The organism is Clostridium saccharoperbutylacetonicum N1-4(HMT), from assembly GCF_000340885.1.
Classification (GTDB): Bacteria; Bacillota; Clostridia; order Clostridiales; family Clostridiaceae; genus Clostridium; species Clostridium saccharoperbutylacetonicum.
Map to the genome: position 1 here is coordinate 1,035,686 of NC_020291.1, position 57,671 is coordinate 1,093,356.

General features: G+C 30.2%; 46 protein-coding genes and 1 other RNA gene (2 of these 47 running past the window's edge). 44 read left to right on the top strand and 3 right to left on the bottom strand.

Going from position 1 to position 57,671, the window contains the following annotated elements:
- From recO to CSPA_RS04605, 7 genes are all read left to right on the top strand, one after another.
- Positions 1-302, top strand: partial view of a DNA repair protein RecO gene (gene recO / locus CSPA_RS04575; protein ID WP_015391035.1) — the end only. Its footprint begins 448 nt before the window's first position; only the last 302 of its 750 coding nucleotides appear in the window; the start codon falls outside the window, past its left edge; its stop codon occupies positions 300-302.
- Positions 303-308: 6 nt separating this feature from the next.
- Positions 309-932 carry a DUF4342 domain-containing protein gene (locus CSPA_RS04580; RefSeq protein WP_015391036.1) on the top strand — a complete coding sequence of 208 codons (624 nt, stop codon included), beginning with the start codon at positions 309-311 and terminating at the stop codon, positions 930-932.
- Positions 933-1,131: 199 nt separating this feature from the next.
- Positions 1,132-1,770, top strand: coding sequence for a transcriptional regulator CcpN (gene ccpN, locus CSPA_RS04585; protein ID WP_015391037.1), 639 nt, complete (start codon positions 1,132-1,134; stop codon positions 1,768-1,770).
- 242 nt (positions 1,771-2,012) lie between these two features.
- Entirely contained in the window at positions 2,013-4,646 is a 2,634-nt protein-coding gene (ppdK, locus tag CSPA_RS04590) for a pyruvate, phosphate dikinase (protein ID WP_015391038.1), read from the top strand.
- A gap of 449 nt (positions 4,647-5,095) precedes the next feature.
- Positions 5,096-6,016 (top strand): acyl-CoA dehydratase activase-related protein, encoded by a 921-nt coding sequence (locus CSPA_RS04595; RefSeq protein WP_015391039.1) that lies wholly within the window; start codon positions 5,096-5,098, stop codon positions 6,014-6,016.
- On the top strand, positions 5,988-7,085 hold the full coding sequence (locus tag CSPA_RS04600) for an acyl-CoA dehydratase activase-related protein (RefSeq protein ID WP_015391040.1): 1,098 nt from the start codon (positions 5,988-5,990) through the stop codon (positions 7,083-7,085). The genes CSPA_RS04595 and CSPA_RS04600 overlap by 29 nt, the downstream gene beginning before the upstream one ends.
- Positions 7,066-8,040, top strand: coding sequence for an acyl-CoA dehydratase activase (locus CSPA_RS04605; RefSeq protein ID WP_015391041.1), 975 nt, complete (start codon positions 7,066-7,068; stop codon positions 8,038-8,040). The genes CSPA_RS04600 and CSPA_RS04605 overlap by 20 nt, the downstream gene beginning before the upstream one ends.
- 467 nt (positions 8,041-8,507) lie before the next feature.
- On the opposite strand, the gene CSPA_RS04610 is transcribed toward CSPA_RS04605, so the two are convergent.
- Entirely contained in the window at positions 8,508-9,071 is a 564-nt protein-coding gene (locus tag CSPA_RS04610) for a TetR/AcrR family transcriptional regulator (protein WP_015391042.1), read from the bottom strand.
- 301 nt (positions 9,072-9,372) lie between these two features.
- Between CSPA_RS04610 and CSPA_RS04615 the strand changes: the two genes are divergently transcribed.
- The 15 genes from CSPA_RS04615 to CSPA_RS04685 all read left to right on the top strand — a co-directional run bounded on the left by CSPA_RS04615 (position 9,373) and on the right by CSPA_RS04685 (position 30,476).
- Positions 9,373-10,566 carry a multidrug efflux MFS transporter gene (locus CSPA_RS04615; RefSeq protein ID WP_015391043.1) on the top strand — a complete coding sequence of 398 codons (1,194 nt, stop codon included), beginning with the start codon at positions 9,373-9,375 and terminating at the stop codon, positions 10,564-10,566.
- A gap of 104 nt (positions 10,567-10,670) precedes the next feature.
- The gene (locus CSPA_RS04620) at positions 10,671-11,267 is read left to right on the top strand and encodes a hydrolase (RefSeq protein WP_015391044.1); all 597 of its coding nucleotides are present in this window, start codon (positions 10,671-10,673) and stop codon (positions 11,265-11,267) included.
- A gap of 39 nt (positions 11,268-11,306) precedes the next feature.
- Entirely contained in the window at positions 11,307-11,951 is a 645-nt protein-coding gene (locus CSPA_RS04625; protein ID WP_015391045.1) for an MBL fold metallo-hydrolase, read from the top strand.
- 399 nt (positions 11,952-12,350) lie between these two features.
- Positions 12,351-14,234: a cache domain-containing sensor histidine kinase gene (locus CSPA_RS04630; RefSeq protein WP_015391046.1), complete on the top strand. Its 1,884-nt coding sequence runs from the start codon at positions 12,351-12,353 to the stop codon at positions 14,232-14,234.
- 11 nt (positions 14,235-14,245) lie between these two features.
- Complete coding sequence (locus CSPA_RS04635; protein WP_015391047.1) at positions 14,246-15,778, top strand: response regulator transcription factor; 1,533 nt, start codon at positions 14,246-14,248, stop codon at positions 15,776-15,778.
- Positions 15,779-15,911: 133 nt separating this feature from the next.
- On the top strand, positions 15,912-17,171 hold the full coding sequence (locus tag CSPA_RS04640; RefSeq protein WP_015391048.1) for a sugar ABC transporter substrate-binding protein: 1,260 nt from the start codon (positions 15,912-15,914) through the stop codon (positions 17,169-17,171).
- Positions 17,172-17,246: 75 nt separating this feature from the next.
- Positions 17,247-18,155: a carbohydrate ABC transporter permease gene (locus CSPA_RS04645; protein ID WP_015391049.1), complete on the top strand. Its 909-nt coding sequence runs from the start codon at positions 17,247-17,249 to the stop codon at positions 18,153-18,155.
- A complete protein-coding gene (locus CSPA_RS04650) occupies positions 18,155-19,000 on the top strand; it encodes a carbohydrate ABC transporter permease (protein WP_015391050.1) in 846 nt (281 codons plus the stop codon). The genes CSPA_RS04645 and CSPA_RS04650 overlap by 1 nt, the downstream gene beginning before the upstream one ends.
- A 129-nt stretch (positions 19,001-19,129) precedes the next feature.
- Complete coding sequence (locus CSPA_RS04655) at positions 19,130-21,157, top strand: glycoside hydrolase family 31 protein (protein WP_015391051.1); 2,028 nt, start codon at positions 19,130-19,132, stop codon at positions 21,155-21,157.
- Between the two features lie 23 nt (positions 21,158-21,180).
- Positions 21,181-23,169, top strand: a complete 1,989-nt coding sequence (locus CSPA_RS04660) for a glycoside hydrolase family 127 protein (RefSeq protein WP_015391052.1) — start codon at positions 21,181-21,183, stop codon at positions 23,167-23,169.
- A gap of 99 nt (positions 23,170-23,268) precedes the next feature.
- On the top strand, positions 23,269-24,552 hold the full coding sequence (locus CSPA_RS04665) for a glycoside hydrolase family protein (protein WP_015391053.1): 1,284 nt from the start codon (positions 23,269-23,271) through the stop codon (positions 24,550-24,552).
- A gap of 320 nt (positions 24,553-24,872) precedes the next feature.
- Positions 24,873-25,715 carry a BglG family transcription antiterminator LicT gene (gene licT, locus CSPA_RS04670; protein ID WP_017810807.1) on the top strand — a complete coding sequence of 281 codons (843 nt, stop codon included), beginning with the start codon at positions 24,873-24,875 and terminating at the stop codon, positions 25,713-25,715.
- A gap of 68 nt (positions 25,716-25,783) precedes the next feature.
- Positions 25,784-27,613: a beta-glucoside-specific PTS transporter subunit IIABC gene (locus tag CSPA_RS04675; protein WP_015391055.1), complete on the top strand. Its 1,830-nt coding sequence runs from the start codon at positions 25,784-25,786 to the stop codon at positions 27,611-27,613.
- A 22-nt stretch (positions 27,614-27,635) separates the two neighbouring features.
- Positions 27,636-29,069 carry a 6-phospho-beta-glucosidase gene (locus CSPA_RS04680; protein WP_015391056.1) on the top strand — a complete coding sequence of 478 codons (1,434 nt, stop codon included), beginning with the start codon at positions 27,636-27,638 and terminating at the stop codon, positions 29,067-29,069.
- A gap of 168 nt (positions 29,070-29,237) precedes the next feature.
- Positions 29,238-30,476: a GNAT family N-acetyltransferase gene (locus CSPA_RS04685; protein WP_015391057.1), complete on the top strand. Its 1,239-nt coding sequence runs from the start codon at positions 29,238-29,240 to the stop codon at positions 30,474-30,476.
- 86 nt (positions 30,477-30,562) lie between these two features.
- On the opposite strand, the gene CSPA_RS04690 is transcribed toward CSPA_RS04685, so the two are convergent.
- Positions 30,563-31,627: a CotS family spore coat protein gene (locus CSPA_RS04690; protein ID WP_015391058.1), complete on the bottom strand. Its 1,065-nt coding sequence runs from the start codon at positions 31,625-31,627 to the stop codon at positions 30,563-30,565.
- Between the two features lie 233 nt (positions 31,628-31,860).
- Here CSPA_RS04690 and CSPA_RS04695 point away from each other — a divergent pair, with 233 nt between their 5' ends.
- The 11 genes from CSPA_RS04695 to CSPA_RS04740 all read left to right on the top strand — a co-directional run bounded on the left by CSPA_RS04695 (position 31,861) and on the right by CSPA_RS04740 (position 43,723).
- Positions 31,861-32,886 carry a deoxyguanosinetriphosphate triphosphohydrolase gene (locus tag CSPA_RS04695; protein ID WP_015391059.1) on the top strand — a complete coding sequence of 342 codons (1,026 nt, stop codon included), beginning with the start codon at positions 31,861-31,863 and terminating at the stop codon, positions 32,884-32,886.
- Between the two features lie 211 nt (positions 32,887-33,097).
- A complete protein-coding gene (gene dnaG, locus CSPA_RS04700) occupies positions 33,098-34,879 on the top strand; it encodes a DNA primase (RefSeq protein ID WP_015391060.1) in 1,782 nt (593 codons plus the stop codon).
- 5 nt (positions 34,880-34,884) lie between these two features.
- Complete coding sequence (rpoD, locus tag CSPA_RS04705) at positions 34,885-36,021, top strand: RNA polymerase sigma factor RpoD (RefSeq protein WP_015391061.1); 1,137 nt, start codon at positions 34,885-34,887, stop codon at positions 36,019-36,021.
- A gap of 339 nt (positions 36,022-36,360) precedes the next feature.
- On the top strand, positions 36,361-37,053 hold the full coding sequence (locus CSPA_RS04710; protein WP_015391062.1) for a tRNA (adenine(22)-N(1))-methyltransferase: 693 nt from the start codon (positions 36,361-36,363) through the stop codon (positions 37,051-37,053).
- Positions 37,054-37,065: 12 nt separating this feature from the next.
- Positions 37,066-37,857, top strand: a complete 792-nt coding sequence (locus CSPA_RS04715; protein ID WP_015391063.1) for a Nif3-like dinuclear metal center hexameric protein — start codon at positions 37,066-37,068, stop codon at positions 37,855-37,857.
- Between the two features lie 564 nt (positions 37,858-38,421).
- Positions 38,422-38,724: a hypothetical protein gene (locus CSPA_RS04720; RefSeq protein WP_015391064.1), complete on the top strand. Its 303-nt coding sequence runs from the start codon at positions 38,422-38,424 to the stop codon at positions 38,722-38,724.
- Between the two features lie 69 nt (positions 38,725-38,793).
- Positions 38,794-39,141: RNase P RNA component class A (rnpB, locus tag CSPA_RS28990), an RNA gene on the top strand.
- A gap of 202 nt (positions 39,142-39,343) precedes the next feature.
- On the top strand, positions 39,344-40,108 hold the full coding sequence (locus CSPA_RS04725) for a MurR/RpiR family transcriptional regulator (RefSeq protein ID WP_015391065.1): 765 nt from the start codon (positions 39,344-39,346) through the stop codon (positions 40,106-40,108).
- A 429-nt stretch (positions 40,109-40,537) separates the two neighbouring features.
- Positions 40,538-40,867, top strand: coding sequence for a PTS lactose/cellobiose transporter subunit IIA (locus CSPA_RS04730; protein WP_015391066.1), 330 nt, complete (start codon positions 40,538-40,540; stop codon positions 40,865-40,867).
- A gap of 3 nt (positions 40,868-40,870) precedes the next feature.
- Positions 40,871-42,280, top strand: coding sequence for a GH1 family beta-glucosidase (locus tag CSPA_RS04735; RefSeq protein WP_015391067.1), 1,410 nt, complete (start codon positions 40,871-40,873; stop codon positions 42,278-42,280).
- Positions 42,281-42,394: 114 nt separating this feature from the next.
- Complete coding sequence (locus tag CSPA_RS04740) at positions 42,395-43,723, top strand: PTS sugar transporter subunit IIC (RefSeq protein WP_015391068.1); 1,329 nt, start codon at positions 42,395-42,397, stop codon at positions 43,721-43,723.
- Between the two features lie 93 nt (positions 43,724-43,816).
- On the opposite strand, the gene CSPA_RS04745 is transcribed toward CSPA_RS04740, so the two are convergent.
- Positions 43,817-44,611: an SDR family NAD(P)-dependent oxidoreductase gene (locus CSPA_RS04745; RefSeq protein WP_015391069.1), complete on the bottom strand. Its 795-nt coding sequence runs from the start codon at positions 44,609-44,611 to the stop codon at positions 43,817-43,819.
- A gap of 578 nt (positions 44,612-45,189) precedes the next feature.
- Here CSPA_RS04745 and CSPA_RS04750 point away from each other — a divergent pair.
- The 11 genes from CSPA_RS04750 to CSPA_RS04800 all read left to right on the top strand — a co-directional run.
- Positions 45,190-47,535 (top strand): xanthine dehydrogenase family protein molybdopterin-binding subunit, encoded by a 2,346-nt coding sequence (locus tag CSPA_RS04750; protein WP_015391070.1) that lies wholly within the window; start codon positions 45,190-45,192, stop codon positions 47,533-47,535.
- Positions 47,522-48,355: an FAD binding domain-containing protein gene (locus tag CSPA_RS04755; protein WP_015391071.1), complete on the top strand. Its 834-nt coding sequence runs from the start codon at positions 47,522-47,524 to the stop codon at positions 48,353-48,355. The genes CSPA_RS04750 and CSPA_RS04755 overlap by 14 nt, the downstream gene beginning before the upstream one ends.
- Positions 48,356-48,814: a (2Fe-2S)-binding protein gene (locus CSPA_RS04760; protein ID WP_015391072.1), complete on the top strand. Its 459-nt coding sequence runs from the start codon at positions 48,356-48,358 to the stop codon at positions 48,812-48,814. It begins immediately after the preceding gene.
- Positions 48,815-48,957: 143 nt separating this feature from the next.
- Positions 48,958-49,140 (top strand): DUF1858 domain-containing protein, encoded by a 183-nt coding sequence (locus tag CSPA_RS04765; RefSeq protein ID WP_015391073.1) that lies wholly within the window; start codon positions 48,958-48,960, stop codon positions 49,138-49,140.
- 90 nt (positions 49,141-49,230) lie between these two features.
- The gene (locus CSPA_RS04770) at positions 49,231-49,992 is read left to right on the top strand and encodes a SagB/ThcOx family dehydrogenase (RefSeq protein WP_015391074.1); all 762 of its coding nucleotides are present in this window, start codon (positions 49,231-49,233) and stop codon (positions 49,990-49,992) included.
- A gap of 184 nt (positions 49,993-50,176) precedes the next feature.
- The gene (gene hcp / locus CSPA_RS04775; protein ID WP_015391075.1) at positions 50,177-51,880 is read left to right on the top strand and encodes a hydroxylamine reductase; all 1,704 of its coding nucleotides are present in this window, start codon (positions 50,177-50,179) and stop codon (positions 51,878-51,880) included.
- A 128-nt stretch (positions 51,881-52,008) separates the two neighbouring features.
- The gene (locus CSPA_RS04780; protein WP_015391076.1) at positions 52,009-52,242 is read left to right on the top strand and encodes a DUF2249 domain-containing protein; all 234 of its coding nucleotides are present in this window, start codon (positions 52,009-52,011) and stop codon (positions 52,240-52,242) included.
- Between the two features lie 157 nt (positions 52,243-52,399).
- Entirely contained in the window at positions 52,400-54,247 is a 1,848-nt protein-coding gene (locus CSPA_RS04785) for a S8 family peptidase (protein WP_015391077.1), read from the top strand.
- Positions 54,248-55,966, top strand: coding sequence for a S8 family peptidase (locus CSPA_RS04790; protein ID WP_015391078.1), 1,719 nt, complete (start codon positions 54,248-54,250; stop codon positions 55,964-55,966).
- Between the two features lie 241 nt (positions 55,967-56,207).
- On the top strand, positions 56,208-57,317 hold the full coding sequence (locus tag CSPA_RS04795) for an ABC transporter ATP-binding protein (protein ID WP_015391079.1): 1,110 nt from the start codon (positions 56,208-56,210) through the stop codon (positions 57,315-57,317).
- Positions 57,318-57,460: 143 nt separating this feature from the next.
- Positions 57,461-57,671 carry the 5' end (the start) of a PucR family transcriptional regulator gene (locus CSPA_RS04800; protein ID WP_015391080.1) on the top strand. Its footprint extends 734 nt past the window's final position, so only the first 211 of its 945 coding nucleotides appear in the window; the start codon lies at positions 57,461-57,463; its stop codon lies beyond the right edge, outside the window.

The following is a 57,671-nucleotide window of genomic DNA, read 5'->3' on the forward strand; positions in this document are numbered from 1 at the left end:
ATAACTTAATATTAGATAATTGCAGCATATGTAGAAAAAAAATAGCATCAGCAAATTATATAAGCTTATCGTATTATGGTGGAGTATGTGAGGAGTGTCCTAAGGAGCACGGTTTATATATATCTAAAGGTGCATACAATGCTTTGAGGTTTTTAATGAATATGAATTTAGATAAATTATATAGATTAAATTTAAATGAGGAAATAAAAGCTGAAATAGAAAAAGTGATTACTTTTTTAATTTCAAACAATTATGCAAAAAGACCCAAAAGTTTAGATATGTTAAAATTTATTAAGGAGTGATGATTTATGGAAAAAATAACTTTAGAAAAAGTTGATGTGGTTAGAGAAAGAACAGGCGTAAGTTATGAAAAGGCAAAGGAAGCTTTAGAAAAAAGTGAAGGCGAAGTTCTAGATGCAATAATTTACATTGAAAAAACAGAAGGCCTTTCAGGAAATGAAAAAAGTTTTGATGACGTAAATAAATCAGCAGTTTCCGTTGAAGAACTAAAAGCATGGTTTAAGCAAACTATAGATAAAGGAAATGTAACAAGAATAAAGATAAAAAAAGATGATAATGTACTTGTAGATATTCCTGTTAATGCTGGAATAGCAGCAGGGGTTGTTGCTATTGTAATTCCACCAATATTAGCAGCAGGGGTTATAGCAGCAATTGCAACTCAGATTACTATTGAAATAACTAGAGAAGATGGTTCTGTTGAAGTAGTAAATAAATATGTTTCAGAAGTAGCTGTAAATGTAAAAAATAAAGCAAGTGATTTTTCTGATAAGATAATGAATAAAGTTAATGAAATAAAAAATGATATCAACAAAAAAGATGGTAATTCAAAACAAAAATTAGAAAATGAATCAGAAGCAGTATATAGTTATACAGTAAACTTTGATAAAGAGAAAGAAAATTCAGAAAATTAAATGATATTGGGAGTAATGCAGAGAAAAACAGACATAAAAGCAAAATAAAATTAATAGATAAGAAATATTTGGTGAATTTATTTGATTTTTCAGAAAATTAAGTCTAGTCAAACAATAATTACATGATATAATAAGTATGTAACATAAAATAATCAATTTTCACCGGGTATTTCTTTAAATTACAGAAAGAGGGATAAGGTTGAAATTATCACCTAGACAAGAAGAAATAGTATGTATAGTAAAAGAAAATGCACCAATTACAAGTGAAGCACTAGCGGAGAAAATTGGAGTTACAAGAGCTGCTCTTAGAGCAGACTTAGCTGTTCTTACAATGATAGGAGCTTTAGATGCTAGACCAAAGGTTGGATATGTGTATAGTGGCAAAACATCGAATGGTTTAGTTTATCAACAAATAAGCAAAATTAAAGTATCTGAAATAATGTCAAAGCCTGTAACTGTAAGTGAGGATACAATGGTATATGATGCAATCGTATTCTTGTTTCTAAATGATGTTGGCACATTATTTATTGAGAATAATGGAATAATGACGGGGGCAGTTTCAAGAAAAGATTTTCTTAAAATTTCAATAGGGGGAACTGATATACATAAGGTTCCAGTTGGAGTAATCATGACAAGAATGCCTAATATAATCTGCGCAAGTGAAGATGATAATGCATATGATCTAGCAAAGAAAATTATTGAGCATGAAATTGATAGTATTCCAGTTGTTGAAATATTAAAAAAATCTGATGGAAAAGATCAGATGAAAATAATAGGTAAAGTCTCTAAGACTAACATAACAAAATTATTTGTTAAGCTTGGAGAGATTGAGAATTAATTATTTGGGTAACTACGAAGTCTTTAGGCATATGAAAGAATATAATAAGTCCAGGATGCAATGTATATTTCTAACTAGAAAAGGATGTATGTTTATCTTATAGTGGACTATTGGATGAACATGTTTGCAAAATATAACGGAAGATATATTACATGTTGACTTATTATTTTTTTGAGTATATCTCAATTAGGCATCGATAGTATATATAGTTTCAAAATAACAAGAAAAGAGGGAGTATTGAGATGACAAACAAGTATGTGTATCTATTTAGTGAAGGAAATGCTTCAATGAAAAATTTACTTGGAGGTAAAGGTGCTAATTTAGCAGAAATGACAACTTTAGGAATACCTGTTCCGCAAGGTTTTATTGTTACAACAGAAGCTTGCAATAAATATTATGAAGACGGAAGAAAAATTTCTGACGAAATAATAAGTCAAATTTTTGAACAATTAGCAAAACTTGAAGAAACTACAGGTAAAAAATTTGGAGACAATACCAATCCTTTATTAGTTTCAGTAAGATCTGGTGCAAGAGTTTCAATGCCGGGTATGATGGATACTATTTTAAACTTAGGACTAAATGATGTAGCAGTTGAAGCTATGGCAGAGATGACTAAGAATCCTAGATTTGCATATGATTCTTATAGAAGATTTATACAAATGTTCTCCGATGTTGTTATGGGAATTGAAAAGAGGTTATTTGAAAATAAAATTGACGAGCTTAAGGAAAAGAAAGGTGTTGAATTTGATACAGATTTAACTGCTGAAGACTTAAAAGAGTTAGTTGCTAAATTTAAAGAACTTTATAAAAAGGAAAAAGGTGAAGATTTCCCAAGTGATCCTAAAAATCAATTAATTGAATCAATAACAGCCGTATTTAGATCATGGGATAATCCAAGAGCTATAGTATATAGAAGATTAAATGATATTCCAGGTGAATGGGGTACTGCAGTAAACGTACAACAAATGGTATTTGGTAATAAAGGTGAAACTTCAGGAACTGGAGTTGCATTTTCAAGAAATCCAGCTAATGGAGACAAAGCTATATATGGTGAATATTTAATGAATGCACAAGGTGAAGACGTTGTTGCTGGTATTAGAACACCACTTGAAATTGGAAAATTAAAGGAACAAAATCCTGAAATATATGCAGAATTTGAAGGAATTGTTAATACTCTAGAAGACCACTATAAAGATATGCAAGACATGGAATTTACTATAGAAGAAGGTAAATTATATTTCTTACAAACTAGAAATGGTAAGAGAACAGCTCAAGCTGCTTTAAAAATTGCAGTTGATTTGGTTGAGGAAGGAATGCTTACTAAAGAGCAAGCAATCTTAAAGGTTGAGCCAAAACAATTAGATACATTATTGCATCCAGCATTTTATACAGAAGATTTAAAGAAAGCTACACCAATAGCTAAAGGATTACCAGCATCTCCTGGAGCGGCATGTGGTAAAATTGCATTTACTGCTGATGAAGCTAAAGATAGAGCTGCACTTGGAGAAGATGTAGTACTTGTAAGACTTGAAACTTCACCAGAAGATATTGAAGGTATGATTGCTGCTAAAGGAATTCTTACTGTTAGAGGTGGAATGACTTCTCATGCTGCTGTTGTAGCAAGAGGAATGGGAACTTGCTGTGTAGCAGGTTGTGGAACTATTAAAGTCAACGAAGAAAAGAGAACTATTGAAGTTAATGGAAAAGTTTATACAGCAGATGATTATATTTCAATAGATGGTACTTCTGGTAATGTATATGGAGAAAGAATAAAGACAGTTACACCAGAAATTTCAGGACATTTCGCAATATTTATGGGATGGGCTGATGAAATAAGAAAATTAAAAGTTAGAGCAAATGCAGATAGTCCAAGAGATGCAAAACAAGCAGTTGAATTTGGAGCAGAAGGTATAGGACTTTGTAGAACAGAGCATATGTTCTTTGCTGAAGATAGAATTATGGCTGTGAGACAAATGATTACATCAAAGGATGTAGAGCAAAGAAAAGTTGCATTAGCAAAGATATTACCAATGCAAAAGTCAGATTTTATAGGAATTTATGAAGCTATGGAAGGTAGGCCAGTTACTATAAGATTGTTAGATCCACCATTACATGAATTTTTACCAACTGCTGATCAAGATATTAAAGATTTGGCAAAAGAAATGGGTATTACTTATGACGAATTGAAAGGTACAGTTCAAGAATTGCATGAATTCAACCCAATGATGGGTCATAGAGGCTGTCGTCTTGCAGTATCTTATCCAGAAATAGCTGAAATGCAAGCAAGGGCAATTATAGAAGCTGCAATAGAAGTTAATAAGAGTAAAGGCCATAATATAGTTCCAGAAATAATGATTCCATTAGTTGGAGAAATTAAGGAATTAAAATATGTTAAGGACGTAATTGTAGCTACAGTTGAAGAAGTTATGAAAGAAAAGGGAGTAACTTTACAATATAAAGTTGGAACTATGATAGAAATTCCTAGAGCTGCTTTAACAGCCGATGAAATTGCTAAAGAAGCAGAATTCTTCTCATTTGGAACAAATGACTTGACTCAAATGACATTTGGATTCTCAAGAGATGATGCAGCTAAATTCTTAGCAGCTTATTATGAAAAGAAGATTTATGAACAAGATCCATTTGCAAAGTTAGATCAAACTGGAGTTGGTTCATTAATTAAAATAGCAGCAGAAAAAGGAAAAGCTACTCGCCCAGACATCCATCTTGGAATTTGTGGAGAACATGGTGGAGATCCATCATCAATTGAATTCTGTCATAATACAGGTCTTGATTATGTATCATGTTCACCATTTAGAGTACCTCTTGCTAGACTTGCAGCAGCACAAGCTCAAGTAAAACAACCAAGACCACTTTAGAAAATTAAATATATAGTATAAATTTAGCATATAAACCTCGATACAATAGAGAGGAAGCTAATCATAACTATAAAAAATATGGGATATTGAAATTTGAAATTATTATTAATTTTAAGTTCAATATCCTATTTTTATAGTTTAAATGTAGATAGAATATTTCATGAGAAAAATCTAGGAAATTTAGAATTAAATTTCAAAAGAGATTATTATAATACTCTTTCGAAATATTACTATTTGATATCAGATTTTTAATTTAAAAAATTCTTAATGAATTTTAACCACAATTGTGCATTGTGGCTTGTTTTTATCATAGATATAGCTTATAAATACATGTGATTAGACAGTATATTTTAATAGTTTGATTTTTTGTTCAATGAAATATGTATATAATTAGAATTTTTGAGAAAGATATATTAATAAGATTTAATTTTTATTGGAGTGAAATGTATATGAAGGTTGGAATTCCCAAAGGACTATTAAATTATAAATATTATATATTTCTCGAAAAGTTTTTTGATGGACTTGGAGCAGAAATAATTACTTCCCCTGATACAAATAAACAAATACTAGATGAAGGTGTTAAATATTGTGTAAATGAAGCATGCCTGCCTATAAAAGTATTCCATGGACATGTAGTTTCTATTAAAGATAAATGTGACTTAATGGTTATACCTAGAATTATGCAAATATATGAGCATGAATTTATCTGTCCTAAATTTTGCGGCCTGCCAGAAATGATTTTAAGCAGCATACCTAATATGCCCAAAACTACTATGGCACCGATTTATGCCACTTCAAAAGAGAAGCTATATAAGTGGATTGATTCTACAGGTAGTATCATTACAAAAAACAAACTTAAAATAATAAAAGCTTATTCTGAAGCTTTAAGAGAACAAAATAAATTTAAATTAGGAATTAAAACTGAAGAATGTAAAATTAATGTTGCATTAATAGGTCATCCTTATAATGTTTATGATAATTTCATAAATATGAATTTAGTAAAAAAATTAAACAAATTAGGTGTCGGAGTAATAACAGAAGAATTCGTAGATGATTCTCTTATTAACAATAAAGTGAAAGACTTATTTAAACGGCCTTTTTGGACTTTTGCAAGAAAAGCTTATGGCGCAGCAACATATTTGGCAGAAAATAAAAAAATTGATGGCATAGTGTACATATCCTCTTTTGCTTGCGGTATAGACTCAGTAATCATAGAACTTATAAAAGAAAAGATGAAAGATTTTCCATTTTTAACATTAAAGGTTGATGAACATACAGGAGAATCAGGATTTGATACAAGAATTGAGGCTTTTGTTGATATGCTAGAAAGGAGGCAAATATATGAAGATTATGGTTCCTCATCTTGGTAATACATATCTTGTAGCCAAAGCTGTCTTTGATATGCTTGGCGTAGATTATATAATTCCAGAGTTTAATAGTAAAAAATCCTTAGAAATAGGTTCTATGTATTCACCTGAAGACATGTGTTTACCATTCAAACTTATGATGGGAAATTATATACAGGGCATTGAAGAAGGTGCAGATACAATAATAATAACTGGGAGCTGTGGCCCTTGCAGGTATGGTGAATATTGCGAATTGCAAATGAGCACATTAAAAAAATTAGGCCATAATTTAAATTTTATAGTATTAGATAAGCCATCAGATATAGGGATAAATGAATTTTTAGAAAGAATTTCTTTTGTATCATCAAATAGTAATAAAACTACTATTCAAAAATTGAATGCCTTACGTATAGGATATAAAGTTTTAAATTTGATTGATTCAATAGAAGCTAAAGCAAATTATTTGGCAGGTTATGAAAAAAATAAACATGAATGCAAACACATTTTAAATAAGTGTAAAATTGATGCAGTAAATAGTAGTAAAGCTGAAGAAATGATAAAAATACTTGAATATTATGATAATAAACTTGATTCTCTTGAAATATGCAAAGATAAAAATCCTATTAAAATAGGTATAATAGGAGAAATCTATACTATAATAGAACCATTTTCGAACCTTTATATTGAAGATAAGCTTATGGAATATGGAGTTTCAACAAAGAGAAGACTTACCCCGAGTTGGTGGGCAAAGAATTGCCTTATGTCAGTTTTAGGAATCAATTCTCTAAATATACGAAAAGCCTCTAAAGATTATCTTCCTTTATATATTGGTGGTCATGGAAGAGAGTGCATTGGTGAAGCAGTAATGGCTGCAAACGAAGGCTTTGATGGAGCTATTCAAATATTTCCTATGGGCTGCATGCCAGAAATTGTATGCAAAGCTTTGCTTCCAACTATATCAAAAGATAAAGATTTTCCTATTTTAACACTTGTTGTTGATGAAATGACAGGAGAAGGAGGATATGTTACTAGAATAGAAGCATTTTTAGATTTATTAGAAAGGAAAAAACAAAATGTATTATTTAGGTGTTGATGTTGGCTCAGTAAGTACAGATATTGTTCTTTTAGATAGTAGTATGGATGTCATAGAAAAACTATATTTAAGGACAAAAGGAAAACCAATAAATGCAATTCAAAAAGGTTTTAAAATTTTAAAGGAAAAATACTGTGATGAACAAATAAAAGCTGTTGGAACAACAGGCAGCGGAAGACAAATTTCTTCATTTATAATAGGCGCAGATGCAGTAAAAAATGAAATAACAGCTCATGCATGTGCATCACTTTCTATAGATAAAGATGTTAGAACCATTTTAGAAATAGGCGGACAGGATTCAAAAATTATAATATTGAAGGATGGAATCCCAATAGATTTTGCTATGAATAATGTATGTGCAGCAGGAACTGGCTCTTTCCTTGACAGGCAAGCAGAGAGACTCGGAATACCTATAGAGGAATTTGGTGATTATGCCTTAAAATCAACAACTCCTTTAAGAATAGCAGGAAGATGTGCAGTTTTTGCTGAATCTGATATGATACATAAACAACAACTTGGCTATAATGAAGCAGACATAATAAATGGTTTATGCGAAGCTCTTGTTAGAAATTATCTTAATGATATTGGAAAAGGTAAGGAAATAAGTTCTAAAATATTTTTTCAAGGAGGTGTAGCTGCAAATAAAGGAATGAAGGCCTCATTTGAAAGAGCTCTAGGATGCGAAGTTTTTATTCCAGAGCATTACAATGTTATGGGTGCCATAGGTGCAGCAATAATAGCTAAGGAAACTGTTGATAAAAACGGTTCAACGAATTTTAAAGGTTTTGATATAGCTAATTCTAAATTTATATCAAATAGCTTTGAATGTGATGGCTGTTCTAACAGATGTGAAGTAGTAAGAATAAAAAATGAGGATACAGTTCTTGGCTGCTTTGGGGATAGATGCGGAAAATGGACTAATTGCATTAGTGATGGTGTAGATAAAGGTGCTTAACTTTAATTATACGTCCTATGTTTGATCTTAATATATTATAACGTGTTTTTTCGTTATTTATGGTGCATACAGTGTAACTTATACATTGTATAATTAATTTTTTAAAATTTCAGAAGTTTGATTGAGAGTGAAAATTAGGTGTTCTACATATTATTGTAATATATATTTTAATTTAAAAACACCATGTAATGAGAATTAATTTATAATTATAAAGAGTGTTCCATAATAATAAAAAATAGTACTTGGTCTATTAAGATAGCAGCAGCACAAGCACAAGTAAAGCAACCAAGATAAATTGAATAAATAATGCAATTTTAATCTGAAAGCTTGATATAATAGTCTATTAAATAATGATTATTATGCTATAAAAGGATAGAGTATAGTGACTTGATTTCATTAATAATTTTAAGTTACTATACTCTATTTTTTATTAAATTAATTTTTAAGTAATACCTTAGGTGATTAATTTATTTTTTTGAAAGGGATGAAATAAAGTCATCTATCATAGATTCAAAACTCTCATCTAAAGTTACTTCATTATTATGAAAATATCCAAATGAATATAATGAGACAAAACCATGCAAAAGACTTCTTAAAGTTCGGCTCTTATGAACCAAACGGATTTCATCCTTAATGTAAAACTCTAAAATCTGACGAATGATACGAGTAGTTCCTTTTGCCAAATTAAATAACTCTGAGTTTTCAGTACTTGGAATACTCACAAAAAGTCTATAAGCGGTCGTATTTTCAAAAGCAAACTCTTTATAAACCTTAGCATATTCTTTTATGGCCTCATCGCCACTCTTACCAATTAACCTCTGCATTAATTTTTGATTCAATTCATTTAAAAGATATACTGTCATTTCAATTTTAAGACTATCCATATTAGTAAAATGATTATATAAAGAAGGATGTTTTATATTTAATTTTTCAGCAATTTTTTGGAAGGTAAGTTGATTAAGACCAATTTCATCTGCCAAAGAAAAAGAAACTTGAATTATTTTTTCTTTGGTTAAATTTCTTTTTTGCATTTGATTTTCACTCCTATAATCTTACAGTATAATAGTAGTTTAACATTGCAAAACATATTTATCAAATTATAGTTATAGATAATTAACTACATTTTGTAGTTTACAAACTATTAAATGTAGTTTATAATTAGTCTTGGGATAGGGAAAAATTTAATTAAGAAAAAATGCGCAACTTGCTATTGTTTTGTTTACTAATATTACTATTGCGCAATATTTTGTTAGAGTGGCGAAATCTAATTGAATAATTATTATGAAAAGATTTTATTACATATTAATTTATACAAAAGAGAGGTGTATATTCATGGAAATGTGGAAGAAAAATTTAATAGTATGTTGGTTTGGGATATTTGTGGCTGCTATAGGAATGAGTCAGATTGCCCCAGTATTACCACTTTATATACAACATCTTGGTGTTCAAGATACAGCAACAATTACAAAAATTTCAGGAATTGCCTTTGGGATCACGTTTATAATTTCAGCTATTTTTTCACCAATTTGGGGAAGTGCAGCTGATAAATATGGACGAAAACCAATGATACTTAGAGCAAGCCTTGGTATGGCAATAACTATAGGGTGTATGGGTTTTGCACCAAACGTTTATATACTCATAGGTTTAAGACTACTTCAAGGTGTAATTACTGGCTATAGTACAGCTTGTACTGCATTGATCGCAACTCAAACTGATAAGGAACATGCAGGGTATGCGTTAGGTACACTATCAACAGCAAGTATTGCAGGTTCTTTACTTGGCCCAACAGTTGGTGGTTTTATAGATGAGATATTAGGACTACAAAGTGTATTTTTCATAACAGGGGCTTTACTTTTAATTTCATTTATTACAACGCTTATATTTGTAAAAGAATCCTTTGTTAGAGAAGAGAAAAAGGTACTTACTATTGAAGAAGTTTGGAGTACTGTTCCTCAAAAAAGCTTAACTGTTACGATGTTTTTAACTTTCTTTATATTATCTGTAGCATTGTATTCTGTAGAACCAATTGTGACTATATATGTTAAGCAGTTATCTAATAACAGTTCACATATTGCACTTTTAGCTGGAATTACATTTTCAGCTTCTGGCCTTGCCAATATAATTGCGGCTCCAAGACTTGGAAAACTTTCAGATAAGATAGGAGCTCATAAAGTAATGTTAGCATGCCTTATAGGTGCAGTGATTATTTTTATACCACAAGCTTTTGTACAAAATACTTGGCAGTTAATGGGACTTCGATTTTTATTAGGACTAGCATCTGCAGGGCTTAATCCATCTGTTAATATTATATTAAAAAAAATAACACCGTCTTCTCTTACTGGCAGAGTATTTGGTTTTAACATGTCAGCAGGATATTTGGGGGTATTTGGAGGTTCAGTCTTAGGTGGGCAGATTGCAGGAATTTTAGGAATGCAATATGTATTTTTTATCACAAGTGCATTGTTACTTGCAAATGCAATTTGGGTATACTTTAAGGTTTATAAAAAACTCAATTTAAATGAATAGTATTATTAATGTTGGATGACTAATTTTTATAAGAAGTATTAAACAATTCCTATTTAATAGATAATTAATTCTATAAAAAAATAAAATAAAAAGGAGATATTAATATGGAAAATCTAGAATTAAATGAAAATAAATTTATTAATGCAGAAAAAAGTGCTCTTGTACTTATAGATTTACAAAGCGGAATTACGGCTAGGGAAATTCAACCTTCACCTTATACAAGTGAGGAGGTTATCCATAATGCAAGCAAGTTAGTTAATGCGTTTAGTGAAAAAGGAACTTTTATAGTTTTAGTAAGAGTTTCTACTATAGACGATAAAGATATGGTTAAACCGAAAACTGATTCAAAAGTTGTTGGAATGAAATATCCAGAAGGCTGGGATAACCTTGTACCTGAAATAGCTAACACTAAGAATGCTCATATTATTACAAAGAGGCAATGGGGCGCTTTTTATGGTACTGATCTAGATTTACAATTAAGACGTAGAGGAATTGACACTATTATATTAGGTGGGATTTCTACTAACATTGGTGTAGATACTACAGCAAGGGAAGCATATCAACATGGTTATAATCAAATTTTTGTGGAAGATGCTATGACTGCAGTAACAAAGGAAGAACATGATTATGTCTGCAAATACATCTTTCCTAGGATTGGAAAAATTAGAACGACAAAAGAAATAATTTCATCATTAAGATAAAATGAAAACTTAAATATCAAAAAGAATTGGGGGATTAAGATGAAAATTAAATGGTTTGGTCAATCATGTTTTATAATAACATCTGAAAGTGGAATAAAAGTATTAACAGATCCATATAAGAAAATGCTTGGTTATGAATTGCCTGAAATGGAAGCTGATATAGTATCTACAAGTCACAATCATAAGGACCATAATAATATAAATGTAGTCAAGAATAGTTTTATACATATAAATGAGCCAGGCGATTTTTCCGAACATGGAATAGAAATAAAAGGTATCCAAACATTTCATGATAAAACCTCTGGGTCTAAGAGAGGGCAAAATACTGTATATAACTTCAATATTGATGATATAAATATTTGTCATTGTGGTGACCTTGGACATGTTCTAGATGCCAATCAGATAGAGGAGATAGGAAATGTTCACATATTACTTCTCCCTATTGGTGGTTTAGCTACAATTAATGCATTTGATGCAGTTCAAGTGATGAAGCAGTTAAATCCAACAATTGTTATTCCTATGCACTACAGGACAAAGGCACTAGGGATAGCAGGTTATATATTTAGTAAGGTTGATAAATTCATTTCAGCCTCAGGACTAAAAGCAAAAGAGTATGGAGAACTTGAATTAAGCAAAGCAAATATTAAAGATTATTCAGGAATGGTTGTGCTTAAATACGATTAGAATTTGCTTTTGATAATATGATATACACTTAACTGGAATTATATTTACCAATTTCAAGAGCAATAGTTAGTTCGAAATCTTCGTATTTAATGAATTAATTGAACTATAATGAGTTTTTATGTAAGATTATACAACTAAATATAAGGTATTGTATTTTAATTTCATTATTGATTTTAAGTACAATACCTTATTTTGTTAAATGTTATATTGAAGTTTATAAATCTATAGAATACTATATATTAGAAGTTGTTTATAACTCATTTTTACATGTGTCTAAAGTTAAATTTGCAAGTTGACATTTATGTATTAGTATGGTTCCATTAAATTAAGAATTAGAAGTGATATATTTAACATATTTAGAATTTAAAGTATATAACATATATCTAAGGAGATATTATAATGAAACTTTTTAATTATATAAAAAATAATATTAAAGGGTATTCAAATTGGAAACGTTATAGTATAAAGGCAAAATTACTAACTATATTTATAATTATTTCTATTATACCAATTATTTTTAGTCAAGTATTTTTGTACAAGCTATCGCAGCATTATCTAGAAAAAAAAATTACAAGCCTCACAGATAGAAATCTATTTTACGTAAAAACTAATATAGAAACAGATATGAATTATTATAAAGATACTTTGTATAGGATTACAGTAGATAATGATTGTTTGGGGTTAGAGAATATGTTCAACAATGGTGATGAATTTGAAAAAGCAGCATCAATTAATAAAATTAGAGATATTTTTGGATCTTACTCATATTCTAGAAGTCAGATAAGAGCTATAACTTTCGTGGGGAAGGATGGAAGAAACGTATATTATGATAAAAGTAATCAAGGCATAAATAACAGAGTTTGGAATGCATATAGTGATTCTTCTAAAGCTGAAATTTACTCTAAAATTTTAAATAGTAATACGCCAGTTATTTTACCTACCACTGCTAATAGTTATATTGGCGGGAAGTCGGAGTATATGTTTCATATGGGATTAAAAGTTAGAGATATTAGGACTAAGGAAGAGGTTGGTATAATTATTATGAGTTTTGATGAGCAGGTCTTATCAGATGTATGTAATGTGAATATGGATAAGAAAAGTTCATCAGAAGATAAAATAAATATGTGTTCAGTTGTAATTGATGATGAAGGAAGAGTTATATCATTTAAAGACAAAAGGTATATCGGAACTTTTGTAAAAGATTATACTAGTAAAGAGATTAGTGATAAAGATAGCTATGAAACGTTAAATGAATTAGTATATTCAATACCTAATTTTACAAATAGAAATATTTCAGTTAGTAGTATTTCCATAGAAAGTGTTGGATGGAAGGTAATCAATATTGTTGACAAGGATAATTTGTTTTATGAAGTCAACCTATTAAGAAACTTAACATTAGCATTATTGGCTGTGATAGTAATAATAGTAATGGGTGTTATTATAATATTTTCAAATAAATTCTATGAATCAGTTAAAATCATTGTTAGTGGTATGAAAAAAGCTAAAAAAGGTAACTTTAACGTGAAGATAGAACTCGATACAGAAGATGAGTTAGCATTTATTGGTGAGGAGTTCAATGAAATGTTATCAACAATAAATATCTTAGTGGAAGATATTAAAAAGCAAAGTAATTATATTATTGAAATATCAAACAAAAGAAGAGAAGCTGAGATAAAGGCAATTGTAGCACAGATTAATCCGCATTTTTTATATAATACTTTGGATTGTATAAATTGGATGGCAATTAAAAATGAAAATTATGAAGTTAGTGATACCATAGGAAATTTTGCACAAATACTACGATATAGTATCGGAGATATAAATAAAGAAGTTACTATTTGTGACGAGGTTGAATGGCTTAAAAAATATGTATACTTACAACAGATTAGATTTAATAACAGCTTTGAGTTGGATTTAAATGTAAGTGAAGAGATTTTAAGATGTAGAATTCACAAATTAATATTACAGCCATTAATTGAAAATTCAATTATTCATGGGTTTAAAGGACATAATGATGGAGGAATCTTAAAAGTTAATATTAATAAATTTCAAAATAATTTTATAAAAATTATAGTGGGGGATAATGGGAATGGTATCTCAGAAGAAGAACTTGAAAGAATAATTAAAAACATAAAATTAGGAAAGGATGAAGATGAAAATATAGGATTAAAAAATGTATATGACAGAATAAAAATTTATTATGGGGATAATGCTGAAATTAACATAGAGAGTTTTGAAGGAGAAGGAACTATAATAACATTGCTCATTTCATTGCAGTTTTAGGGGGGAGACTTATGAAAATTTTGATTGTAGAAGATGAGATTAATGCTAGAGAAGGATTAGGGAATTTATTAGGAAAGATTAATAATAACTATATTGTTTGTGGAAAAGCTTCCGATGGAGAACAAGGGCTAATTTTAGCAAAAGAACACAAACCAGATCTCATATTTACTGATATAGAAATGCCAAAATTAAATGGATTAGATATGCTTGAAAAAATAAAAGAAGATGGTCAGAATCCGTATATTATTATATTAAGTGGATATTCTGATTTTAAGTATGCCCAAAAAAGTATAAGAATAGGGGTAGAGGAATATTTATTAAAACCAATAACCTATAGTGCTTTAAAAAGTAGTATGGAACAGATTGAAAGAAAATTTAATTTAGAAAAAGAAAAATATGTAACTTTTGATGATGAGATGATTAAGGAAGAAATCCTAGGACAAATATTATTAAATAAAAGTAATAACCTAAAGGAGCTATATAAGATTATTGAAAGTAAATTGGATAAAGAAAAAAATATTTATCTTGTAAATTTGTATTTAGGAGATAAATATGAAGATGAAATTGAATTAAGATCCAAGGAAATGAATGATTTTATGGAAAAATATAAAATTGAAGTTGTATATTATTCAGTATTAAAGGAATATAGATATTTACCAATTTTGATAAATACCCAAATAGCTTTTGAGGAGCTTGTAAAGATATTAAAGTATAATTTATTATTCTCATTTAAAGCACGTGGATTTTATAGAACTACTATAAGTGTTATTAATATGAATGATATTAGTGAAATTGGTAAATCCTTTAGCAAGCTTCAGAAATTGTCTAGATGGCCAATTGTACTTGGTAATGATGAAATCATATATGAAGCATTGATTTCTAAATTAAAAATATGTCAGTGCAATTATCCTAGAGAAATAGAAAAGGAAGTTTTAAAGGCAATAAAAAGTAATGATAAGATAAAACTAGTAGATGCTAATAAAAAATTTATTTCATATTTGAAATCAGATATTTATGATCCAATAAATGTTATTGAGGTTTGCAGTAAATATATTTTTTCAATTCTGAGTGTCTCTAAAAGTTGTAATAATGATCTTTATACAGAATTTAATAATGAAGGAATCCTAGATACTATTAAAATGAGCTGTACATTTTGTGAGTTAGAAGAACGATTGAATTATATAATTGGGAAAGCATGTGAAAAAAATAATGAGGAGCTTATACCATATTCACTAATTGTCAGAAAGACAATTAATTATATAAAAGAGTATTATAGTGATAAGATTTCTTTAGAAGAAATAGCAAGTGGAATGAGTATAACACCAGAATATTTAAGTCGATTATTTACAAAGGAGTTAGGAAAAAGTTTTTCAGATTATTTAAGAGAATTTAGAATTGATAAATCTAAGGAATTATTAACAACGAGTAAAATTAAGATTTATGAGGTAGCTGAGAAGGTTGGATATAGTGATTCTAAATATTTTTGTAAAGTTTTTAAGGAATCAACAGGTATGTCACCAAAAGAATACATGAAGTTTTATTAAGTAAGAAGGTGTAAAATTGATGTTATAATTTTACACTTTTTTTATGATAATAGAATTTTAGAATGCGCTTTCAAGGGGTAAGATTATATTGTAGATAACGTTATTATAGATAAAAATTTAGGAGGTAAATAAAATGAAGAAAACTAAAAGATTGTTAACTTGTTTAGTAGCTACGGTTATGTCAGCAAGTATATTCATTGGATGTGGAAGTAGTACAACAACTACATCTGCAGGAAAAAGTGATACGGCCGAAAAGACAACGCTTACAGTATGGCATTATTTTGATGGACAACAGCAACAAAAGGCTATGGAAAATCTTGCTAATAAGTATAATAAGTCTCAAGATAAGGTAGAAGTTAAGGTTGAATTTGTACCAAGGGCTGAACTTACTAAGCAGTTTACAATAGGACTTGTTGCTGATAAATTACCTGATATTGGTTTAGTTGATAATCCAGATATGGCTTCATTTTCAGCAATGGGATTATTTGCAGATATTACTGATAAGATGAATTCTTATGAAGGTAAGGATCAATTTTATCCAGGGCCAATTTCATCATGTCAATTAGATGGAAAGTATTATGGGATTCCACTTGGAAGTAATGATTTAGCTTTATTCTATAATAAGGACATGCTAAGTGCAGCAGGTGTAGAGCCGCCAACAACTTATGCTGAATTAAAGGATGCAGCAAAAAAATTGACCAAAGGGGATACTTATGGCTTAGCAATAGCTACGCCTAAAAATGAAGAAGGCACTTTTCAGTATCTTCCATGGCTACTTTCTACTGGAGCTAAATTCAACGAAATTGGTAGTCAAGCAGGTATAAGTTCTCTTCAATATCTTACTGATCTTATAAAAGATGGGTCAATGAGTAAAGAAGTTATAAATTGGACACAAAATGATTTAGAAAAACAATTCGTAACCAATAAAGCAGCTATGATTACAGATGGGCCATGGATTATAGATACAGTTAAGAAAGATGCACCAAACTTAAAGTGGGGAGTTGTAAAAATTCCTAAAGATAAAGTATTTGCATCAGATTTAGGTGGAGAAAACTGGGGAATTATTAAAGGACATCATGAAGCAGAAGCTTGGGACTTCATAAAATTTACTCAACAAAAAGATAATATGAATGAATATTGTGCAGATTTTGGTTATATTCCTCCAAGAAAAGATATTGCTGAAAGTAATGATAAGATAACTAAAGATCCAATTATGAGTGTATTTTTAGATGAATTACAATATGCTATGCCAAGAGGACCACATCCAAAATGGCCTGAAATATCTGATGCTATGTCCACTGCATTACAAGAAAGCTTTACAAATGCAAAGGCACCGGAACAAGCAGCAAAAGATGCCCAAGTTAAGATTGATGATGTGTTAAATAAAAAATAAAACTTAATATAATTAAGATGCCTTTGAACTTATTTAAAGGCATCTTGAAATTGAAGCAAGGTAGGTGGAACAGTTTTGAAAAGTAAATACAGTAGTGAATTTATTAGAGAAGAAAGAAAAGGATATTTATTTGTGTTACCAGCATTAATATTTATGTTAGCTTTTGTTGGGTACCCAATTATTTATAATTTTATATTAAGTTTTAGAGATGTAAATGTTACAACCTTTAGTCAGCCAATTAAACCTTTTGTTGGATTTAAAAATTATATTGAAGTATTTCAGGATCCTACACTAACAATCAGTATTTGGAATACCTTAGTTTTCACATTAGGAAGTATATCAATACAATTCATTATAGGATTAGGCTTAGCTTTACTTTTTAATATGAAGTTTAAAATAGCTGAACCCCTCAGAGGACTTATGGTAGTAAGTTATCTTATACCAATGACAGTAACTGCGCTATTATTTAAATTTATGTACAGTACTAGTGGCGGAATAATAAATGAGTTGTTAATGAAAGCTCATTTAATTTCAGCACCCATTGGATGGATAATAGATAGTAAAACATCTATGTTTTCGGTTATATTGACTAATTCGTGGGTTGGAATTCCTTTTAATATGCTTTTATTAACAACAGGGTTAAGTAATATTCCTTACTCATTATATGAAGCTGCTAAAGTTGATGGAGCTAATGTTTTTCAAAGATTCTTTAAAGTAACATTGCCATCATTAAAACCAGCAATTTTATCTGTTTTAGTTCTTGGTTTTATATATACTTTTAAGGTATTTGATTTAGTATTTGTTATGACCAATGGTGGGCCAGTAAATAGTACTGAGTTAATGTCTACCTTTGCATATAAATTATCGTTCACACAATTTTCATTCAGCAAGGGTGCTACTGTTGCTAATATATTATTTGCAATTTTATTCTGTGTAAGTTTAGGATATCTTTCATTAATAAAGGAAGATGAGGTGATGGGATAATGAAGAATATAGTGCTTAAAGATAAACAGAAGAATATAATATTGTGTTGCGTATCAATTTTAATAGGATGTATTATGCTTTTCCCAATTTATTGGATTATAGTAAGTTCATTTAAAACTAACGCTGAAATTTTTGCATCACCTCCAACTTTCATACCTAAAGAATTTACTTTAGAGAGCTACACATCACAATTTACTGATAAAAATAATATTTTAGTTGCTTTTTTAAATAGCTGTAAAGTTGCTTTTACTTCAATGGTTTTGTCATGTGTACTGGCTATCCCGGCAGCATATGGGTTAGCAAGGTTTAGAATGAGAGGAAAAAAGCTATTTATTATAATATTTTTAACTACACAAATGCTTCCAGTTGCATTGATATTAACACCAATGTTTTTAGTGTATAAGAATTTACATTTGTTAGATAATATTTGGGCGCCTATACTATCAGATGCAACTATATCTGTGCCGTTTGTAGTACTTATTCTGAGAACCTATTTTCTAGCATTACCAAAGGAACTTGAAGATTCAGCTAAAATAGATGGCTGTAATACCTTTACTGCTTTTACTAAAATAATGCTTCCAATATCTTACCCTGGATTAATAATGACTGGAGCCTTTTCTTTTCTATATGCTTGGGGAGATTTAGCTTACTCTCTTACATTTTTGACTAGTCCTGAAAAGAGGACAATGACAGCTAGTATATATAATTTTATGGGTAAGTATGGAATACAATGGAATGCCATAATGGCTTATGGAGTACTTTTGGTTTTACCTGTTGTTTTAATATTTATATTCCTTCAAAAATATATAATTGGTGGATTAACTAATGGTGCTGTTAAGGGATAGTTAGTGTAGTTGCGTAACCGTTAGAATAAAAGTTTGGATTAATGTAATTTTAAATTAAAGTCATAAAGTGTAATTTCATAAAGTATCCAATGCAAAGATTCAAATTTGATTAAGATTGGAGTGAAAAACATGGATTCTGAAAATAAGCTTAATTTTGATAATGATAGCTTTTTTAAAGTAGAAGGAAATAAATTAATTCGTCAGTATGATTCTGAAAAACTATATATTGAACCTTGGGGGGAAAACAGCTTTCGTATACGCAGTATAAACCAGGCGGAACTTATAGATAATGAGTGGGCTTTATTGCCACAAAAGAGTAGTAATGACGTTAAAATTAAGGTTGATGGTAATGAAGCATGCATACAAAATGGAAAAATTAGAGCTGAGATTGATGCAGGTGGAAAGCTTACTTTTTATAATCAAAAAGGTGATATTCTTTTAGAGGAATACGTAAGAAATAGAAATAATATAAAGACGTTTTGTAGCGCGTTAAATATTGATGCACGCGAATTTAAGCCTATCCTTGGTGGTGACTATACCTTGACCATGAGATTTGAGTCAAATCCTAATGAAAAGTTATTTGGTATGGGACAATATCAGCAACCTAATTTAGATTTAAAAAATTGTATATTAGAGCTTGCACAGAGAAATTCACAAGCTAGTGTACCTTTCGTATTATCTAATTTAGGTTATGGATTATTATGGAATAACCCTGGTATTGGAAAGGTTACTTTTGGAAGGAACGTTACAGAGTGGATAGCTAATTCAACAAAGCAGTTAGATTATTGGATAACAGCTGGAGATAATCCAGCAGAAATAGAACAAGCTTATGCAAAAGCTACAGGAACAGTTCCAATGATGCCAGATTACGCCATGGGCTTTTGGCAATGTAAATTAAGATATCAAACTCAAGAGGAACTGTTAGAAGTGGCTCGTGAATATAAAAGAAGAGGACTTCCTATTTCAGTTATAGTTATTGACTTCTTTCATTGGCCAAAGCAAGGAGAATGGAAATTTGATTTAGAATATTGGCCTGATCCTGATGCTATGATTAAAGAACTTAAGACTATGGGAATTGAACTAATGGTATCTATCTGGCCAACAGTAGATAAAACAAGTGAAAATTATAATAAGATGCTTGAAAAAGGTTATTTAGTAAGAACTGATAGAGGAATTAGAACTACTATGGACTTTTTAGGAGATACTGTTTTCTATGATCCTACAAATCCAGATTCTCGCGATTTTGTTTGGAAAATAGCCAAGAAAAATTATTATGATAAAGGTATAAAAATATTCTGGCTTGATGAAGCAGAACCTGAGTATTCTGTTTATGATTTTGATAACTATAGATATTATATGGGACCAAATGAACAGATAGGTAATATTTACCCAGTAATGTATGCAAAGACTTTCTTTGATGGTATGAAAGAAGAAGGGCAAGAGAATATTATTAATTTACTTCGATGTGCTTGGGCAGGAAGCCAACGTTATGGTGCTCTTGTATGGTCTGGAGATATCGATTCGAGTTTTGAATCTTTAAGAAATCAATTTGCTGCTGGATTAAATATGGGTATAGCAGGTATACCATGGTGGACAACAGATATAGGAGGCTTCCATGGTGGAAATCCAGATGACCCTGATTTTAGAGAATGTATAATCCGTTGGTTTGAATATGGAGTATTCTGTCCTGTTTTCAGGTTACATGGTGACCGTGAAGCGCACTCTGAACCTCTTGGAACTAGTGGTGGAGGTTTATGTGCTAGTGGTGCAGCTAATGAAGTATGGAGTTATGGAGAAGAAGCATATGAGATTTTTAAAAAATATATGTTTATTCGTGAAAAAATGAAGCCTTATATTACTACAATCATGCAGGAGGCCCATGAAAAAGGAACTCCAGTTATTAGACCATTATTTTATGACTTTTCTCATGATAAGCTTTGTTGGGATATTGGAGATCAGTATATGTTTGGTCCAGAGATTCTTGTGGCACCAATACTTTATAAAGGTAGCACATCAAGAAAAGTGTATCTACCAGAAGGTGCTAAGTGGAAGGATGTAAATAATGGACAAATATTAACTGGAGGACAATGGATTAATTATGATGCCCCACTTGAGATTATTCCAGTATTTCTTAAAAATGACGCGGATATTCTATAGCAGTACTGCAGGAGGAACAAAGTATGAAAGATTTATTTGAAAATAGTAGTGGACTAAGAAAAGTGGCAAAAGAAATTCCACTAAGTAACGTAAAAATAAAGGATAATTTTTGGTCACACTATAGAAAGCTTGCAAGAGAAGTAGTTATACCATACCAATGGGAGGCTATTAATGATAGGATTCCAGATGCAGAACCCAGCCATGCACTAAAAAATTTTCGTATAGCTGCAGGAATTGAAACTGGAGAGTTTCATGGGATGGTATTTCAAGATAGTGATGTATCAAAGTGGCTTGAAGCAGTAGGTTTTAGTCTTCAAACTCATCCTGATCCAGAGCTAGAAAAAAATGCTGATGATGTTATTGATATTTTGGAAATGGCGCAGAGACCAGATGGATATTTAAACACATATTTTATTTTAAAGGAACCAGAAAATAGATGGAGGAATTTAGCTGAATGCCATGAATTATACTGCGCTGGTCACTTTTTTGAAGCCGCAGTAGCCTATTATAATGCTACAAATAAGAGAAAGGTTTTAGATATAGCATGTAAGTTTGCCGATTATATCAGTGATACATTTGGTCCAGAAGAAGGTAAAATTCATGGTTATGATGGACATGAAGAAGTAGAATTAGCACTTTTTAAGCTTTATAAAGTTACCGGGAATAAGAAGTATCTTAATTTAAGCAAATATTTCTTAGATGAACGTGGAGCAGAACCAGATTTTTTTGATATGCAATGGGAAGAAAGAGGAAGAAAAGATTTTTGGCAAGGTGGAGTAAAAAGAGAGTGGGGAAAAACCTATTTTCAAACACATTTGCCAGTTAGACAACAGGAATCGGCGGAAGGTCATGCTGTAAGGGTTGTATATATGTGCATGGCTATGGCTGATGTAGCTGCAGAAACTGGAGATGTAGAATTATTCAAAGCTTGTAAGAAGCTTTGGAAAAATATTATTTTAAAAAGGATGTACATAACTGGAGGGATTGGTTCAACTTCCATAGGAGAATCCTTTACTTTTGATTATGATCTTCCTAATGATATGGTTTATGGAGAAACCTGTGCTTCTGTTGGTTTAGCTTTTTTTGCTCATAGAATGTTGATGATTGAGCCAAAAAGTGAATATGCAGATGTAATGGAGAGCGCTCTTTATAATACTATAATTGGAGGAATGGCACAGGATGGCAAGAGTTTCTTTTATGTAAATCCACTTGAAGTAAATCCAGAAGCTTGCGAAAAAAATCCAACAAAACACCATGTTAAACCAAGAAGACAAAAATGGTTTACTTGTGCATGCTGCCCTCCTAATATAACAAGAACTTTAACGTCACTTGGTCAATATATTTATACTGTAAATGAAGAAACTATATATACTAACTTATATATTGGCGGAGAAGCGTCTATAAGTTTAGCAGACAATGAGATAAAGCTTATTCAAGAAACAGATTATCCGTGGAAGGAAGAAATAAAAATAAAAGTATTTACTGAGGAAGAAATAAAATTTACATTGGCTTTAAGAATACCAAGCTGGTGTCCAGAGGCTAAAATTAAGGTGAATAATCAAGTTGTAGATATAGAGGAAAGAACGCTTAATGGATATGCAATGATTAATAGAGAGTGGAAAGCTTCTGATGAAATTGTACTTATTCTAAAAATGCCTATTTTAAGAATGAAAGCAAATCCATTAGTAAGAGCAGATATAGGAAAAGTTGCCATACAAAGAGGTCCTTTAGTTTATTGTTTAGAGGAAGCAGATAATGGTTCTAATCTTCACGAGATATATTTACCAAAAGAATCTACATTTGAAGAAGGTTTTGATTCAAACTTGCTAGGTGGTATCGTAGTGATAAACACTGAGGGAAAACGCCTTGTAAATAGTGAAAAATGGGTAAATAAACTTTATAGATATGAAGCAGAGGAAGAATATATACCTTCTACTATAAAATTCATTCCATATTATGCATGGGCAAATCGGAATGTTGGTGAGATGACGGTGTGGGTAAGAGAACTATAAGAAAAAGATAAACTTTATGGATGAAGGGAGGTGGCAAATAGAAAAATTAAATAATGAGAAAAAAATATAAATGTAACAATGGAAGGGGAGAATTAATGTATGAAAAAGAAATTTATTGGAATGGTATTAAGCTTGTCAATTATTTTAACGGCAGGTGTAATTCCAGGAAAACCAGTTTTTGCAGCTAGTACTTTAAACGTTGATTGTGGAACTACAATTAGGGGAGTAACTCATTGCGCAAGTGGATCGCTCTATGGAATTACTGAGAGTAAACCAAGTGATATTTCACAGATTGTAGCACCTCTTAAGCCAAATGTTTTCACAAATCCAGCTTTAGCTGGATCGCAAAATCAGCAACCAATAGGAGCAGCTATACCAGTGGCTGGAAGGCTTACTAATACAACTGGAAAAGTCATGATTAGGCTAGCAGATATATATCCAAAGTGGCCGTATGCTTTTACAAACATGGATGATTGGATTGGTAAAGTCACTAATGTAATTAATAAAAAGAAAGCTTCTGGATACTCAGATTTTTATGGATATGAAATATGGAATGAACCAGATGGTACCTGGAAAAGTACTTCAGTAAGCTTTAATGACTTGTGGCTTAAAACTTATAAATTGATACGTTCCTTAGATTCAACAGCTCAAATTATAGGACCTTCTTATTCTTACTATAATCATAACAGGATGAATGATTTTCTAACTTTTTGTAAGGCTAATAATTGTGTTCCAGATGTAATTTGTTGGCATGAACTTGGTGGAAGTAAAAATATTTCTAATGACATTAAAGATTTGAATTCATTAGAAAAGACACTTGGAATACCAGCAAAGAAAATTTCAATAAATGAATATTGTGATAGTGATCATAATGCCGAGGGACAGCCAGGGGCATCAGCACCTTTTATTGCTAAATTTGAACGTAATAAAGTAGATTCTGCTTGCATTTCATGGTGGTGGACAGGTGCACCAGGTAGATTGGGAAGTCTTATGGCCTCTGATACACAAAAAGGTGCTGGCTGGTGGTTTTATAAATGGTATGGTGATATGACAGGCAGTATGGTTAATGTAACACCTCAAAATGATAATAGCAATGGAGTAGATGGTTTTGCTTGTGTTGATTCAAGTAATAAGTATGTAAGCATACTTTTAGGTGGAGTTAATGATGGAACTGTTAATGTAAGTATAAATAAACTTCCATCCTTTATTGGAGCATCTGCAAATGTTAAAGTAGAAAAAGTAGATTGGAAAAGTAAAGATACTCCTGTAAGTGGTACGAATTTAGTTTTTTCAAAGAGTTATCCAGTTACGAATGGAACCATTAATGTGTCAATTCCAAATACAAATAATACTAGTGGATATCGTGTTTATATAACTAATTAGAAAATATAGGGTATTGTATCTTAATTTCATGATTGATTTTAAGTACAATACCTTATTTAATTATTAAAATATTATTTGTTTAAATAAATCTTTACTAAAATTTATATTGTCAAAAGTTATTTGTTATACTATAATAAAGTTAGTGGATGGTGATTGCACGAGCAAGCTATACCTGTTTATATGTTATTATGGAGTATTATTCGTAATGAGATATAAGCAGGTATTTTTTTATATAAAAGTGAAACATCGGTATGCTAGTATAATAGTTATATTTAATACTTAATTAGATAAAATAAAATTACTATAAAGGATGGTGTATGATGGTAATTTATAAAATTTTTAATAATAATGCTGTAGTAATTAAAGATGAAAAAGGTGTAGAAAAAATTGTTATGGGATGTGGGCTTGCATTCAAGAAAAAGTGTGGAGAAGAAGTCGATGTAAGCAAGATAGATAAAGTATTTATATTATCTGATCCAGAGGTTAATAACAAGTTTCAGGAAATGATGACATATATTCCATCTGAATATGTTGAATTGGGTGAGGAAATTATAAACTATGCTGCTAAAGCTTTAAATAAGACCTTAAACGATACGATTTATATTTCTCTAATTGATCACTTATATGCAGCAGTAAAACGTTACCAAGATGGCATTTCAGTAAAAAATGCTATTTTATGGGATATAAAAAGATTCTACAAAGATGAATATAAAATTGGATTGAAGGCTCTTGATATGATAGAAGAGCGATTTTCAGTGAGACTGCCTGATGATGAGGCTGGATTTACAGCAATACATATTGTTGAATCAGTATTGAGTGAAAATGCTGAAGATATGCAGAAAATTACTGAAATAATATCAGAAATATCCAATATAGTAAAATATAATTTTCATATTTATTTTAATGAAGATTCAGTATATTATTATCGTTTTGTTACTCACTTGAAATTTTTTGCGCAAAGACTATTAGAAGGAAAAACTTATCTTGATGATGCACAAGATGACTTGCTTTATACAGTAAAAACAAAGTATGTGAATTCATATGAATGTGCTGAGAAGATAAGTAAGTTTATTAAAACAAAGTATGATTATGATATATCTAATGATGAAAAATTATATTTGACTATTCACATTGAAAGAATTGTTTATAAGGCTGTCTTATGACTGGATGGTGACATTAAGTTGGCTATACCTTCATATTTCAAATAAAAAAGAAAAATGGAGGAATTAAAATGGGAAAGTATGAATCATTAGCAAAGGACATTATTAAAAATGTCGGTGGAAAGGACAACATTATCAGCCTATTACATTGCGTTACTAGGTTGAGATTTAATTTGAAAGACGAGAGTCTTGCAAATGATGAAGTTTTGAAAGATATGGATGGTGTGATTACTGTAATGCATAGTGCTGGGCAGTACCAGGTTGTTATCGGAAATCATGTACCACAGGTATATGAAGAGGTTTGTAAGGCTGCAAATATTTCTTCAACTTCACCTGCACTTCAAGGAAAGAAAATGACCTTAAAAGAAAAAGCTTTAGACTTAATTACAGGTATAATGATGCCATCAATTGCATTATTGTGTGCATGTGGTATGTTAAAAGGTTTGAACTCTATTCTATCTTATCTTGGATTATATTCTAATACTGATGGAATTTATTTGTTATTAAATGCAATTGGCGATTCTATATTTTATTTTCTACCAATTGTAATTGGATATAATACTGCAAAGAAAATTAATATGAATCCTTTCTTAGGATTAATTATTGGTGCTTCCTTATGTTATCCAACAATCAATAATGTGGATATGCAGTTATTTGGACGTGTGGTTAATGCAAATTATACTTCAACGCTATTACCAGTTATATTGATTGTTGCAATTGCAAAGCCATTAGAAACTTTTTTTAATCGTGTAATTCCTGATATGGTTAAAACATTTATTACTCCAATGCTTGTATTATTGATTTCAGTTCCATTAGGATTTGTTGTTATAGGTCCATTTGCAAATATGCTTGCACAAATAGTATCTGATACAGTTTTATATGTGTACCAATTAAATCCTATCTTGGCCGGAGTTTTTGTTGGTGGATTGTGGCAGGTATTAATTATTTTTGGAGTTCATATTGTTTTAGTTTTCTTATGTGTTGCTAATATTGCAGCTGGTATTCCTGACCCAATTTTGGGATTCACTACATTTGTAACCTTTAGTACTACTGGTATGGTTTTTGCAATTTGGTTAAAGACAAAAGATAAGGCCTTAAAACAAATTGCTTTACCAGCTTGGGTATCAGGCTTCTTTGGTGTAACTGAACCAGCAATTTATGGAATCTTGTTACCAAGAATAGAACAATTTATACTTTCATGTATTTGTGGTGCAATTGCTGGAGGAATGACTGCTTTCTTTGGACTTAAATATCATATAATGGCTGGGATGGGGATTTTTGAAATACCTGCATTATTAGATCCTGAACAACCAGGGGCAAGTTTAGTTAAGTGTTTAATTGTTACCGCTGTTTCATTTGTAATTGGATTTGTTGTAGCGTTTATTAAGTTTAAAGATAGAGAAAATATTACAACGGAAATCACTAAAAAAGATGAAGATAAAAATGGGAAAGAAGTTATTGCTTCTCCAATGACTGGTACTTTAAAATCTTTAGACCAAGTTAAAGATGCAGCGTTTGCAAACGGAGCCATGGGCAAGGGAGTAGCTATAGAACCAAATGAAGGAAAAGTTATATCTCCATTTGATGGAACAGTCATGGCAATGTTCCCAACTAAACATGCAATTGGGTTACTATCTGATAAGGGGTGTGAAGTATTAATTCATATTGGAATGGATACAGTGCAATTGGAAGGAAAATATTTTGAAACCCATGTAAAACAAGGGGATAAGATAAAAAAAGGTGATTTATTAATTACTTTTGATAAAGAAGCTATTATAAAGGAAGGGTATTCATTGGATACACCAATTTTAGTAACAAATACAAACGATTATTTAGATATTGTAGTAGTAAATAGCAATTCTTCTATTAATGCAGGCAAAGATTTAATAGTCTTACTATAATTAGGAGGAAGGAGGAATTAAAATGTTTCCGAAGGAATTTTTATGGGGTGGCGCTGTAGCCGCAAACCAATGTGAAGGTGCATGGAATGAAGCTGGTAAAAAAGAAAGTATATGTGATCACTTAACAGCAGGTTCAATTAATAAAAATAGAAAATTTACTTCTAAGATACTCTCAGAAGTAAATTATCCAAGTCACGAAGCAGTGGAGTTTTATCACCATTATAAAGAAGATATTGCATTATTTGCAGAAATGGGCTTTAAAGTTTTTCGTTTATCAATAGCTTGGAGCCGTATTTTTCCAAATGGAGATGATTTTCTGCCAAATGAAGAAGGCTTACAATTTTATGATGATGTATTTGATGAGTGTAAAAAATATGGAATTGAGCCTTTGGTAACCTTGAGTCATTTTGAAATTCCATATAATTTAGTAAAGGAATATCAAGGATTTACAAATCGTAAGGTTGTTATATTTTTTGAGCGCTATGCTAAGACTGTATTTGAACGTTATAAAGATAAAGTTAAATATTGGCTTACATTTAATGAAATTAATTTTGGGACTATGCCAATGGGAAACTTGGAGGTATTAGGAATATTGCATCAGGAAGATGAGGAGATTGCAAATCCTTTAGATAATATCCAAGTACGTTTTCAGGCTCTACATAATGTGTTTTTAGCAAGTGCAAGGGCTGTAAAAGTAGCACATGAAATTAATCCGGATTTTAAAGTTGGCTGTATGATTGCACATATTACTATGTATCCTTTAACTTGCAGACCAGAAGATTTACTTCTTCAACAAGAATTAGATAATATTATCAATAATTTTTGCGCAGATGTGCAAGTGAGAGGTGTGTATCCATATTATATAGAGGATTATTTTAAAAAGAATAATATTGATATTACTTTTGAAGAAGATGATGAGAGGATTTTAAAAGAAGGATGCGTTGATTTTTATTCATTTTCCTATTATATGAGCAATTGTATAACAACAGAAGAAGGGCATGAGACTACGCTTGGAAATTTACTGGGTGGAGTGAAAAATCCATATTTGCAGGCAAGTGAATGGGGATGGCAGATTGATCCCAAAGGACTTCGATATACATTAAATAAAATTTATGATAGATATAAAATTCCGTTATTTATTGTAGAAAATGGATTAGGTGCGGTTGATGAAATAGATGATAATGGATGTATTAATGATGATTATAGAATTAGTTATTTAAAAAGCCATATTGTAGAAATGAATAAAGCTATAGAAAATAATGTGGATTTATTTGGATATACCATGTGGTCTGCTATTGATTTGGTTAGTTCTGGTACAGGTGAAATGAAGAAAAGATACGGTTTCATTTATATTGATAAAGATGATAATGGAAATGGCACACTTAAGAGAACAAAGAAAAAATCTTTCAATTGGTATAAAAAAGTTATTGGAACCAATGGAAATGAGTTAGAATAAATAAATTTTTAGTATAAAAAAATTAAGAGATTGGAACTTGAAAATTATAAGTTAAGTTCTAATCTCTTATTTTTCTATAAAATGTAAACTATAATAGTGAGTATTAAGGTATAATAAATTATATACTTATATTTGGTATTGATTTTTGATATAAAACATGGAGGAGTTATGGAAAATAAGGATAATTTCATTGAAGCATATGGTGATTTTAAAATGCGAAAATTAACTGAAGATGATTTAGAGCAGTTTAATGGCCTTTTACGTTATGCTTTTCAGATAACAATGGATGAACTTTTGCATACTGGATGGACAGAGGATCAAATTATGCATGCAAAGATGCCTATTCTTAAAAATGCATATGTGCTTGGGTGGTTTTATCATGACAGATTAGCTTCGATGATTGTGGTATATTCAATGAAAGTTAATATTCATGATAATATCTGTAAAATGGGAGGAGTAACTGGAGTTGCTACTTATCCAGAGTATACAGGTAAAGGCTTAATACATTCCTTAATAAAACATGCAATTTTTCACATGCAGAAAGAGGGGCAATATATTTCATTCTTATATCCTTACTCAATTCCTCTGTATAGAAAACATGGTTGGGAAATTATTTCAGATAAAATAACTTTTAGAATAAAAGATTCTCAGCTACCTAAAAAAAGACCTGTAGATGGTATGATGGAGAGGGTAGACTTAGAATGTGAAGATCTCTTAAATGTACATGATTATTATTCTATGCAGCGCCATGGAGCAATGATTAGGGATAAATTAGCTTGGGATGAATATTGGCGTTGGGATAGTGATGATATTATTGCAGCTATTTATTATACTAAAAATCATAAACCACTTGGTTATCTTATTTACTATATAAGGAATGACACCTTTTATATTAAAGAAATGGTTTATTTAAATACTGAAGCACGGCATGGAATTTGGAATTATATAAGTGCGCATTATTCTATGGTAAGCGAAGTAAAAGGAAATAATTTCTCAGGAGAACCAATGGCATTTTTATTTGAAGATAGTGAAATAGTTGAAACTATTGAGCCATATTTTATGGCAAGAATTATAAATGTAAAAGAATTTATATTACAATATACATTCTTAGAGATATCTCAAAAGATAAAAATAAGTTTAAAAATAAATGATCCTATTGCTGAATGGAATAATGGAGTGTTTATGCTTTACTGGGAGGAGGAAGAAACAATTTGCGAAAAGACTGATGACATATATGCAGCTAATTTGGTAGAAATGGATATTCAAACCTTAACCACTATGTTAATGGGTTATAAGCGCCCTACATTTCTATATGAGTGTGGAAGAATAAAAACAGAATATTATATGTTGAGAATTCTTGAACAATTAATACCAGTAGAAAAACCATATTTTTCGGATTATTTTTAACATTAAAATTAGTAAGTTGTACAATTTTATATATAAACAAATTAGTAATTAGGACACTGAAAAAGCTTTGTTTTTCAGTGTCAATTTTATAAATTTGCATTAAAATTTTTTTGTACAGCATTAATTATTTCTAAAGCAAATTCATATTGAGAATCTGATTTTGAAATTGTATTTGAAAGTAAAGTTAAGAAAGCCGATTTATTACATTTATTTATATTATTATAGTAATCCCTTGATATTCTCCAATATTTTTGTGGGAAACAAACATAAGATAATATATATCTTAAGTCTGATTCATTTAATGGAGCAGATTCATTATAAGTTTTTAATATTGATAAGGCTAAATCAACATTCCATTTTGTATTTTCACGTTTAAGTAATCTACGCATGAAATATGACAAGTCTTTTGAACTATAATCCATTTTACATTTGTCAAAATCTATTATCCACGGGTCTGAATCAGGAGGGAAAATTAAATTTTTGTTTACATAATCACCGTGACATAGAGACTTACTTAACTTGGAATTATCAATTTTATTTGATATATCTAATGAAATTTGTGCAAGACGCAAATTTGTTTCAAAACTTGAAATAAAATATCTCGAAAAGGTATCTTTAAACTTAAATGCTTCATTCGAAGCTTTCAGCAAATCTTGAAAATGCTTTAAGGTTGATATGTAAAAATCATCAAATCCTTCTCTTTGAGAACCTCCTAAAATAGGCTGAAAATTACGTGACAGTGAGTGAATAGTGGAAAGTTTTTTGACAGATATTAAAACATGATTTATGTTATCGAAATTGCACTTTTCACCTTCAATCCATGGTGTCAATATAAAAAGCATACCTTGATAAGATACAAATCTATTGTTATCAATAGTGGGTAAAAGTTTAGGGACTCTTATGTTGTTTCTATATAACCATTCGATGGCAGAATATACATAAAGTAAATCATTTATATTATAATAAACTTTTTTTAAACAATAATTTTTTTCTTTAAAACGAACTTTATATACAGCTCTTTGCTTATCTGTATCTTTAAATTTGATTACTGACACAAGGGCGTTCTCTAATCTATAGTATGGCAAAACATATTGCTTTATAATTTCAGGTGAAAGATTAGATTCTTGTAAAGATAAAATTTCAGTCCCCATTAAAACACTCCTTTATATGGTGAATATTTAATAAAACAAATTTTCTATTAAGAAAAGTTGTTTTATTAAATAATATTAAAATAATATTAGTAATATACTTAAAGAGTGTTATTAAAAATAAATTTTTAATTAATTTAGATATTATTTTTTAATTATTTGCAAATAATAAATATGGCTAAAAATTAAAGGGAAATGATGAAAAAGGTAGAATACATAAAGTGAGGTGAAAATGTATGGATGTAAGAGAAAAAATTCAGAATTTTGAAAACTTGACATTGATTAAAGAAGCAGCATTTTCCAAAAACACTTTAGGAAGAAATATAGAAGAAACAGAAGATGACATAAGAACATGTTATATGGTTGATAGAGATAGAATAATTCAAAGCAAATCTTTTAGGCGTCTTAAACATAAAACGCAAGTATATATAAAAACTTTTGGAGATCATTACAGAACTAGGCTGACTCATACTTTAGAAGTGTCACAAGTTGCAAGAACTATAGGGGTTGGAATTGGGTTAAATGAAAATCTAATTGAAGCTATAGCTTTAGGACATGATTTAGGGCATGTTGCATTTGCTCATAATGGAGAAGAAGTTCTTAATGATTATTTGGAAAATGGATTTAGGCATAATGAACAAAGTGTAAGGGTAGTTACAAAGCTTGAAAATAATGGATTAGGCCTCAATTTAACTAAAGAAGTGATTAATGGAATATTAAATCATAGCGGTCTTGGTACTGTTAAAGACATAATTACTTTAGAAGGTGTGGTAGTTAAGTTTAGTGATAAAATGGCATATTTAAATCATGATATTGATGATTCAATAAGGGCAGGTTTGTTGACAAAGGAAGAGATTCCAAAAGAAATAGTCAGAGTTTTAGGTAATAACTCAGCTGAAAGATTAAATACTCTAATTAAAGATTTTGTTAAAACTTCAAATGAGAACATAAATAATGGTAAAAAAGAAGTTGGAATGAGTAAAGAAATTAATGAAGCAATGGTAGAACTTAGAAAGTTTATGTTTAAAAATATATATTTAGGGGATACCTTAAAGGTTGAGAGAAATAAAGCTAAATTTATATTAGATGAAATAATAAAATATTTCGAGAAAAATCCAGAAAAGATGCCAGATATGTATTTAAAAATATCTAAAGCAGAAAGCCTTAAGAGAGGTGTTGCGGATTATGTTGCAGGAATGAGTGATGATTATTGTTTAGCATTATTTAATAATTTATTTGTGCCTAAATTAGTAATAAATTAATTAAAATAATAAAATCATTTTAAATAAAAAAGGATTTTATTATTTAAAAACGAATTAATTAATACATAGTAATATTTTTTGATGAATATTACTTAAATGAGTTAACTAAAAAAATAAATTTTAAATTTTATTTAAATTATAGAAGGGAAACTCATTAACGTGTCGAATAATATATAACTGGCGAAAAAGCAGAATGGAAGGAGATGTCTCCTTGCAAGTATCAGAAGAAGTAATTCAGAAAATAAAAGAACAGAATGATATTGTTGATATTATTTCAGAAGATGTAAGGTTAAAAAAATCAGGCAGAAATTATATGGGGTTATGTCCATTTCATAATGATAAATCCCCATCATTTAGTGTTTCTAGTGAAAAGCAAATATATAAATGTTTTTCATGTGGAGAAGCAGGAAATGTATTTACATTCGTTATGAAATATAAGAAACTCACTTTTGTAGAAGCAGCAAAATACCTAGCTGCTAAGGCAAATATTCCATTGCAAATAGAAAATTCAGAAAATAGTAAAATTTCTAGAAAAAAAGAACTTTTATATAAAATAAATGTAGAAGCAGCTAGATATTATTTTTCTAATTTACAAAGGAATAGAACAGCAAAAGATTATTTCCTTAAACGAGGAATTAAAGAGGAAACTATAAAGCGATTTGGATTAGGGTATTCCAATGATGAGTGGCAGGGAGTAATAAATTATTTAAGAAGAAAAGGATATAAAAATGATTTGTTACTTGAAGCTGGATTAGTTTCTAAAAGTGAAAAAAGTGGAAATATATATGATAAATTTAGAAATCGTGTTATGTTTCCAGTATTTGATGTTAGAGGAAAAGTAATTGGCTTTGGAGGCAGGGTTTTAGATGATTCAAAACCAAAATATTTAAATTCACCAGAGACCATGGTTTTCCAAAAGGGAATTAATCTTTATGGACTGAATTTTGCAGTTAAAAATAAGCTACAAGAGGACTATATCATTATTGTAGAAGGATATATGGATCTAATAGCACTTCACCAATACGGTATAACAAATGCCGTTGCATCTCTAGGAACTGCACTTACCGTAAATCAAGTAAGACTTTTAAGAAGATATGTAAATAAAGTAATAATTTCTTATGATGCTGATGTTGCAGGGCAAACTGCTACATTAAGAGGATTAGAAATTTTAAGAAGTGCTGGACTTGATGTGAAAGTGTTAACAGTACCAGAAGGAAAAGATCCAGATGAATTTGTGAGAAATAACGGAAAAGATGCATTTTTAAGATTAATAAATGAGGCTTTACCATTAATTGATTATAAAATTAAGCGAGCAGCCCAAGGAATCGATCTTAAAAATCAAAACGACTTAATAGAATATGGAGAAAAATTTGCTGAAATTTTAGCAGACTTAAATCCAATAGAAAAAGACGTATATATAAAGAAGATTTCTGAAGAAACATCGATTAAAGAGCAGGCGTTATATGACTTACTTTCGCAAGTATTAACGAAAAAACAAAAAGAAGATAATTTTGTGAATAAAAAGGGAATTTATGGAACAAAATTATATGTAGAACCAGCATACTTAAAAGCTGAAAGAGCTTTATTAAAATTAATGCTTAATGATGAATTTTATGATGAACTTAAAGACATCATAAAGGTTGGAGATTTTGTAATGAAATCTCATAATAAAATTTATTCATTAATATTAGAAGGTAAAAATGAGGATACTATTAATATAGAATCGTATATAGAGAATAGATGTGATGATGTAGAAAGTTCCAAAGAATTAACAAAAATAAAAGAACACGAAATTCTGGAGTTTGCTGATAAAAGTAGATTGATAAGCGATTACCTAAAGGAAGTTAAAAAATTTAAACTTAAGTTACAAATTGATTCTTTAAAAAAGGAACAAAACAAGTTTGAAAAAGAAGGTAAAATAGAAGAATCTATAAAGATTGCAATAGAACTTGCTAAATTATCGAAGGAACTGAAGGTTGAGGAGAGAGGTTAAAGGTTATGACGGAAGGAGGCAATAACAATATGGAACAAAAAACAAATGGAAAAGCAATAAAACCAAAAGATGATAAAAAAGATAAAAATGCTAAAATGGCTGCTGTAAAAGACTTGATTGACAAAGGAAAGAAAAATGGTTCATTAACATATAAAGAAATTATGGAAACAATGGATCATATTGATTTAAGTCCAGAACAAATAGAAAAAATATATGAAGTTTTAGAAATGACAGGCGTTGAGATTATAGGAGAAGAACCTTCTGATAATACTGTTGAAGAAGAAGAAATAGATTTATCTGTACCAGAAGGTATTGCGATAGACGATCCAGTAAGAATGTATCTAAAAGAAATTGGAAAAGTACCTTTATTGTCTTCTGAACAAGAAATGATTTATGCTAGAGAAATAGAAGAAGGTAATCAAAAAGCTAAAAAGAAATTAGCAGAAGCTAATTTAAGATTAGTTGTTAGTATTGCAAAAAGATATGTTGGAAGAGGAATGTTGTTCTTAGATTTGATACAAGAAGGAAACTTAGGGCTTATAAAAGCTGTAGAAAAATTTGATTATAGGAAAGGCTTTAAGTTTTCAACTTATGCTACATGGTGGATTAGGCAAGCAATAACAAGAGCTATTGCAGATCAAGCAAGAACAATCAGAATTCCTGTTCATATGGTAGAAACTATAAATAAGCTTATAAGAGTGCAAAGGCAATTATTACAAGAACTAGGAAGAGATCCTTTTCCAGAAGAAATTTCAAAGGTTATGGAGCTTCCAGTAGATAAAGTTCGTGAAATTCAAAAAATTGCTCAAGAGCCAGTTTCGTTGGAAACACCAATAGGTGAAGAAGAAGATTCACATTTAGGAGATTTTATTCCAGATGATGAGGCACCAGCACCAGCTGAAGCAGCTGCATTTACAATGCTTAAAGAGCAATTAATAAACGTATTAGATACGTTAACACCTAGAGAAGAAAAAGTATTAAGATTGAGATTTGGACTTGATGATGGAAGAGCAAGAACTCTTGAAGAAGTAGGTAAAGAATTTAACGTAACAAGAGAAAGAATTAGACAAATTGAAGCGAAAGCTTTAAGAAAGCTAAGACATCCATCAAGAAGTAAAAAGTTAAAAGATTATTTAGACTAAAAACTTAAGAAGATATTTTTAAAAGTAGTAAGCTGAATTAAATATTTTAGAATATTAGAAAAGCCTATAAATTAATGCACAATGCACAATGAATAATTCGCAATTAGGGATTAAGTAATGAATATAAATCCTTAATTGTGACTTGTAAAATGTTCATTGTGCATTAAAAGTTTTAATGTTATTTATATGTGTTACATTTATAAATGTTCAATTCACCATAGGGTACCCTTTCAGGGCATCAATGATCAATGTATATTGACTTCTTTTTGAAATTTTTGGATTTTGAATAATTCTTTTGTAACATGTATATTTTGATTATATTTTTGAAAGAGGTAAAGCATGGAATTAAGTAAAAGATTAACTTGGATTATTGAAAAGGTAGATAAAGTTCAAGTAATAATGGATATAGGAACTGATCATGGATATATTCCAATTTATTTAGTGAAAAATAATATTGCTCAAAAAGTTATTGCATCTGATATAAACAAAGATCCTTTAAAAAAAGCTAAGATTAATGCAGCTTTAGATGGTGTTTCAGATAAAGTAGATTTAAGACTTGGAGGCGGTTTGCAGCCTTTAAAAAATAATGAAGCACAAACTGTTATAATAGCTGGAATGGGTGGAAATCTAATTAGAGATATATTAGAAAATGACTTTGATAAAGTGAAAAAATTGGAATACTTAATACTTCAACCAGCCCAAAATCCTGAAGTGTTAAGAGAATATTTATATACAAATGATTATGAAATCCTTTATGAAGATATTTGTTTAGATGATAATAAGTACTATGAATTATTTAAAGTAAGATATAAAAAAGGTGATTATATTTCATTAGAAAATTTATTTTATGAAATTAGTCCATTAATGTTAAATAAAAAATTACCTTTGCTAAAAGCTTATATAGAAAGTAAAATAGAAAAAAATAAAAAGGTTATAGAATTTATTACTGATAGTACTGAGCATGCAATAATGAGACGGAATGAATTAAAAGACAAAAATGAAAAATTAGAAAAAATATTAAAAAATTTTTAGGGGGTGGAATCATTGACTAAGGTATTAGATATAGGAAATGAAATTGAAAAAGTTGCACCTAAATTTTTAAAGGAAGACTATGATAATGTTGGTTTAATGGTAGGAGATGAAGAAAAAGAAGTTAAAAAAGTTTTATTAGCTTTGGATTGTACAAAAGAAGTTATAGAGGAAGCAGTAGAACTAAATGCACAGTTAATAATATCTCACCATCCTTTACTTTTTAAAAAGCCTAAAAGTATAACTGCAGGCGATTTGCAAGGGGATAAGATTATAAAATTAATTCAAAAGGATATAGCACTTTATTCCTGTCATACGAATTTAGATAGTACTAAGGATGGAATTAATGATATTTTAGTGAGTATATTAGGATATAACTCATATAAAATAATAGAACCTACTGAATTTAAAAATTATCCAGGTGCAGGAACAGGAAGGCTTATAAAGTTTGAAGAAGAAATTTTATTAGATGAAATTGTACAAAATATTAAAAATAAATTGAATATAAAAAATATGAGAATTGTAAGAGGCAATAAAAAAGTTAAAACTCTAGCAATAATAAATGGAAGTGGAGGAGATTATTTTTATAAAGCAAAAAGCCTTGGAGCTGATTGCATAATCTCAGGAGATACAACTTATCATTTTGCTTCTGATTTTAAAGAAATGGGAATAAGTATAATTGATGCGGGTCACTTTGCGACTGAATTCCTTGCTTTTATAAATTCTTTAGAATTTTTGAAGGTTAAATTTAAGGATGTAGAATTTGTTCAATCTAAAAGGTGCAATGATCCCTTTGAATTTATATAGATACATAACGTAAGAATTAGACTTATGCAACAATTACCGAAATATGATACATTTATCTTCCACAGGACTAGTGAAATTTTCGCTGGAAGGTTCTAAATGTGGGCTTGTCGTCATTTCAGCGTGTTCCGAATATAAAAGCTCCAAGGAGAAAGTTCGTGTGTCCAAATATAAAATTTGGACACTTACTTTTCGGACAAGCTGTAAATGGAACAAGCCCACATTAATACCCTTCAACAGCTCAATTTCACATGCCTGCTCCAGAAAAAAATGTATCATATTTCTAGTGTAGTGTTAGGATTATAATTTCTCAATGATGCATGTATATTCCATTTATAAGTTTGATTCTTAAATTTGATATATATAAATTATACACCTTTAAAAAGAGCAGCTATGCTGCAATACGGATCAATTTTAAAAAGAGCAGCTATGCACCTATGAAAAGAGCAGCTATGCTGCAACATCGGAACTTACATTAGCAATTTTTTACTTGTTATTTATTTTCATATTCCTAATTTATTAGAATTATGCATATAATATTATTGTAATAATAATATGTGGTGTAGCATGAGTAGAAATGATGAAGATAATAAATCGGGAGAGGATTTTAAAAAAGAATTTGGACATTTTTTTAAACATAGCAAAAGAGCTGTAAGAAATTTTTTTAGGGGAGGAAGCTCAAAAAGAAGGACTTGGGGCTGGGGAAATGGATTTTCACCATTTTTCTTTAATAAAAATCCATTATTATGTTTGCTTTATCCTAAATTGATTGTGGCAGGAATAATATTATTGACACTATTATTTTGTGGTGTAAGTCTATATGGAATAATAATAATAATATTATTATTAGTGATATTTATATTAATATAGTAAAAAAATGCAATTTAGTTATTATAAAACATTTGCATATTAGTTAAAATTGTGTTAACATATAGTCTGCGAGTGAGACATGCAATCACTGCTAGACTTAGATCTAGGAGAGGAAAGTCCGAGCTCCATAGGGCAGGGTGCTGGATAACGTCCAGTCAAGGCGACTTGAAGGAAAGTGCAACAGAGATATACCGCCTAAGTTTTCTTAGGTAAGGGTGGAAAGGTGATGGTAAGAGCTCACCAGCGCGTTGGAGACTTCGCGGCTATGTAAACCCCACTTGGAGCAAGACCGAATAGAGAGGCATATGAGGGGCTGCCCGTCCCGCCTCTGGGTGCGTCGCTTGAGCTTACTGGTAACAGTAAGCCTAGATAGATGATTGCTTAGTACAGAACTCGGCTTATGGCTTATCTCGCAACAAGTAATTGCAAGGATTTGAGGAATACACTAGTTGTATTTTCACTTAAGTTTCCCTTGCTTTTTTTTGTTTATAAAGGATTTGGCAGGATATTTGCTGTTTGGAAATTTACATAAATTAGATTTAGTACGTAGAGTATAGTTTTTTTCTTATAATATTGATATAATGCAATAAATAAGGAGTAATATTATGGGGGTGGAAATTTGGATCCAATTAGTTTGATGAAATCAATGGCTTCTACATATACAAAAGTTGAACTTGAAATTTATAATAAATTGATGTCTGACCCAACTTTGATTATGGACAGTACAATTGTAGTACTTTCAGATCACCTTAAAGTATCAAATTCAGCAATAACAAGATTTTGTAAAAAGTTAGGGTATAAAGGATATGTAGAATTTAGATATGATTTTTCTAGTTACTTTAATAAAGAAGAAAAAGATAATGAAGAACATATTGTTAATAGAAGTATTACAACATATTTATCAGTTTTAAGCATTCTTGAAAATATCTTAGATGAACAAGAAATTAAAAAAATTGTATTGCAAATGAAGAATAGCAAGAATATTAGAGTAATAGGAATTGGATCATCAGGATTGGCAGCTAAATATTTAAGATATCGTATTTTTAAATATGGTAGAAATATTGAGGCATTAGATAATAAGTTTGAAATAGATGAAAGTTGTAGCTTAGCAGAAGAAGGTGATATGCTAATTGCTATAACTGATAGTGGAAGAAGTAAGGAAATTAATAAACAAGTTATAGAAGCTTATGAAAATGGAATAACGACTGTAATAATAACAACAAATGATGTAGCTCTTTTAAGAAATAAAGCTAATTTTTATTTTCAGCTACCATCTGTTGGACAATTTTATAGACCAGGTGCATATAATAATCAACCAGTGGTAATGGTATTTTTGGAGATTTTGATTAACTATTATGCCCAACATATCTCTTACGGGCAATGAAAATAAAAACACATTATCTATTAAATTTATTTTAATTATAGATTTAATAGATAATGTGTTTTTTATTTGGAGAAAGTAATGATTGTATAGCGTTTGAACGAAAAACAAACACTACAATAATACTATAAACACTAGCGCTAAAAGTACTAAAATATTAAAACACTACTGGATGGTGTTCAAACAGTATAAGAAATGTATATAAAAGATAAATGCTTCTTAAAAATATTTTCAAAAATAAAAATATTTTTAAGAAAAATTTTTAATATATAGTAATTGTGAAAAATATTGAAATTATGAAGCTTTTGAATAGTATTTAGGAAGATGAAATTATTTACATTATAATATTTTATAATTTTTTTTCAGTGTTTGGCATTTGGATTGCTTTGTATAATATTCGCAAATGAAAAATAAAAAGTGGAGGAGAGCGCAATGGAAGAATTAGAAATGGCAATTATGAACATTATTGTTAATGCAGGAGATTGTAAAAATCATGCGTATATGGCTCTTAACTATGTAAATGAAGGGACTTATGAAGAAGCTGAAAAAGAAATGCAATTAGCAAATGATGCGTTAGCATTAGCTCATGATGGACAAACAATGTTTCTTCATAAAGAAGCAAATGGTGAAAAAATAAATATTTCAGTTTTATTTGTTCATGCACAGGACCATTTGATGACAGCAATAACGGAGAAGAATTTAATTGAACAAATAATTGAATTGAGAAGAGTAATAAATAAATTAAATTTAAAGGAGAATTAAACTATGAAATTTTCTAAAGACTTTCTATTTGGAGCAGCATCTGCTTCATATCAAGTAGAAGGAGCATACAATGAGGATGGAAAAGGTATATCGAATTGGGATGTATTCTCCAAGATACCAGGAAAAACTTTTGAAGGAACTAATGGTGATGTGGCTGTAGACCATTATCACAGATATAAAGAAGATATAAAACTTATGGCGGAAATTGGATTAGAATCATATAGATTTTCTGTTTCTTGGCCTAGAATAATTCCAAATGGTGATGGAGAAATAAATCAAAAAGGAATTGAATTTTATAACAATATAATAGATGAATGCTTAAAGTATGGAATAGTTCCCTTTGTAACCTTATATCATTGGGATATGCCTAATAACTTAGAGGAAGAAGGAGGATGGACTAATAAGAAAACTATTGATGCCTTTGTAAAGTACGCAGATATATGTTTTGATGCATTTGGGGATAGGGTAAAGCATTGGATAACCTTTAATGAAACTGTTGTTTTTGCAGCATTAGGATATTTAGCCGGAGCACACCCACCAGGTATTAAAAATAACCCTAAAAAGTATTTTCAAGTCACTCATAATGTTTTTACAGCCCATGCTAAAGCAGTACAAAACTATAAAGAAATGAAGCAATTTGGTGAAATAGGAATAACTCATGTATTTTCTCCTGCCTTTAGTGTAGATGATGCAGAAGAGAATATAAAAGCAACATACCATGCTAATCAACATGATATAAATTGGTATTATGATCCAGTATTAAAAGGAAATTATCCAGAATATGTAGTAAAACAATTAGAAAAAAATGATTGGACGCCAGATTGGACAGAGGCTGAACTGTCAGTGATTAAGGAAGCAGCGCCTAAAAATGATTTTATAGGTCTTAATTATTATCAGCCAAAAAGAGTTGCTAAAAATGACATACAAAATGAAAATAGTGAAAGAAGTAGAGAAAATTCTACTGGAGCTCCAGGTAATGCTTCGTTTGATGGTGTTTACAAAACAGTAATGATGGAGGATAAGACCTATACAAAATGGGGATGGGAGATTGCTCCAGATGCATTTTTAGATGGACTTAGGATGTTAAAAGAAAGTTATGGGGATATAAAAATGTATATTACAGAAAATGGTTTAGGAGATGAGGATCCTATTATTGAAGGTGAAATAGTAGATATTCCAAGAATAAAATATATTGAATCCCATTTAAAAGCTGTAAAAAAGGCTATTGAAGAAAATATAAATCTTAAGGGCTATTATGCATGGTCTGCAATCGATTTATTAAGTTGGTTAAATGGATTTAAAAAGCAATATGGATTTATATATGTAGATCATAAAAATAATTTAAATAGAAAGATTAAATTATCAGGTTACTGGTATAAAAAGATAATAGAAGAGAGAGGCGAAAATCTTTAATCAAACAAGACTTATTTAGTTTACAGATCTATTATTAACTTTATAAAGCGCGCTATGAAGTTATATGTGATTTGAAACATTAAGTATATATAATTAACTTTAGGAGGAATTATTATGTCATCATTTCAAGACAATTTAAATGAAAAAGTAATACCTGTTGTTATGAAGTTTGTTAATTTAAAAGGAGTTATTGCATTAAAGGATGGTATTTTATTTACATTACCATTAACATTAATAGGTTCAGTATTTCTACTACTAGCACAATTACCATATCAACCTTTAAATGATTGGTTAGCAGTGACATTAGGGGCAGGATGGACAGACCCATTATGGAAAGCATTTGGAGCTACTTTTAATATAATTGCACTTATGGGAACAATGGGAATAGCTTATATTTATGCTAAAAATGAAGGACATGAACCTTTTTCAGCAGGTGTAATAGCCTTTGTTGTTTTTGTACTAACAACTAGTTCTTCAGTAATAACTAAAGGTGGAGAAACAGTAGGAGATGTTATACCAACAGCATGGTGTGGTGGAAAAGGAATGGTAACTGCAATTATAATAGGATTAATAGTAGGTGCAGTTTATTCATGGTTTATGGAAAAGAAGATAACAATTAAAATGCCTGCAGGTGTACCTCAAGGGGTTGCTAACTCATTCGCAGCATTAATTCCAGCAGCAGTTATAATACTTGGAGCAACCGTAGTCTTTTCAATATTCCATTGGGGACTACAAACAACATTAATTGAGTTTATATATAAAGTAATACAAACACCGTTACAAGGTATGACAGATTCATTGGGTGGAGTATTATTTATGGGATTTGCCATTCCATTTTTATGGTGGTTTGGAGTTCATGGTTCAACAATTGTAGGTGGTATAATGGGAAGTCTATTAACATCAAATACATTAGATAATGCAGCTATAGTTACAAGTGGAAAAGAGTTAACAGTAGCAAATGGTGCTCATATAGTAACTCAACAGTTTTTAGATCAATTTATGACAGTAACAGGAGCTGGTATGACAATAGGTCTTGTAACAGCCATGTTAATATTCTCAAAATCAGCTCAATGTAAACAATTAGGTAAGCTAGCAATTTTACCAGCAGTATTTAATATAAATGAACCAATCACCTTTGGAACACCAATAGTAATGAATCCATTTATGGCATTACCATTTATCATTACACCAATGTTATCAGGATTGATTCTTTATTTTGCAATAGCAACTGGTATAGTACCACCATTTGGTGGAGTAATGGTTCCATGGACAACTCCTCCAATAATTTCAGGACTTTTAGTAGGTGGAGTTAGAACTGCAATATTACAATTCTTAGTTTTAGTAATGTCATTTTTCATATATCTTCCATTCTTTAAGAAGTTAGATGCTATGAATTATAAGAATGAACAAGCAGCTCAAAGTGCTGAAGGTGTTCACGCATAAAAAGTATTAGTTAATTAAAATTATAATCTCAACTATGATTGATTCACAAATATAAAAAATGTCCTTCTATAAAAGCATTTATAGAAGGATTTTTTATTTATTACTAAAAGTATTTTTAATTTTAATTAAGATTTTTTGAGAAGTAGGAGCAATATATCTTTTCTTTGGATGTTTATCTTCAACTGCTTTAATATATTCATTAATAATAGAATTTATATTAGTAGATTCAGTAAGCTTAAAGTATGTATACTGCTTTTTTTCAAGTTGTTGTATACAATTCTTAAAGTAAGAATCAATTTTCATCCAGCCAAACTGCTTAGCTATATTTTTTTGGTTAAATCCTGTTGCATAACTTCCTGGTTCAATTAATATAACAGGAATATTAACATCATGTAGTACTTGCAATTCTTCATTCAAAGAAGGGACTATGGCTTCAAGTGCAAATTTAGTTGCGCAATAAGGGGATAAGAATGGTAAGGGGGAACGTCCTGCTAAGGAGGACAAAAAAATTATTCGTCCTTCTTTATTAGAAATCATTTGCTTTAAAACAAGCTGAGTTAAATCAATTGGACCAAAAACATTAGTTTCAAATACCTCTCTATATTTATTAATATCTATTTCAGCTACTGAACCAGAATCTCCAATTGCAGCATTATTTATTAATACATCAATTTTTAATTTAAGTACCTTCATTTTATCATTCTTGCATAGCACATCTAATTTAAAACTTTCAAGGGGAAGATTATAACGTTTATTTAGAGAGTTTAACTTGTTTGCCTGCTCTTCAGTATGCGTCGTTGCATATACATAGTGTCCTCTATTAGCTAAAGCAATTGCTGCTTCAAATCCAAGGCCAGAACCACAGCCAGTAATTAATATTTTTTTCAAGCTATCACCTCAATTTATTTTCTAAAGATATCCAAAGAGAGAATTAGACTTATGCAACAATTACCGAAATCAGATGCATTTATCTTCCACAGGACTAGTGAAATTTTCGCTGTAAGGTTCTAAATGACGGCTTGTCGTCATTTCAGCGTGTTCCAGATGTAAAATCTAGACAAGCTGAAATGAAACAAGCCCCCATTAAGAACCATCATCAGCTCAATTTCACATGCCTGCTTCCAGAAAAATGTATCTGATTTCTAGTGTAGTGTCACGATTATAATTTCTCAATGATGCATGTATATTCCGTTTATAAGTTTGATTCTTAAATTGGATATCTATAGTTACTAGATAACAGTGATGAATTAGAATTATATTTTCCAATTAATAAATAATTATTCTTTATTCAATTACAAAATTTTTGTGATTTGTTATCTATCATTCTTTTAATCAAAATAAACTATGCTTTTTATATAGAAGAAAAACAGTGAATAGATAATTGATTAATGGAAAAAATAGAAAATAGTTAAGCTTGCAAAGATTGTTAATGAATATGTATATGGAATAGAGGGAGGTAAAGGCACTTGGCTGAAACAAATGGAATTGGGGTAAGTATACCTAGAAAGGAAGCCTTTGATAAAGTAACAGGAAAGGCAAAGTATACAGATGATTTGATTCAGACTGGAATATTACATGCAAAAATACTTACGAGTCGATATGCTCATGCAAAAATTAAATCAATAGATATATCAGAAGCTCAGAAAGCATTAGGTGTTCAAGCTGTAATTACAGGGGACTATTGTCCAGTACTTTGTGGAACAATGATAGAGGATAGACCTCCAATAGCAATCGATAAGGTTCGTTATTATGGTGAACCAGTTGCAGTAGTAGTTGCAAATAGTGAACAGAATGCAATGAAGGCTTTAAAATTAATAAAAGTAGAATATGAACCATTAACTGTTATTAACTCAGTGAGTGATGCAGTAAAAGCAGATGCTGTTCTTATTCATGAAAAGTTAAGCAGTTATAAACATGCAGTTCAGGAAGTGTACCCAGAAGAAAATACAAATATTTCTCATAGAATAAAAATAAGAAAAGGGGACTTAAGAAAAGGATGGGAAGAAAGTGAAGTTGCAGTGTGTGAAAAATTTTCACTTCCACAATCAGATCATGCAGCAATGGAAACCAGAAGTGCTAAAGCAGAAATTATGCCAGATGGAAGAGTTATAATTTACACTTCTTCACAAGCTCCTTATTCAGTAAAAAAATTATTGAGTAAATATTATAATATCCCAGAAGGAAATATAATTGTTAAAGTTCCATTTGTAGGAGGAGGTTTTGGAGGCAAAGCTCCAATGCAGTTGGAGATAATAGCATATCTTGCAGCAAAGGCCGTTAATGGAAAAACTGTAAAAATAGCAAATTCAAGAGAAGAAGATATAAAAACTTCACCCTGCAAAATAGGAGTTGAAGCAAATTTAAAATTAGGTGCCACAAAAGATGGAATTATTACAGTTCTTGAAGCAAATTATATGGTTGATGGAGGAGCTTATGCGGATATTGGGCCACGTATGGCTAAAGCTGTAGCTGTAGATTGTTCAGGTCCATATAATATTGATAATATATGGTGTGATTCAATATGTGTATATACAAATCATACCTATGCTACTTCTTATCGTGGTTTTGGTCATGCAGAATATACTTTTTGCATGGAGAGAATGATGGATAGATTAGCAAAGAAACTTAATATGGATCCATTAGAGTTGAGAATTAAAAATGCCATAATACCTGGTCAATATACTCCGACGCAAGTAAAGACAAGTGAAAGTAACATAGGAAGTTTATTAGGTTGCATTAATAAATTAAAGGAACTAGCTAAATGGGATGAAGGTCAAATAACAAAAACAGAAGAAGGAATGATTAAAGCGAAGGGGATAGGCTGCTTTTGGAAAACATCTAATTCACCTACTAATGCTGTATCTGGAGTTTTAATTACATTTAATACAGATGGAAGTATAAATCTTAATAGTGGAGCAGTTGAAATTGGTCAAGGAACTAAAACGACATTAGCACAGATTCTTGCTGAAAAATTGAAAATGGATGTAGGCAAAATTCATTTATTTATGGGAGTAGATACTCAAGTTTCTCCAGAACATTGGAAAACTGTTGCAAGTATGACCACATTTATGGCAGGAAGAGCAGTAATAAGAGCAGCAGAAGATCTTATAAGGCAATTAAAAAGTTTGGCTGCTACTATTATGAAATCTCCACCTGAAGATTTGGAAGTTGAAAATGAAAAGGTCTATTTAAAGCAAAATCCAGAGATATATGTTTCATTTAAAGATTTAGTTAGAGGACATCAAGAAGCAAATGGCCTTGCTGTGGAAGGACAGATACTTGGACGTGGCAGTTATATAATGAGTCATATCACTGGTTTAGATAAGGAAAGTGGAAAAGGCAAACCAGGACCAGCTTGGACTGTAGGAGTTCAGGGAGTTGAAATTGAATATGATCCTAAAACTTATACCTATAGACTTATAAAAGCAATTACTGTTATAGATGCGGGTAAATTGATTAATCCAAAGACTTCAAGAGGATTAGTAATGGGAGGAATAAATATGGGATTTGGGTTAGCCACTAGAGAAGTTTTTATATATGATAGCAATGCTATACTTCAAAATACAACTTTTCGTACATATAAGCCAATGAGATTTGGTGAAAATCCAGAATATATAATTGATTTTATTGAAACACCACAAATTGATGCGCCATTTGGAGCACGTGGATTTGCTGAACATGGCATAATAGCAATACCAGCAGCATTTGCAAATGCAATTTCCATTGCAGCAGAACATGAATTTAATAGTTTACCTATAACTCCAGAAGTCATTTGGAAGGCTAAGACAGGAGGAAAATATGATACCCTTTGATTTTGAATATTATAAACCAGAAACGGTAGAAGAGACTGTTAATCTTTATAAAGAATTAAATAATAAAGGAAAGAAACCATTATATTATGGTGGCGGCACAGAGATAATAAGTATGGCAAGAGCTTATAACATATATACAGAAGCAGTAATTGATATAAAAGGCATTGCGGAATGTAATGTTATGGAGTTAGATGAAAATAAACTTATTATAGGAGCTGCCGTCACTCTTACTCAAATAGCAGAAGCAAATTTATTTCCTTTGCTTAGTCTAACGGTTAAAAGAATTGCAGATCATACAATTCAAGATAAAATTACTCTTGGAGGAAATATAGCAGGTACAATTATATATAGGGAATCTGTACTTCCACTTTTAATCTGTAACAGTCAGGTAGTTATAGCAGGACTAAGTGGTAGAAAGCAAGTTGCGTTTAAAGATATATTTGATAAAAGAATAAAGATAGATCCAGGGGAATTTATCGTAAAGGTAATAGTAGAAGACAAGTACCTTAATTTAGAGCATTTACATGTAAAAAGAACTAAAAATGATAAGATTGATTATCCATTAATAACCCTTGCAGCAATTAAAGATGATGAGAAAATAAATATAGCTTTTAGTGGAGTTTGTGATTATCCATTTAGATCTTCTGTAATTGAAAATTATTTGAATGATAAAAGTTTATCTGTGAATGAAAGAATTAATAATATTATCTGTAATATGCCAGTCTTAATACTAAATGATTTATCTGGTTCAGCTGAATATAGAAAATTTATGCTTCAAAAAATGCTTTTAGAAGTATTAGAGAAAATGGAGGAAGATTAAGTGGTTAATATTCTAGGTAAAACTATAATGACGTTGAATATAAATGGAGAAAATAAGGAAGTTGCAGCAAAACCATCAGATATATTGCTAAATACTCTTAGGAATGAATTAGGACTTACAGGGGCTAAACCAAGCTGTGAAAATGGAGATTGTGGTTCGTGCACTATTCTCGTTGATGGATGGCCAATAAAGTCATGTTTAATGCTTACGGTGGAGGCAATTGGGAAAAAAATAATGACAGTTGAAGGGTTAGAAGATGCTCCAATACAAAAGGCCTTTGTAGAAAAATGGGGATTTCAATGTGGGTATTGTACCTCAGGCTTTTTAATGGTCTGTCATGCTTTAGCTAATATACATCCAGATGCAAATGATTATGTAATACAAGAATGGCTCCAATCGAATATTTGTAGATGTACTGGTTATGAAGAAATAAAAAATGCAATTAAATCAATCATGTAACAAAAGTTACAGACTTAAAATTAGAAAATCAATATAATAAGGCTATAGAACATAAACATATAATATTTAAATTAATTAACGTAAATATAAGCATAAGATAAAGTAAATTTATAACTACAATTAAGTAAAGGAGAGGATTAATAATGATAACTAAAGACTTAACAATTGGAGAAATATTAAGAATAAAGGAAGATGCAGCTCAAATCTTAATGAGTTTTGGAATGGGATGTGTTGGATGCCCTTCTTCTCAAGCAGAAACAATTGAAGATGCTTCACAAGTACATGGATTAAATTTAGAAGACTTATTAGTTGCACTAAATAAATAATTTATAAAGAAAATAGCTATAGCATATGTTGTTATAGCTATTTTTTATAGAATAATATTTTAATTTTGGAAATAGGGAGGAAAAGGTAATATGGGAAGGTACGAAGAGCAGAGAAAATTTCTAAAATCTAACTTTAATGAATTTAAGAACATAAAAACAGATAAAATGAAAGGAATATCACAACCAGATGCTACAAAGCCATATGATAAATTGTGTGAAGTTGTTGCTTTACCACAAGTAAATATGGAGGTTTTAAAAAATCCAAATATCTACAAATGTATTGCTGAAAGAAGAAGTACGAGATTTTATTCTGATGAAGCTATGAGTATTGAAGAATTATCATATTTATTATGGGCAACTCAAGGAATTACTGGTACAAATAAAGTAGGACTTATTTTAAGAACAGTTCCATGTAGCGGTGCTACACATTCTTTTGAAACATATTTATTCATTATGAATGTAGAAGGAATAAAAAAAGGAGTATATAGATATGATCCAATAGAGCACAGACTTTTATTTATATTTGAATCAGAAGGAATAGATTCTAAAATAGATGCAATCACTCTTGACCAACCTTTTGTGCCTAATTTTGCTAAAAAAGCAGCAGTTATATTTGCATGGAGCACAACACCATATCGTTCTGAGTGGAAATTTGATATTACGGCTCATAAAAAAATTCTAATAGATATAGGACATGTATGTCAAAATCTTTATCTAGCAAGTGAATCTGTTGGTGCTGGAACTTGTGCTATAGGTATATATGATCAAAAAATGATAGATGAACTTTTAGAGCTTGATGGCGATGAAGAGTTTGTTATATATCTTGCTGCAGTAGGGAAAAAATTAAAATAATTTAATTATAAAACGGCTTTTGGCTATAAGACGGTGAAAAATACCGTCTTTATTTTTTTTTTTGTAACCATTGTTACAGAATAAATCATAGTGTTTTAGTAATATAAAAGCATAGCGAAGAGCTGATTAATAAAATTAAAATAAGTTAGAATATATATTTAAAATTGAAAGGTGGAATTATTAAATGTCAATGTTTTGTTATCAATGTCAAGAAACAGCTGGATGTAAGGGCTGTACTAAGGTAGGGGTTTGCGGTAAAGATGAAAATGTAGCAAAAGCTCAAGATTTATTAATATATGTAACTAAAGGATTAGCTATTGTAAGCAATGAAGGAAGAAAAGTTGGAGTTAAAGATAGTAAAGTTGATAAATTTATAGTAGAAAATTTATTTACAACAATTACAAATGCTAATTTTGATAGAGATTCTATTTTAGACAGAGTAAAAGAAACTTTAAATATAAGAGAAGTTTTAAAAGCTAAAGTAATTAGTTCTGGTGGAAAAGTTGGAGAAGTAAAATTAACTGGTGGTTTCTTCAAGAAGATGTTTGGAATGCAGACTACTGAAATGATTATGCCAGAAGCAGCAGCTTGGACAGCTGATAATACCATAGAATTTGATGCAAAAGCTGAAAAAGTTGGTGTGCTTGCAACAGAAAATGAAGATATACGAAGCTTAAGAGAACTTATCACTTACGGATTAAAGGGATTATCTGCTTATATGAAGCATGCAATGAATTTAAAATATGATAATGATGAAGTTCATGCATTTATGGCAAAAGCCTTAGCAGCTACAATAGATGATACTTTAACTGTTGATAATTTAGTAGCGTTAGCTTTAGAAGCTGGTAAGTTTGGTGTAGATGGTATGGCATTACTTGATAAAGCTAATACTGAAACTTATGGACATCCTGAAATAACAACTGTTGATATTGGTGTTAGAACTAACCCAGGAATATTAATTTCAGGACATGATTTAAAAGATTTAGAAATGTTACTTGAGCAAACAAAAGGAACAGGGGTAGATGTTTATACTCATGGTGAAATGCTTGCAGGACAATATTATCCAAAATTTAAGAAGTACGAACATTTTGCAGGAAACTATGGAAATGCATGGTGGAAACAAAAAGAAGAATTTGAAAAATTCAATGGACCAATTGTTATGACTACAAATTGTATAGTTATACCAAAGGATTCTTACAAAAATAGATTATTTACAACAGGTGCTACAGGAATGCCAGGATGTGCTCATATAGAAGCTAAAGCAGATGGAACAAAAGATTTCTCTAAAGTTATAGAAATGGCTAAGAAGTGCAAGGCACCTACAGAGATTGAAAAAGGACAAATAGTTGGTGGATTTGCTCACAATCAAGTATTAGCTTTAGCTGATAAAGTTGTAGATGCTGTTAAAACTGGTGCTATAAAGAGATTCTTTGTAATGGCAGGTTGCGATGGAAGAGCAAAATCAAGAGATTACTACACAGAATTTGCACAAAAGTTACCAATGGATACAGTTATATTAACAGCAGGTTGTGCAAAATATAAATATAATAAATTAAACTTAGGTGATATTGGAGGAATTCCAAGAGTATTAGATGCAGGACAATGTAATGATTCATATTCATTAGTTGTTATAGCACTTAAGCTTCAAGAAGTATTTGGATTAAAGAGTGTTAATGAATTACCTATATCATACAACATAGCTTGGTATGAACAAAAAGCTGTAATAGTATTATTATCATTATTACACTTAGGAGTTAAGAACATTCACTTAGGGCCAACACTTCCAGCCTTCCTTTCAGCAAATGTAGCTAAAGTATTAGTTGATAACTTTGGAATTGGTGGAATCACTAATGTAGAAGATGACATGAAAATGTTCATGGAAGCATAAGAGAATAATATTAATTAAAAATGCACCCTATTAATAACTAAAGTATTATTTATAATAAAGAATCCTAATTACGCTTGTAGTTAGGATTCATTTTAGAATTAGTTGAAAAATAATAAGGAGGAATTCAGATGTCTAATTTTGCAGCAACTGTAGATGTTAGAATATACGAACCAAAAGATAAAAGAACTACTATTTTAAAAACTTTTGAAAATATAAATATTGGTGAGACAATGGAATTGGTAAATGATCATGACCCACGTCCACTTTATGATCATTTTAATGTAAGGTTTCCAAATAAATTTGAGTGGAATTATTTAGAGCAGGGTCCTGAACTTTGGAGGATTGGAATCACGAAGAAATAAACATTAAAAAGATAGTTATATATCATATTGAATTACAAGAAACTTAAAGAGTTTTGTGATTCAATATGATTTTTTTATTATATCAGAATTTCAATCATCAAATAATTAATATGAAAATATAAATAGTATTGAAGCTAATTAATATTAGGAGATAAATATGTCTACTTCACGTGAATGTAAGTTTTATTACGATCCCAATACAGCAAATTACTTAATAGAATATAAAGGGAATTTTAAAGAAAGAATAGATAAAATAACTTATGCTTGTGGGGATACAATTACAGACACAATAGGAGTAGTATCAGTAAAAGCTAAAGATTTTGATAGACTCTTAAAGGAAGTGCCAGAAATTGTTTTTTTTGATTTTAGAATTATGTATGTATTACAAGATATTTCGCCAATATCTGTAGATAACATAAATAATATTAAAATTAATCCATATTTAAATTTAACCGGAAGAGGTGTATTGGTTGGAATAGTGGATACTGGTATAGACTATTTAAATGAGGAGTTTATAAGAGAAGATGATACATCAAGGGTAATAAGCATATGGGATCAAAGCATTTCAAATAGCTCTGATAAGACAGTATATATTGGACAGACATATTCAAATGAACAAATAAATAATGCGATTATTGCACGCAGAAATAATAATGATCCATATGCAATTGTACCTTCTAGAGATGAAGTTGGTCATGGGACTAAAGCAGCTGGAATTATAGGAGCAAGAGGATATAATAAAGGCTTCCAAGGAATAGCACAAGACTGTGATTTTGTAATAGTGAAACTTGTTGAATCTGCCAATTTTAAAAGACAGTTGACAGAGAATGGACTGCAAAGTATTCCCGTATACAATGCTTCTGAAATTGTAGGTGGAATAGAGTATTTAAGAAGATTTGCAATGGAACGTAAACAACCTATGGTAATTTATCTTGGCGTCGGAAGTTCAGAAGGAAGTCATGATGGTACTAATTTAATTTCTAGATACGTTACATCTATAGGTAGCAGTAGAGGATTATGTTTTGTGGCTGGAGTTGGAAATGAAGGTGATTCCCAAGGACATGCATCTGGCTATATTAAAAATGTTGGAGATACCAAAGTAGTAGATTTAAGAGTATCAAAGGAAATGAAATATTTTTCTATGTATATATGGGTAAGAAGGCCTAATATTGCATCAATAAATGTAATATCACCAACTGGAGAAGCTTCAGCAATAATTCAAGCAAAAGTTAATAAAATAGCACCAGTAAAATTTGTATTTCTAGATACAGATATGATAGTCAGATATTATAATCCTGAACATTTCACTGGACATGAAGTGATTTTTATTGAATTTTCTAATATAAAACCAGGAATATGGAGATTTAGTTTAATAGGAAACTATATAACTAATGGAAGATATGATATATGGCTTTCTCCTAAAGGTACATTACCCGAAAATACAATATTTTTAGAATCTGATCCATATACTACATTAACAATGCCATCGGAAGCAGTTAATGTAATTACGGTAGCTTATTATGGAAATAACAATGCTTTAATTGCAGCTTCAGGGAAAGGTTTTAATACGAATAATTTAATTAATCCAGATATTGCAACAATAGGGGTAAATATAATAACAACAAAAGTTTTAGGCGGGACAACTACATTTTCAGGAAGCTCGGCAGCCTCAGCAGTAGTTACTGGAGCCTGTGCACTTTTATTGCAATGGGGCATTATTGATGGAAATGATAGAACTATATATACAAAAAAAGTGAGAAGTTATTTAATGTATGGTGCCAACAGAAATATATCTATAAAATATCCAAGCAGAGAAATTGGTTATGGAGATTTTGATTTGTTAGGAACTTTTAATACTATTGCTGGAACCTATAGGAGAAGTAGAGGCAATACAGAGAATTGTGATTATTTAAACAATGAGGTAAGTAAAGATTATCAATTTAAAGAATATTATATCAATGATCTATTTATAAGGATTCCTAAGGAAAGATATGGGGGAAGTTAAGTGAAGAATAATTTTAGAGCACCACAAAATTTATTTTCTGATCCAAATTATTATCATTATGTTGTTGAATATGAAGGAAATATAATTGAAGAAGTTACTAAAGTGCCAGGATATTATGTAACAATAATTAATGGAAAATATGCTATAGTATCGACAAACAAGGAAGTTCAATTAAACATTGAAGGTCAGATATTTACAACAATAGTATATGTTGCGCCTATCGATTTATTTACACTCCAAGAAAGTTCACCAGTTCAAGCATCACAAGCAGAATTTTTGCAATTAGAATTGCCTTTAAGATTGACAGGAAGAGGAGTAACTGTAGCAATAATAGATACAGGTATTGATTATTTAGAAGAAGAATTTATAAAAGAAAATGGAGAAACAAAAATTGAATATATTTGGGATCAAACAATAGAACCAATTCAAAAAAATGAACAGAGCATTGTCCCATTTGGAACAGTTTATAATAAAGATCAAATACAACAAGCAATAGCTGCATCTAGAAATGGACAATCTCCTTATGAAATTGTCCCTAGTAAAGATGAAGTTGGTCACGGGACAAACATGGCTGGGATAATTGGGGCACGAGGAAAAAATCCAAATTTAAAAGGCATGGTTCCAGATTGTGATTTTGTAGTCATAAAATTAATAGAATATATAACAATAATGAAACGATTTAATTTAATGGTTCCTACATATGATTTGTTTTCTATTTTTCCAGCAATAGAATTTTTATATAGATATTCATTAACTACCAATAAACCAATTGTGATATATTTTCCTCTTGGAAGTAACTTAGGAAGTCATAAGGGAAATGGAATTTTAGAGCAGTATATAGATTCTGTATCATCAAAGAGTGGAGTTGCTTTTGTTACAGGCTCGGGAAATCAAGGAGCAAGTGCTTGTCATGCTTCTGGAGTAATACCACAAGTGAATGATTCTAGAATAATACAAATGTATATATCACCAGAGCAAAAAAATAGTTTGATTCAAATTTGGGTTGATTCGCCTAATATAATGTCTTTGGAACTAGTATCACCCTCTGGAGAAAATACTGGGAAAATTAGAGTTTTGATTAATGGTGTAAATACCTATTCCTTTTTGTTTGAAAATACAACTATACTAATAAACTCATATTTTCCAGAAGAAATGACAGGAGATCAATCTTTTACTATTAGATTTCGAAATATAAAAGAAGGGATTTGGAAATTTAGATTAACGGGGGAATCAATTTTAGATGGAAAATTTAATTTATGGATGCCTCCAACAGGTTTAAGTATTGGAGGAACTGCATTTATTCCTTCTGATCCTTATGGAACAATTATGAATCCAGCAACATCAACCTACATACTTACTGCAGCAGCATATAACCAGAATAATAACACGGTTGTAGAATATTCTGGAATGGCATTTTTAGAAGATTATGTTGATAGAATAGATGTTGCAGCTGGTGGAGTTAATGCACTTACAGTAGCACCAAATAATACTACTGCCGTTGTTAATGGTACAAGTGTATCTGCTGCGGTGCTTGCTGGAGCATGTGCTATGCTGTTTCAATGGGGGATTGTTGAGGGGAATGATCCTAATATATACTCTCAAACTATAAAGACATACATTCAGAGAGGGGTTGATGAGAGAGGTGGGGAGGTTTATCCAAATCCACAGTGGGGATATGGACTATTAGATGTAGTAAAAATGTTTGAAAGTATGCTTTAGGATAAGTGAGGTTAAGACGTAGTTTTGAACTTCATTTTAACCTAATACAAGCTATATTTAATTCGATGATATATCTAGATGTCTTAGATATACTGCTTTTTATATTATTTCACAAAAAAGATAATAGAGTTTTGTAAATTCTCAGTATAGTATATAAATGATTGCATGTAGTAAAATAATTTTGTAGCAAAGATTAATGAAATATAAATTAAAGTTATATATATAAAGGGAGGAAGTAAGTATGGCAGATTTATCATTAAGACATATTTATAAAATTTATGAAGGAGATGTAACTGCAGTAAAAGATTTTAACCTAGAAATTGCAGATAAAGAATTTATAGTTTTTGTTGGACCATCAGGTTGTGGTAAGTCAACAACTTTAAGAATGATTGCAGGACTTGAAGAAATATCAAAAGGTGAATTATATATTGGCGGAAAACTTGTTAATGATGTAGAACCTAAAGAAAGAGATATAGCGATGGTATTCCAAAACTATGCGTTATATCCACATATGACAGTTTATGATAACATGGCTTTTGCTTTAAAATTAAGAAAAGCTCCAAAAGATGAAATAGATAAAAAAGTTAGAGAAGCAGCAAAGAGATTAGATATTGAACATTTATTAGAAAGAAAACCAAAGGCTTTATCAGGAGGTCAAAGACAAAGAGTTGCATTAGGACGTGCTATTGTCAGAGAACCAAAGGTATTCTTAATGGACGAGCCTTTATCAAATCTTGATGCAAAATTAAGAGTTCAAATGAGAACAGAAATTTCAAAACTTTACCAAAGTTTAGGAACAACATTTATTTACGTAACTCATGACCAAGTTGAAGCATTAACAATGGGTACTAGAATTGTAGTAATGAAAGATGGTATAATTCAACAAGTGGATACACCACTTAACATCTACAATACACCAACTAATTTATTTGTTGCAGGATTTATTGGAAGCCCTCAAATGAATTTAGTTACTGGTACAGTTGCAGAGAATGACGGAAAATTATATTGCAAATTTGAAGAAAATAATATATTATTACCTCAAGAAAAGGCAGCAATATTAAAAGAAAAAGGTTATGCTAATAAGGAAGTAGTATTTGGTATTAGACCAGAACATTTAGATGATAGTAAAGAGTTAATTGAAAGCAATCCTGCAGCAACATTGACTGGAGATGTAGAAGTTGTTGAACGTATGGGAGCTGAAAGTTATATTTACTTTAAATCAGGAAATAATAATATGACAGCAAGAGTTGATGGAAGTACTGAATGTGAACCTAAAGACAAAATTAAATTATTTGTAGAACATGAAAATATTCATGTATTTGACAAAGAAACAGAATTGAGAATATGTTAATATAAAGTGTAATTAAAAATAATTTTTTAGTTCGATTTTTATAGTCTAGCTAAATTAATTAAAAATGCACAATTCACAATGGATAATTGAAATATGTGAATTGTGCATTATGCATTAATAATTAAAAATAGAGGTGAAAATGTGTGAAGGGATTAGAAAAATATCTACAAGAAATATATGAAAACTGTGAAATACCTTTTGAAGTTTATGCAGATGATGAAATTGTATTTAAATCTCATCCCAATAATCTTAAAGGAGAATTACTGGAAAACAGATTTTCAATAGGATTAAAGAATTTTGTAATAGTAGTAGAACAAAGTTATAAAAATTCTATAAAGTTATTAGAGTTTTGTG

What these genes read in the sequence shown, in the direction of transcription:
- CSPA_RS04580 (WP_015391036.1), top strand. Translation starts at nt 309, where the DNA reads ATGGAAAAAATAACTTTAGAAAAAGTTGATGTGGTTAGAGAAAGAACA.
- ppdK (WP_015391038.1), top strand. Translation starts at nt 2,013, where the DNA reads ATGACAAACAAGTATGTGTATCTATTTAGTGAAGGAAATGCTTCAATG.
- CSPA_RS04595 (WP_015391039.1), top strand. Translation starts at nt 5,096, where the DNA reads ATGAAGGTTGGAATTCCCAAAGGACTATTAAATTATAAATATTATATA.
- CSPA_RS04600 (WP_015391040.1), top strand. Translation starts at nt 5,988, where the DNA reads ATGAAGATTATGGTTCCTCATCTTGGTAATACATATCTTGTAGCCAAA.
- CSPA_RS04605 (WP_015391041.1), top strand. Translation starts at nt 7,066, where the DNA reads ATGTATTATTTAGGTGTTGATGTTGGCTCAGTAAGTACAGATATTGTT.
- CSPA_RS04610 (WP_015391042.1), bottom strand. Translation starts at nt 9,071, where the DNA reads ATGCAAAAAAGAAATTTAACCAAAGAAAAAATAATTCAAGTTTCTTTT.
- CSPA_RS04615 (WP_015391043.1), top strand. Translation starts at nt 9,373, where the DNA reads ATGGAAATGTGGAAGAAAAATTTAATAGTATGTTGGTTTGGGATATTT.
- CSPA_RS04620 (WP_015391044.1), top strand. Translation starts at nt 10,671, where the DNA reads ATGGAAAATCTAGAATTAAATGAAAATAAATTTATTAATGCAGAAAAA.
- CSPA_RS04625 (WP_015391045.1), top strand. Translation starts at nt 11,307, where the DNA reads ATGAAAATTAAATGGTTTGGTCAATCATGTTTTATAATAACATCTGAA.
- CSPA_RS04630 (WP_015391046.1), top strand. Translation starts at nt 12,351, where the DNA reads ATGAAACTTTTTAATTATATAAAAAATAATATTAAAGGGTATTCAAAT.
- CSPA_RS04635 (WP_015391047.1), top strand. Translation starts at nt 14,246, where the DNA reads ATGAAAATTTTGATTGTAGAAGATGAGATTAATGCTAGAGAAGGATTA.
- CSPA_RS04640 (WP_015391048.1), top strand. Translation starts at nt 15,912, where the DNA reads ATGAAGAAAACTAAAAGATTGTTAACTTGTTTAGTAGCTACGGTTATG.
- CSPA_RS04650 (WP_015391050.1), top strand. Translation starts at nt 18,155, where the DNA reads ATGAAGAATATAGTGCTTAAAGATAAACAGAAGAATATAATATTGTGT.
- CSPA_RS04655 (WP_015391051.1), top strand. Translation starts at nt 19,130, where the DNA reads ATGGATTCTGAAAATAAGCTTAATTTTGATAATGATAGCTTTTTTAAA.
- CSPA_RS04660 (WP_015391052.1), top strand. Translation starts at nt 21,181, where the DNA reads ATGAAAGATTTATTTGAAAATAGTAGTGGACTAAGAAAAGTGGCAAAA.
- CSPA_RS04665 (WP_015391053.1), top strand. Translation starts at nt 23,269, where the DNA reads ATGAAAAAGAAATTTATTGGAATGGTATTAAGCTTGTCAATTATTTTA.
- licT (WP_017810807.1), top strand. Translation starts at nt 24,873, where the DNA reads ATGGTAATTTATAAAATTTTTAATAATAATGCTGTAGTAATTAAAGAT.
- CSPA_RS04675 (WP_015391055.1), top strand. Translation starts at nt 25,784, where the DNA reads ATGGGAAAGTATGAATCATTAGCAAAGGACATTATTAAAAATGTCGGT.
- CSPA_RS04680 (WP_015391056.1), top strand. Translation starts at nt 27,636, where the DNA reads ATGTTTCCGAAGGAATTTTTATGGGGTGGCGCTGTAGCCGCAAACCAA.
- CSPA_RS04685 (WP_015391057.1), top strand. Translation starts at nt 29,238, where the DNA reads ATGGAAAATAAGGATAATTTCATTGAAGCATATGGTGATTTTAAAATG.
- CSPA_RS04690 (WP_015391058.1), bottom strand. Translation starts at nt 31,627, where the DNA reads ATGGGGACTGAAATTTTATCTTTACAAGAATCTAATCTTTCACCTGAA.
- CSPA_RS04695 (WP_015391059.1), top strand. Translation starts at nt 31,861, where the DNA reads ATGGATGTAAGAGAAAAAATTCAGAATTTTGAAAACTTGACATTGATT.
- rpoD (WP_015391061.1), top strand. Translation starts at nt 34,885, where the DNA reads ATGACGGAAGGAGGCAATAACAATATGGAACAAAAAACAAATGGAAAA.
- CSPA_RS04710 (WP_015391062.1), top strand. Translation starts at nt 36,361, where the DNA reads ATGGAATTAAGTAAAAGATTAACTTGGATTATTGAAAAGGTAGATAAA.
- CSPA_RS04720 (WP_015391064.1), top strand. Translation starts at nt 38,422, where the DNA reads ATGAGTAGAAATGATGAAGATAATAAATCGGGAGAGGATTTTAAAAAA.
- CSPA_RS04730 (WP_015391066.1), top strand. Translation starts at nt 40,538, where the DNA reads ATGGAAGAATTAGAAATGGCAATTATGAACATTATTGTTAATGCAGGA.
- CSPA_RS04735 (WP_015391067.1), top strand. Translation starts at nt 40,871, where the DNA reads ATGAAATTTTCTAAAGACTTTCTATTTGGAGCAGCATCTGCTTCATAT.
- CSPA_RS04740 (WP_015391068.1), top strand. Translation starts at nt 42,395, where the DNA reads ATGTCATCATTTCAAGACAATTTAAATGAAAAAGTAATACCTGTTGTT.
- CSPA_RS04755 (WP_015391071.1), top strand. Translation starts at nt 47,522, where the DNA reads ATGATACCCTTTGATTTTGAATATTATAAACCAGAAACGGTAGAAGAG.
- CSPA_RS04765 (WP_015391073.1), top strand. Translation starts at nt 48,958, where the DNA reads ATGATAACTAAAGACTTAACAATTGGAGAAATATTAAGAATAAAGGAA.
- CSPA_RS04770 (WP_015391074.1), top strand. Translation starts at nt 49,231, where the DNA reads ATGGGAAGGTACGAAGAGCAGAGAAAATTTCTAAAATCTAACTTTAAT.
- hcp (WP_015391075.1), top strand. Translation starts at nt 50,177, where the DNA reads ATGTCAATGTTTTGTTATCAATGTCAAGAAACAGCTGGATGTAAGGGC.
- CSPA_RS04780 (WP_015391076.1), top strand. Translation starts at nt 52,009, where the DNA reads ATGTCTAATTTTGCAGCAACTGTAGATGTTAGAATATACGAACCAAAA.
- CSPA_RS04785 (WP_015391077.1), top strand. Translation starts at nt 52,400, where the DNA reads ATGTCTACTTCACGTGAATGTAAGTTTTATTACGATCCCAATACAGCA.
- CSPA_RS04795 (WP_015391079.1), top strand. Translation starts at nt 56,208, where the DNA reads ATGGCAGATTTATCATTAAGACATATTTATAAAATTTATGAAGGAGAT.